The sequence below is a fragment of the Enterococcus sp. AZ140 genome (assembly GCF_051714405.1).
Taxonomy (GTDB): Bacteria; Bacillota; Bacilli; order Lactobacillales; family Enterococcaceae; genus Enterococcus_B; species Enterococcus_B pernyi.
On sequence record NZ_JBIORU010000001.1, the window covers coordinates 1,100,172 to 1,157,842 of the forward strand.

Genomic DNA, 57,671 nt, shown 5'->3' on the forward strand with positions numbered 1-57,671 from the left:
GCACTAGGCTGGTGGATGAGCCGTTTAGAAGAGCAGTATAAGTAGAAGAAGCACAAGAAGAAAAGTCACGTGATCGTTGTATTCAATCAGCCACGTTCTTGATAGATGGTTCGAAGAAACGATTCTCTTCTGTGATTTTTCTAGGTGAAGTATATGGTGAGATAGAAAAATAGAAAACAGATCCGCTGTTTTTTGATTTTTCTATCTTTTTTTAAAATAAAAAAAACGAGTTGTTTTTAATCGTAGAAACAGCTAGACTAATTGAAGTGATTATTTTTGAAAGTTGGCGTGATATGGAAATGAAAGAATTAAAGGGACTTACAGAAAATGAAGTGAGACAAAGACGTGCCTCTGGTCAACAGAATGATTACCAAGAGGATGCTACAAAAAGTACGAAACAAATTTTTAGCGATAATATTTTAACATTATTCAATTTTTTGAACTTAGGAATAGGACTCTGCTTATTACTAGTTGGTGCTTATTCAAATATGGCTTACTTAGCAATTATTTTTGTAAATATCACCATGGGGATCTATCAGGAAATCCATGCGCGTAATCTTGTGCGCCGATTATCAATCGTCTCCCAGGCGGAAGTAACCGTCATTCGTGATGGGAAAGAACAGATGATCGCAACGAAAGAACTAGTTTTAGGCGATCTTGTCAAAATCGGTGCGGGTGAACAGATTCCTTCAGACTTGCAAGTGATCAGTGGTCGGGCAGAGGCAAATGAAGCTTTACTGACCGGTGAATCTGATTTGATCGTCAAAGAGTCAGGAGCAGAATTGCTTTCTGGTAGTTACCTGACTAGTGGCTCTGTCTTTGCTACAGTTGTCCGTGTTGGGGCAGATAATTATGCTGTCCGCTTGACCAACGAAGCAAAAACACACAAGGAAATTCATTCGGAACTTGTGGAATCGATCCGCAAAGTATCTAAGTTTACAAGTTTTGTGATCATTCCTTTAGGGATCATCTTATTCTTGGAAGCTTTGTTCATTCGAAATGCGTCGATCCAACTATCAGTCGTTGCTTCTGCGGCGGCCTTACTGGGAATGTTACCAAAAGGATTAGTGTTATTGATCAGTATTGCTTTGACGACTGGTGTAACTAAACTAGCGAAGAAACGAATCTTAGTCCAAGATATGTATTCTATCGAAACATTGGCACATGTAGATACATTATGTCTTGATAAAACAGGGACGATCACCGAAGGAAAAATGAGCATCCAACGAGTCGAACCCTTAAATAAAGCCTATGAAAAAATGATTCCAACCATTATGGGGACATATTTAGCTGAAAGTAGCGATAACAATGTCACGATGCGTGCGTTGAGAGAGTATTTCGAGATTTCTAATCGTTACGATGTCGGAGAAAAATTAGCCTTTTCATCTGACCGCAAATGGGGCGCAATGGAATTTCCTGAACTAGGTGTAGTCTATGTCGGGGCTCCGGAACGGTTAGTGGCAGACGATCAGTTGCCGGAAAGTTTAGTGGAAGCCCAAGCCAACGGATTTCGTGTATTGATGTTAGGACTTGCTCCCAATCAAACGTTGTCTTCAGGCGATCCTCAAGGGGTTGAACCGATTGCTTTGTTTGAAATCGATGATCCTATCCGTAAAAACGCGCAAGAAACCTTAGCTTATCTGCACGAAGAAGGGATAGACTTGAAAGTGATTTCTGGAGACAATCCTTTTACGGTGTCAAATATTGCGCGACGTGCTGGTTTGCCCAACTATCAATCGTATGTTGATCTATCTGATTTGACAGAAGAAGCAGAAGTCAGAAAAGCGGCGCATCAATATACAGTTTTTGGGCGAGTGAGTCCGCAACAAAAGAAACTCTTAGTCAACGAATTGAAAGCAAGTGGACGAACAGTTGCAATGACTGGAGATGGCGTAAACGATGTATTGGCTTTACGTGAAGCCGATTGTAGTATTGCGATGGCAGAAGGAGACGGAGCGACACGACAAATTGCTAATCTTGTCTTGTTAGATTCTGATTTTACGACATTGCCCGAGGTATTGTTTGAGGGACGCCGAGTCGTGAATAACGTAACGAAAGTTTCAGGTATTTTCTTTATTAAAACAATCTATTCATTTATCTTATCGATTTTATGTGCAGTGACGGCTATCGGATTCCCATTTATCCCGATCCAGATCACGTTGATCGATCTTGCTATCGAAGGGTATCCCTCTTTCTTCTTATCATTTGAGAATGATAAACGAAAAGTCGATTATCGCTATCTGCCTACTGCGCTAGTCAATGCATTACCTAATGCATTGCTTGTTGCTTTCAATACTGTGGCGATCTACCTGATCGGTCACAACCAAGGTTGGACATCTGGTGAAACAACGACATTGATGTATTATTTATTGATTGGGATCAGCTGTCTGGCAGTGATCAAAGCCTGCTTGCCATTCAATCCATTACGGATTTTCTTAGCAGTTACCACAGTGGTCGGTATTTATGTTGCTGCGATGCTTTTCCATCATATATTAGAAGTCAATCTTGGGTTAGGAAATACTTGGCCATATTTTGTTGGCTTTATGGTTTTGAATGTAGTATTACGTTTAGGATATTGGAAATTAGGCATACAAAACAAATTATTGAATAAAGTAAATGCAAATAAAACTCCTCATACTCAAGTGGAAGAAAATGTCATATAATCCAGTATCTATCACTTGAAAAAGTATAGGAATATGGTACAATGAAACATGTATAATTGTGTCCTTTAAAATCGCACTGATTTTCGTTAGTGCGATTTTTTACCGGTTATTCTCCTGAAATGTCTTGTCGATGAGTATGAGATATCAACTAATGCAGGGGGTGAGAATATGGCTCAAAGGATCCCTCAAGAGACCATTGAGACGATTCGTAATCAAACGAATATCGTTGAGGTGATTGGGCAATACGTCCAGTTGAAAAAATCTGGGAAGAATTATTTAGGTCTCTGCCCTTTCCATGAAGAACGTACTCCTTCATTTTCGGTTGCGGAAGATAAGCAGATTTTCCATTGCTTTGGTTGTGGAAAAGGTGGGAATGTCTTTACGTTTCTTCAAGAATTGGAAGGTCTGTCTTTTCCAGAAGCAGTGGTCAAGGTCGCTGATTTAGAACAGATCCAACTCGAAGATCAGTGGCGACAACAAACGCTGACTACTCAAACCGGAGATTCAGCTACTGGTAAATTGATCGCGGCTCATGAAAAAGCAGTAGAAGTTTATCATCACATGTTGTTGCACACAAAAGTAGGTGAGCCAGCGTTAAATTATTTACTCGAACGTGGTCTGACCACCGAGTTGATCGAAGAATTCAAGATCGGTTTTGCGCCAAATGAACGCTCATTTTTACAACAAGTGTTCCAAAATGAAGACTATTCTGAGGAAGTATTCAAGCAGTCCGGCTTGTTTGTGACACATGATGATGGACGGATGTCGGATCGTTTTTATCAACGGATCATGTTTCCTCTTCGTAATGGTCAAGGTCGGACGATCGGGTTTTCTGGTCGTTACTTGGCTGGTGAACACGATACAAAAGATCAACCAAAATATTTGAACAGTCCTGAAACGGATCTATTCAACAAAAGACAAGTCTTATTCAACTTAGACAAAGCACGTAGTGAGATCCGCAAGTCGGGTGAAATCTTACTATTCGAAGGATTTATGGATGTTATCGCTGCATGGCAAGCGGGTGTCAAGACTGGTTTAGCCTCCATGGGAACAAGTCTGACGACTCAACAGATCCAGCAGATGGAAAAACTGACAAAAGAATTAGTGTTTTGTTATGATGGTGACCGTGCGGGTGTAGAAGCTACGAACCGAGGCATCGAACTACTGCGTCAAAATAGTCGAATGCAATTATCTGTCGTAGCGATCCCAGAAAAACTCGATCCAGATGAGTACTTGAGAAAGTATGGGGAAGAGGCTTTTCAAGAATTAGTTTTACACGGACGAGAAACCATTTTTGCTTTTAAATCGCGTTATTTGAAGCAAGAAAAAAATCTGGAAAATGAAAAAGATAAAATTGAATATCTTGAAGCGGTACTAAGTGAATTGAGTAAAGTTGTTTCGCCAATCGAACAAGACATGTATCTAACGCAGTTATCAGCAGAATTTCAGCTTAGTCGAGAAACGATGCAAAAACAAATACGTGATCTGCGCCGAAAGAATCAACCAACCAAGCAAGAACAAGCTCAACCAACGACAGAGCAGGTGTCCGTAAAATCTGGAACGATCAGACAAAAACGCCCACTATCTCAGGTTGAAAAAGCAGAACAAATGCTATTGTATCGAGCGTTCAAAGAACTTGCGGTGCGTAATCTACTCAAGGAACAAGGCGTTCAATTTATTCATGATACTTATGCAGAAATCTATTTTTTATTTGATGCGTTTGTATCTCAAAATGGAGAATTCAAACTTGCGGAGTTTTTAGACTTCTTGCAAGATGAAAATTTAAGGCGGATAGTGGTCGAGATCGAATATATGCGAATGGCTGAAGAAAGTACGCCACGTGAGATCCAAGACTTACTGAGAGTGATCAGTAAATCGGGCTTAGCTGAAGAAATCATAACAAAAAAACAGATGCAGCAAGAAGCACGACGTACCGGGAACAAACAGTTAGAATTGGAATTGACGATTGAGATCATCAATTTAACGAAACAGTTAAAACAAGCCGAATAGCTACTTAAAGGGGGCCTTCTTTTATGGCAAATGGAACAGATGTTAAAAAATATGAAGCAGCAGTGGCAGCGTTCATTAAAGAAAATAAACCAAAAGGGCAAGTGATTTATGATGATCTATCAAATAAACTTGCGACACCATTCACTTTAAATGCAGATGAAATGGATAAGTTGATCCAAAAAGTAGAGGACGCAGGTATCAGCGTCGTTGACGAAAATGGTGAACCATCAATCCATAGTCTGAAAAGTGCTGAGAAAAAAGCAGAACAAGCGAAAACAGAAGATCTTTCTGCACCGACAGGCGTCAAAATCAATGATCCTGTTCGGATGTACCTCAAAGAAATTGGCCGCGTCTCCCTTTTAACTGCAGAAGAAGAAGTAGCATTAGCATTGAAGATCGAAGAAGGTGACCAGGAAGCGAAACAACGCTTAGCTGAAGCTAACCTTCGTTTAGTTGTAAGTATTGCCAAAAGATATGTGGGTCGTGGGATGCAATTTTTAGATTTGATCCAAGAAGGAAATATGGGATTGATGAAAGCTGTTGAAAAATTTGACTACCGTAAAGGGTTCAAATTTTCTACCTACGCAACTTGGTGGATCCGTCAAGCGATCACACGTGCGATTGCTGACCAAGCCCGCACGATTCGTATTCCAGTGCATATGGTGGAAACCATCAATAAATTGATCCGTATCCAACGTCAATTACTACAAGACTTAGGAAGGGAACCAACGCCTGAAGAAATCGGTGCTGAAATGGATCTTCCTACAGAAAAAGTACGCGAAATCTTAAAAATCGCTCAAGAACCTGTCTCATTAGAAACACCAATCGGTGAAGAAGATGATTCACATTTAGGTGATTTTATCGAGGACCAAGAAGCAACTAGTCCTGCGGAACATGCAGCGTATGAATTATTGAAAGAACAATTAGAAGATGTCTTAGATACTTTGACAGATCGTGAAGAAAACGTCTTACGTTTGCGTTTTGGCTTAGATGATGGCCGTACACGTACGTTGGAAGAAGTAGGTAAAGTCTTCGGCGTGACTCGTGAACGTATTCGACAAATCGAAGCAAAAGCATTAAGAAAACTTCGCCACCCATCACGCTCAAAACAATTGAAAGATTTCTTGGAATAATCAAGAAATAATTTTTTAAACAAAAAAACAGATCATTTTTCTTGAATGATAGAAAACCCTCAAAGTAGGAGATCACTCCAGCTATTGAGGGTTTGTTTTTTATCAAACAATTCGACTAACTTTCAACAAAGGTCCGTTTAAACAAAGTAGCTCATTACGGTCGTTATTTATTTTTTACTGAAAGACTTATTTGTTTTTTTATAAAATCCTTAGGATATCCTATTGGCGTGTGGATTAGATTATGGTAGATTTAATGGTAGCGAAAACCTAGTAAAGGAGCCGATCGCTAAGTGATAAAAAAATGTCCAAAATGTGGATCAGAAAAAATCAAAGATCAATCAAAATGTCCAGAATGTGACTTTGAACCACAACAAGATGAACTGACAAAATTACCCCAAACAGATGGAAATCAATCGTTAGACGAAACAGCTGAGGAAGTTTATCCAGACAGTATCGTGAATGATCCAATCGAGTGGTCAGAACTAAAAGATCTACCGTTGGAGTCTGTCATGGAGTTGTTTGACTCAAGTGACACGAGCACTGAGTCAAAGGATGATCAAGTAGATAAAAAAGAAAATACCAATCTTGGCAAAGAAAAAACAGAGACAGATCACTCTGCTACATCTGAGCAAAGAGAAAAAGCGCAGCAGAAAAAACGAGTAGCTGAATTAAAAGAAGCAGTAAACAATGAAGAAGAAAATTCCATTCTAGCTGCTTACATCAAGGCGCATCGTGAAGATACGACTGAAGAACACGCAAAAGAGCTGCTTCGAATGATCGAAACGGCGGCAGCAACGGGTGAGGATTCAGTCGACATTCGCTTGTCGGAAAATACAACGGAGCAAGTTTCTCCTGAAAAATCACAAGAGGATGCAATAAAAGAGCCAACAGTGGAAGAACCAACAGAAGAAACAATCATTGAAGATACTGTGGTCGAAGATTCTTCAACAAGTACAGAAGAACAAGTAGACGTAACTACAAATACAGAAGAAACCGCCCCAGTTTCAACGGAAGAACCTATAGAGCCGACTGAATCGATCGAAGAGGAGAGTTCTAAGGTTGAGAGTACGAAAGCTGCTTCAACAGATGCACCGCAACCAAAAGAAGCTCCTGAAACAACTGAACTGGTGGAAACACAGCCGGAACAGACAAAGGTTAAGGAACAAGAAACAAGCAATGCGTCCATCAAAAAAGAAGAATTGCCAAATGATCGAGGATCAAAGAAATCCAAAAAAAGATTATACCTGACGAGTGCGGCAGTGCTTTTACTTGGTGCAGGTGGTTGGATGTATTATGATCATCAGCAAAAAGTCCAAGCAGAAATCGCAGCTGAAACCCAACGTAAACAAGATAAAATGGCTGATTTACAATCAGATTTAGCTGCGTTTTATTTAGATGATGATGAACAGTTCATTCATACAAGTATGATCAATCAAGACTTGTCAAAATTAAGGGCATCATTGAATGAGGTCAAAGATGAAAAAGGTTATGCAGATCTGGAAAAAACCTTTGAAGATATCCAATCAAAGATCAAACAGATCCAAACGGTCAATGAATGGTTTGTTACACCAGTTATCGCAGATGATCAACTGATCGCAGAACCCAAATTGAAAGCTGACCAAGCAATCCAAAGTTTTGAAACAGAAGATACAGCATTTGGTCAATTGATCGACAAAGCGACAGATGAAGCAACCAAACAGTATCAACAACTTCAAACAGCAAAAGAAAAAACTGCTGTGATCTATGCAGATGGTCAAGTAAAAGATTCAGCGACAAAAGAGCAGTACGACACAGCAAAAGCAGAAGTGGCGAAAGTAAAAAATACAGAATTAGTCAAAGCACTTGTGACCGAATTGGACAAAGTCGATGAAGCTTTGACGAAAAAAGAAGAAGCGAAGAAAGCCGAAGAAGCAAAGAAAGCTGAAGAAGCGAAGAAAGCCGAAGAAGCGAAACAAGCGCAGGCGCAGGCTGAAGCACAAGCTGAGGCACAAGCACAAGCTGAGGCAGCTGCTCAACAAACTGAGTCGACACAAACAACGCCAGCGACTAACTCCGCAAACCGTCCAATCATGGAAACAAGAGCCAGTGATGTCGCAGATGCTTCAAATCCTGCTTGGAATTGGGCACCAGGAGTTAAAGAAAGTGTGATCGCAACAAGTATTGCACGAGGATACATCGTAGAGGGCGGCTATCGATTAGAGAAAGCTCGCATCGAAAACGGTGAAGGATACTACAACCTCTATGCGACATCTACTAAATCATCTTTGATGAACGGTATCGGTGAAAGTGCGCTACCATTTTATATTGTCACAATCAATTGTAAAACTGGTTGGTTTGGTGGGAACGGTAGTAACTAGATCAGTGGTAGTTAGCTAGAGTATAGTTCTATCAGCCTGATTTGCTATTCCTACAAAGCAAAACAACAATGGTACAGAAGCAATTTTTCTTTCTATCATAGCGTCAAAAATAGGCCTTAGAATCCAAAAATATGAGGATATTTTCGGGTTTTATGGCCTATTTCAGTCGAACACTGACGGCTCAAGCTTTTATGGAGAATCTCTATCTATAAACATGGCGTTATGTTATGATAGCAAAGAAATGTTGGAATACAAAGGCCTTTTAGAAAAGGAGAAAAAGATGAACGAATTATTAGCAAATGTCTTTACCGCAATGGTGATAGACGAAAATGAAAAAAATTATTTTGTCCAAAAAAATGGACAAACTTTCCGTTTGAGCAAAGAGGAGGGAGAGCATACGATCGGCGAAGCAGTCGAAGGGTTTGGTTATCAGAATCAAAAACAAGAAAATCGTTTTACAACGGTGATCCCGAAGAGTCGCATTGGTCATTATGCTTTTGGAACAGTCACTTCTTCAAGAAAAGATCTAGGTGTCTTTGTTGATATTGGTTTACCGGATAAAGATTTTGTTGTTTCACTGGATGAGCTACCTACAATGACTGAGTTGTGGCCTAAAAAAGGGGATCAGTTGATGATCGCTTTGCGCGTCGACGCGAAAGATCGCATTTGGGGAAGTCTAGCAGAAGAAAGAATCTTCAAATCACTAAGTAAGCATGGTTCAGAAGAATTGAAAAACAAAAACATTTCAGGAATCGCTTATCGTTTGAAGCTGACTGGCACGTATCTGCTGACGGATGATTTTTATATTGGGTTCATCCATCCTTCAGAACGTTACCGCGAACCACGTTTAGGTGAAAAATTAGAAGGACGCGTAGTTGGGGCTAGACCTGATGGTGTGTTGAATATCTCTTTGAAACCACGTGCACACGAAGCGATTTCTGATGATGCACAAATGATCTTAACGATTTTAGAACGTTCAGCAGATCAACAAATCGCATTCACTGACAAATCAGATCCAGATGAGATCATGCGTGCCTTTGGGATCAGTAAAGCGGCATTTAAGCGAGCAATTGGTAATTTATTGAAACAAGGATTGATCAAACAAGAGGATGGCGTGACGAAACTAGCGAAAAAATCTAATTGAGAATGACTTGCATGTTTTTCTCGTCTAGCTTATAATAATTTTAATCTAGAACGGTTGATTAGATATCTTAATTATAATCATTATAAATTGTTGGGGTTGAGAAAATGGTCATGAATACAATGTCAGTAATGAAAAAAACAAAACAACAGCTACATGAATCTGGGTTTAAACTGACCCCACAACGAGAAGCAACCTTGCTCGTCCTCTTAGAGAACGAAAAAGAACACTTGTCAGCAGAAGAAGTTTTCTTTCTAGTCAAAAAGAAAAACTCAGAGATCGGTTTGGCCACCGTTTATCGGACGTTGGAGATTCTAACGGATCTAAAAGTCATCGACAAAGTTAGCTTCAATGATGGTGTGGCTCGGTATGATCTGCGAAAAGAAGGAGCCAAACATTTTCATCATCATCTCCTGTGCTTAGATTGTGGAACGATCGAGGAAGTCGAAGAAGATCTGCTAAGTGAAGTTGAACAAGTGATCGAACAGCGTTACCACTTTTTTGTCAAAGATCATCGTTTGACCTTTCATGGTATCTGCCAAGAATGCTATAATAAGAAAAAAGAAAGAAAGACCGTCTGAATTGATAGACGGCTTTTTCTTTGAAGTGTCTACTGAAAAATAGACTACCGAAACCAAAGGCTATCTGATATGATAAAGAAGCATGAGGTGAGAAGGATGGAAGAAGAAATCAATGAATATCTTCGCTATTTAAGTATCGAGCGTGGATTATCGTTCAATACTCGAAAAAGTTATGAACGAGACTTGAATCAATACTTGCACTATCTAAAAGAACACGAGATAACCTCTTGGCAAACAATTGATCGATTTGTCGTCATCCAATATTTAGAAACGTTGCATGCGGAAAATAAGGCTTCTGCAACGATTACACGTATGATTACAAGTTTAAGAAAATTCCATCAATTTTTGCGACAAGAACGGTATACAGAACAAGATCCAATGCAACACATCGAGACACCGAAGAAAGCCCAAAAGTTGCCAAGTACATTGTCTTTAAAGGAAGTAGAACGGCTGATCGAAACACCTGATACATCGAAAAGTTTAGGGATCAGAGATCGCGCTATTTTAGAAGTCATGTATGCAACAGGGATGCGTGTGAGTGAGTTAGTCGGGCTGAAGTTAGGCGATTTGCACTTGTCTTTAGGGCTGGTTCAAACCTTAGGTAAAGGAGATAAAGAACGAATCATTCCTTTAGGCGATTATGCGATCCAATGGTTAGAACGTTATTTGGATGAGGTTCGTCCTTTACTAGTCAAAAATCCATCTGAAACCCACGTTTTTTTGAATCATCATGGTTCAGGTCTCTCTAGACAAGGAATATGGAAAAATTTAAAACAACTTGTTCGAGAAGCAGGGATCTACAAAGACGTGACCCCTCATACATTGAGGCATAGTTTTGCGACACATTTACTAGAGAATGGGGCGGATTTACGTACCGTTCAAGAACTATTAGGTCATGCAGATATTTCAACGACACAGATCTATACACATATCACGAAAAAAAGAATGACAGATGTCTACAAGCAGCATTTCCCAAGGGCTTAGTTTATAGGATGGTGAGAAAATGTTAACACATTATCGAAAAGAAAACCGAAAAATCGCAATGGGACTATTGAGCTTTCATAAAAAGTTAAATGCAGAATCAAGTTTACTAAAAGAGATCGATACCTATGAATCTGCTGAGGATTATGAACTTTTTTTCTATACGCCAGAAGATTCTACAAATATCCAAGGAATCATTGGTGTGCATTGGAATGATAAAGATCAGATGACGATTCACGATATTTCGTTGAATCCTTCCTACCGGGGGGAGAATATCGGGTTTCAAATGTTGAATGAATTGCAAGCAAAATACCCCGATGTGTTGATCCATCCAACAGATATCACAGAAGCTTATTTAAGTAGATGGATCAATGAAAATAAGGAAGAGTGAATGATGTGTCAGAAATCAATATCAAATTAGATGTCTTTGAAGGTCCATTAGATTTACTCCTTCATCTGATCCAAGATATGTCGATCGATATTTACGATATCCCGATCGCCACTATCACGGAACAATACATGAACTATATCCATACGATGAAGACGCTTGAGTTAGCTGTGGCAGGAGAGTACCTTGTCATGGCAGCAACACTGATGGCAATCAAAAGTAAGACATTATTGCCTATCCAAGAAGTAAGCAATGACGAAGAAGAATTTTGGGAAGAAGATCCTCGTGACGAATTAGTCAATCAGCTGTTAGAATACCGCAAATTCAAGTATGCAGCAGAGAAGCTTACTGAAAAGGCAGAAGAACGTAGTTTGTATTTCACAAAAGAACCTTCTGCAATCGATGAGTTATTGGGGCAAGAAAAACCATTGAAGCGTGGACAAGTGAAAAAAATCGATTTATTTCAAGCCATGCAGAAAATTTTAGAACGAAAGAAATTTGCTCAAAAAGAAGAAAAAACGATCGCACCTGATGATGCGACAATCGAAGAACGAATGACATTTATCCAACAGCGCATCGTCTCTCAAAAAAATGGCTGTTTGTTCGAATCTTTTTTTGAAACGCCTTCTAGAAACGAAGTCGTCACAACATTTTTGGCGATCCTCGAATTGATGAAAAATGGACAGATCGTGGCTCAGCAAGAAAAAAATTATGAATCAATCATGCTTTATCCAGCAGTAGGAGATACACAACATGACGAAATTAAGTGAACTTGAAGCAATCTTATTTATAGTAGGAGAAGAAGGAACGACAATCGAAGAATTGAGTGACTTACTGACCTATACACGAGAAGAAACGACTGCTTTAGTGGCAGAGTTGGCAGCTAGTTATGAAGCAAATGACAACACAGCATTACATCTTTTTGAAACAGAAAAACAACTCGTGCTGACTACCAAAAAGGAGTTAGCGCCGATCGTCAAAAGATACGCGCAAGGGACATCGAATACCTTGTCACAAGCGGCAGTCGAAACACTAGCAATCATTGCATATAAACAACCGATCACTAGAAGTGAGGTCGAGTTGATTCGTGGTGTTCAAGTTTCTGGCGCGATTCAACGCTTGACTGCACACCAACTGATCGAAGAGAAAGGGCGAGTCGATGGACCAGGTCGCCCGATCCTTTACGGGACCACAAGTCATTTTTTAGATTATTTTGGTCTGAGATCGCTAAATGAGTTACCCGATATTCAAGATATCGAACGTTCACTGGAAGAAGACGCACCCCTTGATTTATTTTTTGATGGCGTGCATGAAGGAGAAAACAGATAATGGAAAGATTACAAAAAGTAATTGCTCATGCAGGGATTACCTCTCGTCGTAAAGCCGAGGAATATATTTTGGCTGGTCGAGTAAAAGTAAATGGTCAAATCGTCAAGGAACTAGGTGTGAAAGTTGGCAAACATGACACAGTAGAAGTCGACCAAGTGCCGATCTATCAAGAAGAGTATGGGTACTATTTACTGTATAAACCAAAAGGTGTCATTTCTGCTGTAGCAGATGACAAAGGCCGTAAAGTAGTGACAGATCTATTACCAATGGTCAAAGAGCGGATCTACCCAGTTGGACGTCTAGATTATGATACTTCTGGCATACTTTTATTGACGAATGATGGTGATTTTGCGCAACGATTGACGCATCCAAAGCATGAAGTTGATAAAGTATATGTTGCCAAAGTCAAAGGGATCGCCACTAAGTCAGCGCTGAACCCATTGACAAAAGGAATCAAAATTGAAGGAAAGAAAACGTCACCTGCAAAGTATGCCATTTTATCTGTTGATCCTCATACGAATCATAGTATCGTAGAATTAACGATCCATGAAGGCCGTAACCACCAAGTAAAAAACATGCTACAAGCCGTCGGGTTACCTGTGCAAAAATTAAAACGAGAAAAATATGGCGAATTGACCTTGCAAGGTTTACGTCCTGGTGAGTATCGTGAGCTGAATAAAAAAGAAATCAGTCAGTTATTGAATCAATCAAAATAAATAGCTTACTTTTTGTAAGGCTAAATACCTTGCTTTTTTGTTATGAAATAAGTATAATAAAATGGTAAACAAAAATTAGATATGGTTCGTCTTCAGGGGCAGGGTGAAATTCCCGACCGGTGGTTATAGTCCACGACCTACTTTTGCGAGTAGCTGAATCGGTGAAATTCCGATACCGACAGTAAAGTCTGGATAAAGAAGATAGAGCTTATTTGGCATACGTATGTACAAATGACTCTAACTCTATTTTCCCCTGCGAAAATAGAGTTTTTTTGTTTGTGTTTACGTGGTTGAATAGTTCGCTGAAGAGGAATCCCAACAGGAGGATTTCAACATGAAGAACACCCGAGTACAAAAAATGGTTGCGGTCGCATTATTTGCTGCAATCGGATTGGTTTTGCAATTTTTCTCATTTCCAATCATGCCAACATTTAGCTTTTTGAAAATCGATTTTAGTGATATCCCAGTTTTGATCAGCATGTTTTTATTTGGCCCGTTAGCGGGGATCGTTACCGCGTTTTTACGTTCGATCTTACATTTGATCATGACCGGTTTTAGTCCGGAGAATCTAGTTGGCGACGTCGCTAGTTTCTTTTCAACAGCGGTCTTTACTTTACCGATTTTCTACATCTTCAAAAGAAACAAATACCAAAAAGGAAAAAATCAAATTTTAGGCGTGATCAGTGGAACACTTGCACTAACTATTTTCATGAGTATTGCGAACTATTTTGTAATCACACCTCTTTATTTAACATTTTTAGGCCTAAACGCAACCCAAATGTTAGGTATGCCATTGGCAAATTACATTTTGATCGGTATTGTACCTTTTAACTTGATCAAAGGATTTATCGTTAGTGTGGCATTCCTTGTCTTACACGCCAAACTACTGCCTTGGTTGAGCAGAAAACAACACCAGTTAGAAAAACGGCATAGCGTTGTAAAATAAAAATAAACGACTCTTTTAAAAAAAGACTACGATAGCATATAATACAAAGAATACAAGTAAACTTGAAAGTAGGAATTCCTATTTTCAAGTTTTTTTTATGAAAAAGGGCATTTTCAGTTATTTATATAGAGCCTAGATAGGTTATTTGGGAGGGGAACAAATGACCAATCATAGGTATTCGCATAGCTAACACCTATTTTTTAAAGTATTTCTTAATATTTTGTTATGAAAAAAAATTCAATAACCGACATTGTGTAAGCGTTTTATAAATCGTGTCTGAGTATTTTTTGCCTTTTTGTATAAAAATGTATTTTATACGTTTTGATGTGAAATTCTTCTCCTTTTGTTTGTTAGATGGACCTGATATAATAGACGACGGAAACGCTACAATTAGTATGAATAAAGCATTTCAATTAAATAATCAAAGGAGGGACAATAAACGAGCGTTTTGAATAAAATTTATCGAATCTACTAGTTATTATTTTTGTTCTTATCATCTTTTTGATAAAATACCGATGTGTCAAAGATTTTTGAAACAAGAAAGGAAGAAGAAAATGGAACAAACAACGAAGAAGAAATTTCAAATGCCTTCAGCGTACTCGGTCTTATTCATTATTATTGCCATTATCGCTGTACTTACATGGTTCATCCCAGCAGGACACTACAGTGTGGATGAAGCCGGTAATATCATTGCAGGGTCTTACGAAAGAGTCCAACAAAATCCACAAGGACTTTGGGATATCTTTATGGCTCCAGTCAACGGGATGTTGGGTGTACCAGCGGGTGAGTTAACGAAAGAAACACCTGCGGCAATCCCAATTTCATTCTTTATCTTAATTGTTGGTGGTTTCTTAGGAATCATCAATAAAACCGGCGCATTAGATGCTGGGATCGCAACTGTTGTGAAACGCTTCAAAGGGAAAGAAAAAATGTTGATCCCTGTATTGATGCTTTTATTCGCTTTAGGTGGTTCAACTTATGGAATGGCGGAAGAAACGATTCCATTTTACGCATTATTGATTCCTGTTATGATGGCCGTCGGTTTTGATACTGTCACAGCGGTAGCCATCGTGTTGGTCGGATCTCAAGTGGGTTGTTTGGCATCAACGGTTAACCCATTTGCGACAGGAGTTGCATCACAAGCTGTTGGTATTTCAATGGGTGAAGGAATCGGGTTACGTTTCTTTATGTTCGTTGTCTTACTAGCAATCTCTATTATTTATGTGTATCGCTATGCGTCGAAGATCGAAAAAGATCCAACCAAATCTTTAGTATATAATCAGCGCGAAGAAGACATGAAACACTTTGATATCGAAGCAATCAATCGTCAAGAAATGATCACGAAGAAACAAAAACATGTCAATGTATTGTTCTTCCTTACTTTTGGTATCATGATCATTAGTTTGATTCCTTGGACAACATTGAATGAAAACTTCACTATTTTTGAGTCATTGACAAATTGGTTAACTGGCCTACCTGTAATTGGAACTGTTTTAGGTAAAAACATGTTGCCTCTAGGTGATTGGTATTTCCCTGAAATCACAATGTTATTCTTAGTAATGTCAATCGTTGTAGCAATCACTTTTGGTATGAAAGAATCTGATTTTGTCAAAGAATTCTTAGCAGGTGCTTCAGACTTGATTGGTGTAGCAATCGTTGTTGCTGTTGCTCGTGGGATCCAAGTAGTGATGAACAACGGTTTGATCACAGATACGATCTTACATTGGGGAGAACAAGGATTAAGCTCATTGTCATCAAGTGTCTTCTTGATCCTTACATTTATCTTCTATATCCCTATGTCATTCTTGATTCCATCAACTTCTGGCTTAGCAGCTGCGACAATGGGCATCATGGGACCAATGGGAGAATTTGCTGGTGTCGGTAAAGATCTAGTAATCACTGCTTACCAATCAGCATCTGGATTAGTGAACTTGATCACGCCAACTTCTGCTATCGTAATGGGTGCAATCGCCATTGCTCGCTTTGATATTTCCGTTTGGTGGAAATTCACTGGGAAGTTGATTGCCATCTTATTTGTTGCTATCTGTGTGATCTTAGGTGTAGCAGCAATGTTCTAATTCTAGACAAATGACAGCCAAAGTTCTATGATAAATGAAGAAACAATATCTATTGACTGAATAAAGAGACATGAATCCTTTATTCACCAAGTACGATGTATCACTTGTATGTAAGAGATCGTCGGTAGAAACAAGACCTTTGAAAAAACGAGTTACTCTGTTGATGAAATGGTGACTGAAGAATCCAGCGCCAAGAAATAAGCGACAAAACCCGAAACTTGGATTTTGGGTTTTGTCGCTTATTTCCGAAGGTGTTGGCTTTTTCACAGAAAATTTCGTAAATAGTGTCCTATTGCACTCGAGCAGATGTACATGTGGATCAAAGTAGTATTTTCTGCCGCCATCTTTTTTTTAAATAATGAGGAGGCAAAGTTGATGAAACAATTTGTAACAGAACAACATCATGAACAAGCATTAGAATCATTAAGTGAGTTGATTAGAATTCCTTCTGTGTTGGATGAATCTGATTCTGGAGAGGGACATCCTTTTGGGAAAAAAGTTGTAGAAGCTTTAGATAAAGTGTTAGAAATCAGTGAAGGATTAGGTTTCAAAACATTTAAAGATCCCGAAGGCTACTATGGTTATGCAGAAGTAGGCTCAGGAGAAGAGTTATTTGGTATCTTATGCCATATGGACATTGTCCCTGGAGGCGATGAAAAAAACTGGGAATCTAAACCTTTTGAGCCAACGATCAAAGATGGTTGGTTAGTTGGCCGTGGCTCCCAAGACGATAAAGGACCTTCGATTGCTGCAATGTACGCAGTGAAAGCATTGATGGATGCAGGGGTAGAATTTAATACGCGCATTCGTTTCATCTTCGGAACGGACGAAGAAAATCTTTGGCGTTGTTTAGATAAATACAATGAAAAAGAAGAAGGAATCACACAAGGCTTTGCACCAGATGCAGAATTTCCTTTGATCTATGCAGAAAAAGGTTTGCTACAAGCTTACTTGACCGGTCCTGGCACAAATGAATTCTCTGTAAATGCTGGTGGGGCACTAAACGTAGTGCCGGATTCAGCACCTTATTCAGGTGAAAAATTGGCAGAAGTAAAAGCAGCGTTGACCAAACATAACTTCGAATTTGAAGATCAAGGTGACTCGATCACAGTGCTAGGAAAAAGTATCCACGCAAAAGATGCAGCAGAAGGTGTCAATGCGATTTCTCGTTTAGCGATCGCTTTATCTGAAGTTTTTGATTTTGCGCCAATCAAGTTTTTAGGAGAATTAGTCCAAGAAAATGCGACTGGTGAAAAAGTAGTCGGAAAGACTGTTGACGAACAATCTGGTGAGTTGACGATGAACTTCGCTAGTTTAGAAATCACACCTGAGCAAACAAAAATCGGGGTGGACATGCGTATCCCTGTCACCTTCAAAAAAGATGAGCTTGTCGAAAAAATGACAGAAAAAATCAAAGCATACGATTTATCATATGAAGAATTTGATTTCTTGGATTCATTATACGTTCCTTTGGAGAGTGAATTGATCCAAAACTTATTAGGAACGTACCGTGATATCACAGGGGATATGACTGAGCCATTTGTTTCTGGTGGAGCAACCTTTGCTCGTACGATGAATCAATGTGTCGCTTTCGGAGCAATGTTCCCTGATACACCAGACTTCATGCACCAAGCCAATGAACGATGGGAACTAAGCAGTATGTACAAAGCGATGGAAATCTACGCAGAAGCGGTTTATCGCTTGTGTGGGAAGTAAGCCATTAGTTAGTTAAGAAGCAAAAGAAGAGTCATTAAAAGGACCCACCACTATTTTGAGAAACTTTATCAAAATAGTGGTGGATTTCTTTACCATCTAAACATCCATAATTAAGCAACAAGTGTAATAGCTATTTCACATACTCAGAAATTTGTTGGAATGTATATACTATGATAATATGTATATACATATTGAATATATTATAAACAGAAAGGAAAAAAATTAAGGGATAAAATTCGTAAATACAAAATCAGAAAATCTGGAAATAGTGATGTAACAACAATACCAAATGAAGTAAAAGAGTATATTGGAGTTAAAACGGGAGAGTCTATTAGTTATATATTTGATACAGATGGGGCAGTTAGGATAGTAAAAGCACAAGAGGAAATTGATATTGATACTATTGTCGACTCTGTGATGAATCAATATGATCAAGCATTGAAAGATTTGGTCGACCTATGATATATTTGACCTCAAAACACATCATAAAGATAAATGCTAAAGTAATTTTAGCATATTCTCAAGGGGGAACAATCGGTATAAAAGATGCAACTGCACTAGATATGGCAATAAATCAACCTGCACAGTCAGTTTTTGGCAGAGATTTGTGTCCTACGATATTTGATAAAGCATCTATACTTACAATCAATTTAGCTACAAAGCAACCTTTTCATAATGGTAACAAACGTACAGCATTTGTATCGATGATTACATTTTTGCAAGCGAATGGATATACAACAACTTTTACCCAACAAGAGGCAGTTAAATTCATTTTAGATATTACTACTAGTAAAAAAGAATTTGATGAATTAAAACGAACTGTCTCGACTTACCTAATTCGGTCAGGAAAAGTTAATCCAAAGTAGTTCCCACATCGATTTTCCAGTTGATTGATCGTTTCCTAGATTAAATGAGGCGAGTTCATGCACAACAGTGAATACATAAATTGAGTTTAATATAACAATGTAGGAAATCACCCCTATTTTGAGGAACTTTGTCAAAATAGGGGTGGTTTTTCATTGTCAGTTGTTCCTCCTTACAAAGATAGCCAATAATAACATCTTACATAAAATCATTTGCAATTTTACCGTATTTTATTTAGTGTATAAGAGTATCAAATGAAAGATGACGGAAGGTGATGTTTTTGAAAATATTCAAACGAGTCCTGATAGGATTAGTGATCGTACTGGGATTAGGTGCTATTGGAGGTTATTTTTATTGGCAACAAAGTGTGTACGAACCATCGACTCAAGCAGAGCAATCATTTAAGCAAGGAATAGATAAAGAGGATTATTTATTATTCGAATCGCAAAAATCGGCGGAACATCCAATGGTGATTTTTTATCCTGGTGCGCTTGTCGAACCAGAAAGTTATAGTATATGGGCAGAGCAACTAGCAGAAAATGGCTATACGGTAGCCATTGCTAAAATGCCTTTTGAACTGGCGATCCTGAGTGGCAACAAAGCAGACAAAATCAGAGAGGATTTCAAGGATCAAGATTTTGTGATTGGAGGACATTCTTTAGGTGGGGTGATGGCAAGTCGTTATGCTAATGCAAATCTGGATGATGAACGATTAAAAGGTATTTATTTCATGGCAAGTTATCCGGATGAAAAGGGGACATTGGCAAAAACTGATTTACCGGTCATCAGTATCACCGGAAGTGAAGATGAAGTCATGAACCAAGAAGCAGCTGATGAAGCAAAAGCTTATTTACCTGAACAAACAGAATTTGTTTCCATCGCTGGAGGGAACCATGGCGGATTTGGTAGTTATGGTCATCAAAAAGGTGATGGTGAAGCAACGATCAGTAATGAAGACCAACAAACAGCAATCGTCACGACCATGATGAATTGGCTGAATCAAATCAAGTAAGAGCGTCACTTTTCGGACCGGCGAAAAGAAATGATTCGTTTATAATTGAAAATTTCAAAAGCTGATCGGCGGATACAGACGTCTCAAAGGAAGCTCCTAGAAAAATAAGGCGTCATCCACAAAAAAATTTAAGAATCATTTTCGTGGATGACGCCTTATTACTTGAGGGGAATACGATTATCTCATCTATTTTGTAACATAGAAAAAACAAGTAGATCATCGGAGAGTCCTGCTAAAAGTTAGTTGTAAGAGAGCGATCAATTTTCTTTTTCCAATAAGATTGCTCGAACCGGACATTTTTGATAAGCTTTGGTTACGTTGGCTTCTTCTAAAGGCTGAACGAATTGTTGATGTGCTTCTGGTTCTTGTGCAAATAAGACGATTCCTTCTTCATCATAATCAAAGATATCAGGCGCCTCGATTTGACATAGACCACATGCGATACAACGTTCAGGAACTAATTTACATAATAATGACATATTCACCATCCTAACGTAAGGGGATTACTATGACTGAGTTTATTTTATCTTTATTTTCTTCAAGTGACAAGTTACGAGCAAGCTCACTCTATCAATTATTAAGTGGCAAGCGTACATCCTCGGTACTACTTTTTGGCTTTTTTCAGCGATTATTAGTTGTTCATGGTTGTTTTCCTTCACTTGAACAAGCAACGTTTGATAAACAGATCCAACAGATGATAGATGAGGGATTATTAAAGTGGGAAGACCGAGAGTTGCAACTGACGAAAAAAGGGGAAATGCAAAGAAAAAATAAATCCCTCCTTGGACTACACTATGATAAGTATGGACGTACAGCTACTGTTAGTTGGCGTTTGCTGAAATTCTCTGTACAAGTCGTCTCTCACTTATCCGCCAATGAAACAGCTTATTTACCAGTAGAGACGGGTCCTTTTTATGCTTACCAAGTTAAGAGATGGTTGAAGGAAGCAACGTGTACCAAAACGGAGCTGGTTGCTCAAGTATCAAAGGAACTTTCTACTATTTTTACTCTGATGCCAGACGAACAAGCGAACTTTTTAGCGAACCAATTTTCTGGTAAAAAGCAAACAGGCTTACTCGCGTACCAACTGACTACCCTTGAAGATGGCACAGCTCAGCAATTATTCCAAGATCAGTGTATCCATCGCTTATTAGCGATTATCGAACAGCATTCAGATTTCTTATTCTACGATTTGCTTGCACCGTTGCTTAGACAAAATTATAATCAAAGCATGTTGACGACGAGAGCATTGATTTTATCTGGGGATTCGGTGGAGCAAGTGATGGTGAAACGAGGATTGAAGAAAGGCACGATCAATGACCATTTGATTGAGTGGGCCATCTTTTTTGATGATTTTCCTTTTGAACGACTGATCCACTCCGAGACAAGAAGATCTTTAGCTTCGTTGGAGCGACCACTTCTTACGCTAAGATATAAAGATCTTGAAGGACAAACGATCGATTATGGCGAATTTCGTTTGGCACAAATCGAGGCATTTAAAGGAGGGGATAAAAATGGATTTGCTTGATCCATTGAAACAGTACTTTGGTTTTACCTCTTTTCGCCAAGGACAGGAAGAGATCATTTCCACCTTATTGAATCAGAAAGATGTTTTAGCGATCCTGCCAACTGGTAATGGCAAAAGTTTATGCTATCAGTTGACTGGCTATTTGCAAGATGGGATGGTATTGATCGTTTCTCCGCTACTCTCTTTGATGGAAGATCAAGTAGGGCAATTGCAAAAACGAGGAGAGAAAAGGGTGGTTGCCTATAATAGCTTACTCACTAGAAGTGAGAAACAGTATGTGTTAGCTCATTTATCCGAATATAAATTTGTGTTTGTCAGTCCCGAGATGTTGCAGCAACCGGAAGTGCTTCATGCCCTGAAGCAACAAAAAATCTCGTTGTACGTAGTTGATGAAGCTCATTGCGTGTCACAGTGGGGCATTGATTTTCGACCTGAGTATCAATCTCTCGGAAGAGTCGCCAAAGAATTAGGATCACCAACTACCTTAGCTTTGACGGCAACAGCCACGCGACCGGTACAAGAAGAGATCAAACACATTCTCTTTCGCACAAAACCTGCCCTCGTCAAACATTCAGTTAATCGAGAAAACATCTCATTATTTGTCTTTCATACAGATGAAAAAGACCAGCAATTACGTCAGTTGATGACACAAGCAGACGGAGCAATGATCATTTATTGCGCGACTAAAAAAGAAGTCGAACGTCTTTATCAACTGCTTCGCAAAGACTATGCTGTGGGGTATTATCATGGAGGGCTAGATGCCTCACAACGCCGCCAACTTCAACAACAATTCAGTCAAAATCAACTGCAATTTTTGATTGCGACGAATGCGTTTGGTATGGGGATCGATAAAGCAGACATTCGGTATGTCATCCATTACGATCTACCAGATAGCCTGGAAAATTATATGCAAGAGATTGGTCGAGCAGGCCGAGACCAGCGACCTAGTAGCGCTGTGTTGCTTTACCGGCCAGGAGATGAAGCGATCCATTACTTTTTCCAACAATTATCTAAAGAACAACGCCAAATTTTCGAAGAACATCTGTCAACTGGGCAAACAGAGGCGCCCCAGTTCGATGAGATCCAGCAAAAATGGCTGATGCTGGTAAATGAAATGCAAAGTCCTGATACATGGCTTCTGCAATTAAAAAAACAAGAACAAGTGAAAATCAAGCAACTACAGCAGATGCTTGCTTATATCCATACAACATCATGTAGACGAGAACGTCTGATGGATTATTTCGGTGAAACCCTCAAAGAAAAACCTGAAAAATGTTGTGATCGAGATGGTGCGTCCTTATTTCTTTCTGAAACTGGACATACTAGTCCAACCGTAGAAGCAAAAGACTGGCAAACCATTTTACTAAATTTATTTTAAAAAAATGGTGCGAGGTATTTTTTTCGTACAATCAAGATTATCCTATGGTATAATAACTAGGAAAGAATTTAGGAGGTCAATAAGGTGAGTAGAAAAGATAGACATCAATCATCAGAAAATAACGAAACACAAGAACCATGGGAGCAACCAATTTACGATACAGAGGACGAAGCATCTTCAAGAAGTACGCAAAGACAGCAAAAGAAAGGGAACACCCTGTTCTTATCGCTATTTTTGATTTTATTAGTTTTATGTATTGCCATTCCGGCAGGAGCTTACTTCTGGATCAGAAACGGATCAAGTAATAGTGCGACCGCTGCATCTTCTTCCTCTACGACTTCATCGATCGTAGAAAGTTCGACTGTAGAATCAACTGTAGAATCGACGACAGTTTCTAGTGAACCAACTTCTGATACACAATCAGTTGCTGGAGAAACAACACCCACGAGTGCTGTGACACCAGAAACAACACCATCTTCAACAGTAACAGCGCCAGAACAAACAACACCAAGCAGTGTGGCTCCACAAGAAACAACACCTACTTCAACACCAGAGGCAGGCACAGGTGTTTCAGGCTCAACCACAGTCGTTCAAGCGGGTGAAGGCCCTAGACAAGTAGCAGAACGCGCAGGCATTACAGTCGACCAATTGTTCCAATTGAACGGAATCGATCCAAACAACTACATGTTATATCCAGGACAAGAACTTAGAGTCCAATAAATGGAGTTAAAAAGATAATACTGAAGAGTTGTTTTTCCTCAGAGTATCTTCATAAAATGTAACTAAATAAGGAGCAGTGGCTTGAGCCACAGCCCCTTTTTTTTGAGAAAAGGGAGTTTATGAAAAATGACACGAATTAGTATCGCAATTGACGGTCCTGCCTCTTCAGGCAAAAGTACGGTAGCTAAAATCATCGCAAATGAATTGAACTATATTTATACAGATACGGGCGCGATGTATCGTGCAGTCACTTACTTGGCAATCAAACATCACATTGCTTTTTCAGATGAAACAGAGTTAGTCGATTTGATCAACAAACACCCGATTTCATTTGAGCAAATGGCGGATGGACAACATGTCTTTGTAGCTGGGCAAGACGTTACTTCAGATATTCGACAACCAGATGTTACACGAGCGGTCTCTGAAGTAGCTGCGCATTCAAAAGTACGCGAAGCTCTTGTTGCGATCCAGAAAAAAATCGGTGAAGATGGTGGTGTCGTCATGGATGGTCGAGATATCGGTACCGCTGTTTTACCAAAAGCCGAAGTGAAGATTTTCTTGGTAGCCAGCGTATCTGAACGGGCACAAAGACGACACAAAGAAAACCTTGAAAAAAATATTCCGACAGACTTAGAAGAATTGACAAAAGAAATACAAGCACGTGATGAATATGACTCTACTAGAAAAGTTTCACCCCTGAAGCAAGCAGAAGATGCGATACGGATCGATACAACCGGTAAAACGATTCAAGAAGTTGTCCAAGCGATCAAAGAAGTGATTCAACAAAAAGGATATTTTCTTGACTAAATAGAAAAAAAGCGAAGAATCCGACCATTTTAATGGAAAACAAACGAAATCGCTTTATTTTTTTTAAATAATCAATTAAACTATAGGCAGTACCGTAGTTAACGGCAGAATGTTGGTTAGGAGGACAAGTGTTATGACAGAATTTGAACAAAATCAGACAGATAACAACCAATCTATGGAAGATGCAATGAATAGCGTTCAAGAAGTGAGCGTTGGCGATGTCGTCAAAGGAGAAGTTTTAGTCATTGAAGACAAACAAGCCATCGTTGGAATCGAAGGAACGGGTGTTGAAGGCGTAGTTCCTGCAAAAGAATTATCTACTTTACCGGTTGAAGATATCAACGAAGTGGTAAAGGTTGGCGATACGTTAGATCTAGTCGTGATCAGCACGATTGGTAAAGACAAAGAAAACGGAAGTTACCTTTTATCAAAACGACGCTTAGATGCGAAAAAAGTTTGGGAGGATATCGAAAAAGATTTCCAAGCTGGAAACATCATCGAAGCACCAGTGACAAATGTAGTTAAAGGTGGTTTAGTTGTCGATGTCGGTGTTCGTGGATTTGTTCCGGCATCAATGGTAGAAGATCATTTTGTCGCTGATTTTTCTGAATACAAAGGAAAAACGATGACATTCAAAATCGTTGAAATCGAACCATCAGAAAATCGCTTGATCCTTTCACACAAAGCAGTCGTTGAAACAGAAAAAGAAGCACAGAAAAAAGAATTACTATCAACTATCCAAGAAAATGACGTGATCGAAGGACGCGTTGCTCGTATCACAGATTTTGGTGCGTTTGTTGATTTAGGCGGCATCGATGGATTAGTACACGTTTCTGAGATTTCTCACGGACATGTTGCTAAACCGAGTGATGTTTTAGCTGTTGGCGATGAAGTGAAAGTCAAAGTTCTTTCAATCAATCCAGAACAAGGACGTATCTCATTATCGATCAAAGACACATTGCCTGGACCTTGGACAGATATCGAAACAAAAGCTCCAGTAGGCGCTGTACTTGAAGGTAAAGTGAAACGATTAACTAGCTTTGGTGCCTTTGTTGAAGTATTCCCAACTGTGGAAGGGCTTGTCCACATCTCACAAATCTCACATAAACACATCGCGACACCACATGAAGTGTTACATGAGGGCGATGATGTCCAAGTGAAAGTTTTAGAAGTCAATCCAGAAGAGCACCGGATTGCATTAAGTATCAAAGCATTAGAAGAAAAACCTGCTTCTGATAAAGAACCAAAAGAAGTTGAGTCTTATGAGTTACCTGAAGAAAACACAGGATTTACAATGGGTGACATCTTAGGCGAAGCCTTAAAAGGGGAAGTAGAAGAAACAGCAACAGATGATTCTGAAAAATAAATGAATGATCGTTCCCGAAGCGCGAATTTACAGCATCAAGGGAAGTTGTACATGTGTAAAACAAGTGGTCTGGGGATTACGCCCCAGACCATTTTCTTTTGTAATAGGCAGTGATCCAGAAAAATACTTGAATGTTCACCGATCTAAGCTTGAAAGTTCGCGAAGTATTCGGTACACTAAGTGAGATTGGAAACATGTGAGGAGGAAAAAATATGGCAAATCCAACAATTGCAATCGTTGGTCGCCCAAACGTCGGTAAGTCGACGATTTTTAACCGTATCGCCGGTGAGCGTATTTCGATTGTCGAAGATACTCCAGGAGTTACTCGTGATCGTATTTATGCTAAAGGGGAATGGTTAGGTCGTGATTTCAGTATTATTGATACTGGTGGGATCGACTTAGGCGATGAACCATTTATGGATCAAATCAAGCACCAAGCAGAAATCGCAATCGATGAAGCAGACGTAATCGTCTGTGTCGTCAGTGGCCGTGAAGGCATCACTGATGCAGATGAAGTCGTAGCAAAAATTTTATATCGCAGCAATAAACCGGTGATCTTAGCCGTTAATAAAGTCGACAATCCTGAAATGAGAAATGATATCTATGAATTTTATGCACTAGGTCTAGGTGATCCTTACCCTGTATCTGGAAGTCATGGATTAGGGATCGGCGACATCTTAGATGAGGCAGTGAAATTCTTTGATGAAGAAGCAGAAGAAGAAGAGGATGATACCATCAAATTCAGTTTGATCGGTCGCCCGAATGTAGGGAAATCTTCCTTGATCAATGCGATCCTAGGTGAAGACCGAGTGATTGTTTCGGACATCGAAGGAACGACACGTGATGCTATCGATACGCACTTCGTCTCAGAAGACGGTCAAAAATTCATGATGATCGATACAGCTGGTATGAGAAAACGTGGGAAAGTTTATGAAACCACAGAAAAATACAGTGTGATGCGTGCCATGCGTGCGATTGACCGTTCAGACATCGTGTTAATGGTCTTGAACGCAGAAGAAGGCATCCGTGAACAAGATAAACGAGTAGCTGGCTATGCGCATGAAGCTGGCCGTGGTGTGATCATCGTTGTCAATAAATGGGATCTAGTCAAAAAAGAAACGAATACGATGCGTGACTTCGAACAAGAGATCCGTGAAGAATTCCGTTACTTAGACTATGCGCCGATTCTGTTTGTTTCAGCTGTGACTAAGCAACGATTAGAACGTTTGCCTGAAATGATCGAAGAAGTGAGTATGAACCAAAACTTACGTGTTTCTTCAGCAGTCTTGAATGATGTGATCATGGATGCCGTAGCGATCAATCCGACACCGACAGATAAAGGTAAACGATTAAAGATTTTCTATGCCACACAAGTTGCAGTCAAACCGCCAACCTTTGTTGTTTTTGTTAATGAAGAAGAATTGATGCATTTCTCTTATGAACGCTTTTTGGAAAATCAAATCAGAAAAGCATTTACGTTTGAAGGAACTTCGATCCGAATTATCCCACGTCGAAGAAAATAGGCATTTTACCATAGTAGTCCGTTTTTTTCAAAAAAAATAAGCATATTTTTGTATTACGTTTTTATGACTAAAAAAAGCGGTTAAAAAATGCCAAAAACCTTGCTATTAAGCGATTCATATGATATCGTGATAACAGAATATTGAAACTTAATCAATATTTCTTATAAACTTCTGGACCACTCAGAAAGTTTTTAAACTAAAATGATGTTCCTATCATATCTCTTGTTGGAGGAGGTGAATCTATCCATGGCAAATAAAGCAGAATTAATCGAAAAAGTTGCTTCAGCTACAGATTTAACTAAAAAAGACGCAACTGCAGCAGTTGACGCTGTATTTTCAACTATTCAAGATGCTTTAGCTAACGGCGAAAAAGTTCAATTAATCGGTTTTGGTAACTTTGAAGTACGCGAACGCGCGGCTCGTAAAGGACGTAACCCACAAACTGGTGAAGAAATCGAAATCCCAGCTAGCAAAGTACCTGCATTTAAACCAGGTAAAGCATTGAAAGACGCTGTTAAATAAGACAGTTGAAAAAGCGCTTGTGGCTACGGCTACAGGCGCTTTTTTTTATATAGATGGATAAAAGAGGCGGAAAGCAGTAGAAAGGCAACAAACAAATAGTTCAGCAACCAAATGGAACTCGTTACATATCAAATAAAAGAATAGAGTTGATCAAAAAAGGCATGGGTTCATTAACAAGTTTTTCTTATTCTTTTTTTATTTTACTTACTAATGGTAAAATAAAAGAAAAGGGGAGGGCAACATGGAGTTATCCTATCGCTACCAACAAGAAGAAACAACAATCTTTTATGGGGAAACATTTGTCAGTCAGTTGAAAAATGAATCGATTGATCAAGCGATTCTTTTTTTGACGAACCAACGTTATTATGATCTATACGCTGAGAAAATGACACAGTCATTCACGAACAAGTTAGCGATTGATTGGTATATTTGTGGCAATACGCAGTGTAATCAATTATCTGAATTGCATAGCCTCTTGTCCTATGCGAGACGCTATCCCGAAAATCGACCGCTTTTAGTAATCGGTTTTGGCAATGAGGGAGTTATGGAGTTGGCGGGCTTCTTTCAAAAACATACGTATCTTCAGACTACACTTTGGTTGATCCCCGTCTCGATCCGCTCCATGGCACGGGCACTTAATCCTCAATGCGAGATATTACATGGATCGAACGAATCGGCTCTTCAAACGACGAACCTTCCAGAACGGATCATTTATGATCGGACGATCAGTGAAAAACAAATCGAAGGGAAACAAATCGATTTTTTGATTTTTATCTGTTGTGGGTTAGTCTGTGATCATCCGTTTCTTCAAAATCTTTACAAAAATTATCCGAATCGCGAAAAATTATTCAATCGTCCTTTTGCTGGCATGCTAGAAGAAATCATTTATTTTTATCAAGAAGACGCTGAACAAGTGGCAAATTATGGTAAACTATTTGAGCAAGCTTTTTATCTGACTGAAAATAGTCATTTGCTTTCCGCCAGTATGAAAAAATTTTTAGGTATCTTGATGCAACTTATCTGGAATTCAGAAATCAAGTCGCTTTCTTTCCAATTGAAGAATTTTTTTATCTGGCTGCAGCATCTAGGCTATCCAATTATTTGGCCTGAAGAGATATCAAAAATGGATTATCTAGAAAATGTGCTGGTTTTAGCAGAAAAGAGCAAAAAAATTCTCGTTTTGGAAAAAATTGGTATAATAGATGGATATCAATTGCCAAACGAGCAAGAACTATTGAAAACAATGGCGTCCTATGAAAGGATCGTTCAAGAGATTAGAGGGATTTAGATGATGACAAATAGTGAAAAAATGCTACAAGCATTAGCAGACGAAAATTTGACAGAAGCAAATGAATATTTGGCAAAGGCGCTCCAAGAAGATCCGGCTGATGTGTTACATGAGTTAGGAGAAGAATTATTAGCCATCGGTTTTTTAGAAGAAGCAAAAGCAATTTTTGAACATCTGCTAACTGTATCGCCTGAAAATGATGAATGGAATATTCCGTTGGCAGAGATTGCTATCGAAGACAATGAGATCGATCAGGCATTTGACTATTTAGAAAAAATCCATCAAGATAGTGAGTACTATCCACAAGCACTATTAGCAATCGCTGACTTGTACCAAGTAATCGGTATTCCTGAAGTAAGTGAAGCAAAATTGAAAGAAGCAGCGAAGCTATTACCAGAAGAACCATTGATTCAATTTGCATTGGCTGAATTGTATTTTTCAGTTGACCGTTTCAATGAAGCTTCTGCACTTTACGAAATGTTGTTAACAAATGGTATAGAAGAAATTTCTAGTATTTCCATGCAAGAACGCTTAGGACAATCGTTGAGTATGCAAGGGGATTTTGAAGCAGCAATCCCACCACTGGAAGCAGCTTTAGCCGAAGAGCGGACAGATGATCGTTTGTTCCAATTAGCGTTCACGAATCTACAATTACATGAGAACGAAAAAGCTATCAATTATTTGCAAGAGTTACGGGAATTGAATCCACAGTATCAATCCTTATACCTTTATCTAGGTCAAGCCCTTCAAGAAGAAGAGATGATCGAAGAAGCACAACAAGTCTTAGAAGATGGTATCAAAGAGAATCCATTCCAAGTAGAGCTTTATCACTTAGCTTCTGAAAATGCGTTTCGTTTACACGACACAGAAAAAGCAGAGCAATTATTACTTGATGCTTTGAATGTCGGTGACAAGCAGGATGAGACATTGTTGACGTTGAGTAATCTTTACTTGGATCAAGAACGTTATGAAGACGTTGTTCAAACAGTCAACCAAATGGGAGAAGTTGCTAATCCTTATGCAGAATGGAACCTCGCTCATGCCTATAATCAATTAGAAGATTTTGCGGTAGCAGCAGTCCACTATGAACAAGCAGCCCACGAATTAGATCATGAGCCAGATTTCTTGAAAGAATATGCTTTATTCTTACGTGAAGAGGGCCAATTAGCAAAAACACGAGAATTATTGGAACAATATTTAACTTATGAACCAGGGGATATGGAGGTATTGTCGCTATTAGATGATTTAACAGAGAGGTGATGAATATGTTGATTGATGTTAAAGAAAAGAAGAATTTCTTAACTTGGATGGTTAACCATGTCTCTTTCAGTCGTAGAGAAGTATTTTGGATTTTGAACTATCTGGCAAATCATGAAGCAATCTTACACAATGTGCGTTTTGTTGAAGGTGCAAACTTAACAAGACGTGGTTTACAGATCACCGATCTTTCCTATGAAGGTGAGCCGATGAAGCTATTTTTAGATGGAAAGGAATTTACTGACACTGATCAGATCTTCCACGAAATCCGTCTGAATTGGAAAAATCCACTCTATGTCGAATGCCTTTTTGAAAATGCGTGGCAAACGAAAGAATATTTAGCAATCATCGAAGATAACCCGTTAGCCTCATGGGAAGATGCAATCAGCGAAGAATCAACAGAATTAATCGAGCATTATTTCCAAGAAAAAGAGCAAGCAGCAAAACTAAACATGCTTTACCAACAGATCGATCAGGCATTAGAAGAAGGCGATAAAGATGCGTTCCTTGAACTATCTGATGAAGTGAACCGCATGATCCTTCAAGCGCCACAGAAGAGTAAGAGCTGAGTGTGGGGAAAGCTGACCATGGAAAAGTAACAGTATGATAAGTAAGTATCTATAGTGAAAATATATATAATAAAGTCTAGGCTTCCTTCCGAGTAATATTCGTAAAGGAAGCCTAGTTTTTATTAAGTTTTTTAGATCAACAAAAAATGGATTTCAATAACAAAATTTCTTAAAAAGCTTATTATAATCAAATTTGTTCCAGAATATCTCTGGTCGCTTCCCTAAATTCCTTTGGTTGATCCGTATGAACGAAATGTCCAGAATTCTTTACATATTATAGATTTTTGGAAGGTGCGTTGATCTGCTAGAAATGTATACATCTTTGATTCCAGTGATATTTTCGGATAGTAATATAGGCTCTCTTAAATATTATCAGTTATATTTTAAATAGTTCATCTATCTTTCATTCTGTGCAAAAAAATATGAAACGACAAAGCCATTGATCAAAAAAAGATGTGACATAAGTATCCAGCTATGGCAGATAAGCGTGAATCCCAAAAATTTGAAGAGCCATTTTCGTTTTTCACGCTTATTTATGAAGGTAAGCTTGTGGAGCACCATATATTCGGTTTTAGGAAGCACAAAACGCCTGATCGCCCAGGTACTTCTGAATGAACTGAGAATATCTCTAAGTAGACAGTTGCAACTCCTTGATCACGAAGTACGCAGAACTACGTTATTCTATATACGTAGAAAGCTTCAGTATCAGGTTGATTGATTCAAAATCATTCTGTTATTTTTTTGAATCGCCTCGTTTGTGGTTTAAGATACGTAAAGCCTTCTCCTTCTACTTCATGGACATTTAGAATTGAAAGAAAGGCATGTTCGTCAATTTCATGAATGATCCGTTTTACTTCGTTTAATTCCCTGGCACTTACCACCATATAGATCATTTTTTTATCGACACCAGAAAAGCCACCTTCTCCATGCAAGAATGTGACACCACGTTGTAAGCCGGTCATCAATAAAGGTGCAATTTCCTCACTTTTATTTGAGACTACCAGAATCCCTTTGGCAGAGTAGCCGCCATCAAGGATAAAATCGATGACACGACTAAATACATAGGAAGCGATTAACGTGTACATCATCCGCTTCAAATCGATATAAGTTAATGAAGCAAGTAAAACGATGACATCAAAAGCTAAAAGGGAACGTCCCATAGAGATTCCATGATTTTTTTCAAGTATCCGAGCGATGATGTCACTTCCTCCTGTAGTACCTCCCATACGATAAACGATCCCGCTGCCGACACCGGCAATCAGTCCTGCAAGTAAAGAGACGATCAGTAAATCATGCTCTAAGTTGATTTGTAAGGGAATCCTTTGCCAAATCCATAAGAAGACAGAAAGCGAGACAGTGCCTAAGACAGTATACGCGAGCGCACGTTTTCCTAAGATTTTTCCGCCTAGTAGGATCAATGGAATATTGATCAATAAAGTAGAATAAGCTGGATCGATATGAAAAAGAGCACGCAAAATCAGGGTAATACCTGAAACTCCACCCTCGGCTAGCTGGTTTGCGATATTCAAATAGACTAGTCCAAAAGCATAAATACTTGTTCCTAAAATAATAAAAAAAACTTCTTTCATTGTTTTCAATGATGTCATCGAATCCCCACTTTCTACTATATGATATGATTCATTGTGCAACAAGCGGTAAATCCTAGATATAGACCTAGGGATTAGGAAACTGGTTCTTCATTTTTATAGTTATAGAATAGACCAAGTTGGCTTGTTGCTAAGAATTTATTAAGTGTACCTAACATAATGTAGCATGTATTCTTTGTTTTCACAATTGCACTTCTTGCGGTTTTGCTGTAAAGTTTTTTAGGAAGAGATGATTGGAGGGTTCTTAATGAAAGAAGAGCGTTCACTAAAAAGTATGCAAGAAGAGGTCGATGCGTACATCCAACAATTTAAAGTTGGGTATTTTTCGCCATTGGCGCAAATGGCACGTCTGACCGAAGAAGTAGGTGAATTGGCACGAGAGGTCAATCATTCATATGGCGAAAAAAGTAAAAAAGCAACAGAACCTAGTAATTCAGTGGCAGAAGAATTAGGCGATGTTCTATTTGTAACAATGATCATGGCAAACTCGTTAGGAATTGATTTGACGACGGTATTTGAAAAAAATATGGAGAAGTTCAATCGAAGGGACCATCATCGTTTTGCCCGAAAAGATGAGGAACAGTGAGAGGATAGAAGGAGTAAAAATGAGACTAAATGAATTACCGATCGAATATAAAAAAGCAATTCCAGTAATAAGAAAAATTGAGGCAGCTGGATTTGAGGCGTACTTTGTTGGTGGTAGTGTGCGGGACACGTTACTCGGACAAAAAATTCATGATGTAGATATTGCTACTAGTGCGTTTCCAGAAGAAATCAAGCAGTTGTTTCCAAAAACGATCGATATCGGGATCGAACATGGAACGGTTCTCGTCTTGCATGAAGAGGAGCAATATGAGATCACGACATTTCGTACGGAATCGACGTATCAAGATTATCGGCGTCCTGATAGTGTTTCATTTGTTCGTACACTAGAAGAGGATCTAAAGCGCAGAGACTTCACGATCAATGCTTTCGCTCTGAAAGAAGATGGTGAGATCATTGATTTATTCGACGGGTTAACTGATTTAGAAAATCACGTCTTACGAGCAGTTGGACGACCTTTTGAGCGATTTCATGAAGATGCTTTACGAATGATGCGTGGGCTTCGTTTTGTGAGTCAGTTAGGGTTCAAATTGGAAGAAGAAACGGCCAAGGCGATCGAAGACAATCATGCGTTGCTGGAAAAAATTTCCGTTGAGCGAATGAATGTTGAATTTATCAAAATGCTTTTAGGGGATTTTCGTAAAAACGGCTTGACGGCATTTGTTGAAACAAAATGTTACATCTATTGTCCACAATTAAAAGAAGATGGTGAGGCATTACTAAGATTTGCCGATTTACCATCTATGCCATTAAAAAAAGAAAGTCAAGCTTGGGCATTATTACTCAACCAACTCGGTCGATCTGAGCAAGAGGTGGCACCTTTCTTAAAAGCATGGAAATGTTCCAACCAAATGATTCGAGAAGTCCAACGTTTGGTCAAAGGATTGGCGAAGCGACAAGAACGACGATTAACACCATTGGAGATCTATCATCTTGGAAAAGACGCATCGTTGGATGTGGAAGAATTGATGATTTACTTCCAACAAACCCCTGACACAACAACTGTGCTAGACATTTATCATGCACTTCCTATCAAGACAATGAGTGAGTTGGCGATTGATGGCAAGGTGTTATTAGCTACGACTGAGAAAAAACCAGGTAAATGGGTCAGTGAAGCGTTAGCACTTGCGGAGTCAGCGGTAGTGAACGGACTGGTACAGAATGAACAAGCTGCATTATTAACCTATCTGAAAGAGCAACAAGGTTAGTCAACAAAATCGTGACAATCACTAATTACGTCTGATTGGTGGGCTAATCATATACTGACATGTCTAAAGTAAGGGCATGAGAGTTATCTATAGAAGCGTTTGGCTTTTTTGTAGGATGTTTCTCATGTCCCTTTTCTCTTTTAGAGGAGGATTGTTATCAAAAAAGCTGACAGAAAAGCAAACATGAGAGATGACCGCTTTTGTTGTTTTATGCTAAACTAGTAATGAAACAGAATATAATGCGTCAAAAAAGGAGATTTTTTTAATGAGCAAAGAAATGACAGCGCTAAAATTTTATTTCCGTAACGGCGAAACATGGACAATCAATCGTCGTCATATCGGCGACCTTTGGATCAAACAAATCACAACAAGTTTTGGCCGTATCAATGGGAGCGAATTTATCGAGATCCATCCATGTGCAGGCTTTAAAATCGAGATTTTCCATGAAGGCGATTCAGTAGCTACTCATGATATCAATCTAGGTGGTTTGGAAATGGGTATGTTCAATCGCGCATTGAAATATGAAGATATCGAACGTATGGAAATCTTGTATCGCAATGGTACACCTGACCTTGTATACTTCCCTTACTTGGACAAAGGAACAGAGGGATTAGATAACCAATACCAATCAACAAAAATCAGTGAAAAAACTGGTAACCTATATATTGTGATCAATCCGGAACAACGTGTTGACGATGTTTACGGTGAGTATTTCGAATAAGATCGCTCATCAATAAAAATAGCACGTACAAAACTTTTGAATAGGGTTTGTACGTGCTTTTCTTCTATTTTTTAAAAATTACAATTGATATTTTATGGTGATTGGACTAGAATGAGCTTCTGGAATCAAAACCAATAAGTAATCGTAAAGGTAGGAAGTTTTTAGTTGCATTCTAAAAACTTTTTGCTATAATTGGTGCAGTTTGAATATAGGAGATCTTGAAAATGAGAGAGAGTTTTGAAGAACAAAAGAAACGACTGGTTGATCACTATGGTACTTTTTCAATGGAAGATCGTCGCCAGATCTTATGTAAGTTGCGTAAAAGGAATATCTTGATGTATCGTCAATTGGGACGCTTGAAACACGAATTGCTCCGTTTAGAATCAAAACGTGTGCAATGTGAGTTAGACGGTCGGGTGACCCAAGCGGAAATTGTTGAAAACAAAATTTTAAAGAAAAAAGAGCAATATTTGAAAGTTCTTGCACAAAATAAAAAATAAAGGGGATCAAGCATGGAATTTGCAGAGTTAGTGATTGTTTTTGCAGTCACGATCACGCTATCCAACATAGCAAGTCGTATCTTGCCAATGATCCCTGCACCACTGATCCAAATATTTCTTGGCGTGGTTTTAGGATTGACCGAATGGGGTGAATCCATCAATTTTGAACCTGAATTATTTTTAGTGATGATCATCGCCCCCTTGCTTTTTAGAGAAGGAGAAAAAGCGGATATCGCCTCGATCCTGAAAAATTTCGATACGATATTGTTTCTCGCTTTTGGTGGGGTGATCTTGACTTTGATTGGCGTTGGAGCAACGTTATCATTTCTGTTGCCCAGTGTCCCTTTAGCCGCGTGTTTCGCTTTTGGTGCAGCACTAGGTCCGACAGATGCGGTGGCAGTCAGTTCGCTTTCCAATCGTGTGAACATTCCGAAAAAAGCCATGCATATTTTAGAAGGTGAAGGGTTACTGAATGATGCTTCTGGCGTAACAGCCTTCCAATTTGCCTTAGCTGCTTTGATCACTGGGACGTTCTCTGCGGTAAATGCAGGCGTTACACTGATTTTATCAAGTATTGGCGGGGCATTAGTCGGCTTTTTGCTTGTCTGGGTAAAAAGAAAAATCATTGGTTTGATCGAGAAAGCATCGGCACGTGACGTAACAGGCTACTTATTGATTGAATTGTTGTTGCCTTTCTTAGCGTATGTTTTAGCCGAAGTCTTTCATGTTTCAGGAATTATTGCAGCAGTGGTTGCAGGGGTATTACAAGCCTCAGGATTTAAAAAAATCTCAGTCTTTGATGCGGAGTTGTCAACTTTATCGAATAGTACATGGACAACGATTGCCTTCACATTGAATGCGCTGGTATTTATATTTTTAGGAATTGAACTGACACAAGTCTTTACACCAGTTTGGGGAGATGGATTGTATTCGAATAGTTTGCTGCTAATGATCATTTTATTGGTTTCAATCATGCTGTTCGTCATACGCTTCGTTTCAATCAGCTTATTTTATATGTTTAAGGGCGGTTTTCAAAGTTTCAAAAAACAACTGAATGAAGTCTTGATCTTAACCTTCGGGGGCGTAAAAGGAACAGTCAGTTTAGCGACTATTTTTATTTTACCATTCACGATCAATCAAATGGCATTCAATCAACGATCATTGCTCTTATTTTTAACGGCGGGGGTTATTTTGGTCACGTTGATTATCGGGATCATTGTATTGCCAATGTTGACTGAAACAGAAGAAGCAGCGACAACTGATTTAAAAGCTTTGATGATCTTGGAAGAAGTGATTGAAACACTACGCTTAGAAAAAGAAGCGGAAGAACCAGGATCAAAAGCTTATTTAGCGATAGAAGCAGTGATTGAGACTTATCAAGAAAGAATCAGTGAGCTTTATTTATCTGATTTGAGTGGAGATGAAAAGCAAGAAGTCCAAGAAATCCAAGCGTTGATTTTATCGATTGAGCGAGATGGCTTGGATGAAAGATATCGTTCTGGGAAGTTGTCTTCTAATGGCTATCGCTTTTATTCAAGATTCCTAGCTAACTTTGAACAGTCGATCACAAGTCAAATTTTGTCATTCATTGGATTTTGGTTTATTGTGGTACGCCGATTGATGCGGATCGTTCTCCACCCCAAAATGTTTTGGCAAAGACGGCAAAGTGATCGCCAAACGATGATCTCTGATAAAGACATTCAGGAAATTCGAGAGACGTATCAAAAGAATACGCAATTGATCATCGAAAGTTTGGAGAATCTAACGGACGTTTATGATGATACGATGATCGGATTCTTTATCGAACAACGAAAAGCTCAGGGGATTCGGATGATGAGTGGTAATCTGATTTCCACTTGGATGATCCAACAAGATCGTTTGTTTACGAAGAAGATGCTAAGAGGTTACTATTTAGAAAGAAAAGTCATTGATGAATATGAAGTCGCAGAAACGATCACGACTTTTTCTGCGAATCAATATAGACGAAATATCAATCTGTTGGAGTCCTATACAATGAATCAACCGACAGATCGTTTTTCATTTCGCTTTGCGTTCCAAGCGAAAGCAAAGAAATTTCAATTGAAACAAGACCAAAAGAGGAAGTTGTGACAAAGCACAGCTCCTCTTTTTTTTGAGGTTGTGACAGAAGTCGTTTAACCTTAATAATTAAGTTCATCCTGGAAGTCAGGTTTTTGAATCCTGTGTATTTGGTTATATGAAGTGAGAGAACACGTATCTTCAATGCTACCTAAAAAAAAGAATATTCGAAAAAAACTATCTTTTAAACAATTGTTTTATGTTACAATATCCAAGATAAGGGGGGAGTGCTGGTGAAAGAGCTAAAAATAACTGACCTCAAAAAAACATATGGAGAAAAAGAATTATTTAATCAGATCTCCTTTTTGATCCATGAACATGATCGCATCGGTTTGATTGGAACCAATGGAACTGGTAAAACAAGTCTTTTGAATATCATCGCTGGACTTGACAGTGGAGATGGTGATCAGCAGACAGTTTTTTATCCGAATGATTACCGTATCGGTTATTTATCACAAACCGATTCATTTGCAGAAAATGATACGGTCTTACAAGCTGTTTTTCAAGGGAATAGTCCATTGATTCAGACTGTACGACTCTATGAGGAAGCCTTGATTGCATTAGCTGAAAATGGCGATGATGAAGCAGTCCAAAAACGCTACGCATTGGCAGAAGAGCGAATGAATAAAGAGGACGCTTGGACGACGGATACAAATGCCAAGATCATTTTGCAAAAACTAGGGATCAGCCAATTAGAAAAGAAAATCGGTGAGCTTTCGGGTGGACAAAAAAAACGTGTCAGCTTAGCACAGGTTTTGATCGATGAACCTGATCTTTTATTACTTGACGAGCCGACAAACCACTTAGATTATGCAGCGATCGAATGGTTGGAATCTTACTTGAAACAATATCGTGGTGCCTTATTGATGGTTACCCATGATCGTTATTTCTTAGATCGTGTCACGAATCGGATCTTTGAACTTGCCTTTGGGAATCTTTATGAATATAAAGGCAATTATGAAGCTTATCTTATTGAAAAAGCCGAGCGAGATCGTGTCGAAGTCGAACAAGAAGAAAAGCGTAAACGCCTGTATAAGCAGGAGCTTTCTTGGATGCGAGCGGGAGTACAAGCTCGTGGGACGAAACAGCAAGCACGTATCAATCGCTTTGAAGATTTAAAAGAAAACTTATATCAAGTCAATCATGATACGGATATCGAACTCAATATCGCGACACAACGTTTAGGTAAAAAAGTGATCGAGATTAAGGATGGCTCGTATTCGATTGAAGGAAAACCTTTGCTCCAACACTTGGATCTATTGATCCAATCAAGAGAGCGTCTAGGAATCACTGGAGAGAACGGTGCTGGAAAGTCAACGTTGTTAAATATCTTAGCAGGGAAATTATCCTTAGATAGTGGCATCTATACGATTGGCGAAACTGTTCGATTAGCTTACTATACACAGGAAAATGAAAAAATGTCTCCGGACAAACGAATGATTGCTTATCTGCAAGAAGCGGCAGAAGAAGTCCAAACTGCGGATGGAACGCAAATCGGTGTCGCAGAACTTTTGGAGCGGTTCTTGTTTCCTAGATTCATGCACGGAACACTGATCCGTAAACTATCTGGTGGGGAAAAGCGTCGTTTATATTTACTCAAATTATTGATCCAGCAACCAAATGTTCTATTGCTGGATGAGCCAACCAATGACTTAGATATCGCTACTTTAACGATCTTGGAAGATTATTTCCGGACATTCCCTGGAGCGGTGATCACCGTTTCTCATGACCGTTATTTCTTAGATAAGGTAGTTGATAAACTGTTAGTTTTTCTAGGAGATGGCAAACAAGAGCTTTATTATGGCGATATGTCTAGCTATTTAGCCAAACGCAAAGAAGATCAACAGATTCAACCAGAAAAAGTCAAAGCTAAGATAGAAGAAAAAAAATCTGAGCCAAAGAAAAAGCTTTCTTATATGGAACAGAAAGAATGGGCAACAATCGAAGATGAGATTGCGGAACTAGAGAATCGTTTGGATGAATTGCAAGAGGAGATGAATCATCAAGGGGATGATTTCACACGATTGCAAGAATTACAAAAAGAAGTAACCACAACTGAGGAACTGCTGGAAGAAAAAATGTCACGTTGGGAATATCTAAGTGAATGGGCAGATAATTAGGAGGGAAAAGATGGAGCAAGCATATCTTGATCTAGGGAAAAAGTTGTTATCTGAAGGACATGTAAAAGGTGATCGTACGGGAACAGGAACATTTAGTTTATTCGGTTATCAAATGCGATTTGACCTGCAAAAAGGCTTTCCGTTATTGACGACAAAACGTGTACCTTTTGGTTTGATCAAAAGCGAATTATTATGGTTTTTAAAAGGAGACACGAATATCCGTTATCTTTTACAAAATAATAACCATATTTGGGATGAATGGGCATTTGAACGGTATATCAAAAGTGAGGACTATCATGGGCCGGATATGACAAATTTTGGCCATCGTAGTTTGACTGATCCAGAATTCAATAAAGTCTATCAAGAAGAAAGCAAGAAATTCTGTGAAAAGATAGTGGCAGATGAAGAATTTGCAGAAAAACATGGAGATCTTGGTCATATTTATGGCTATCAATGGCGTCATTGGGAAACCAAAGAAGGTAGTTTCATCGATCAAATCAAAGAAGTGATCGAAGCTATCAAGCAAACACCTGATTCAAGACGACTGATCGTCTCAGCTTGGAATCCAGAAGATGTACCAAGTATGGCTTTGCCTCCTTGTCACACGATGTTTCAATTCTATGTGAATGACAATAAACTAAGTTGTCAGCTGTATCAAAGAAGTGCTGACGTGTTTTTAGGTGTCCCGTTCAATATTGCTAGCTATGCTTTATTGACACATCTGATTGCCCATGAAACGGGATTAGAAGTTGGTGAATTTATCCATACTTTAGGCGATGCGCATCTTTACTCAAATCACGTAGAACAAATGAAAGAACAATTGTCTCGTGAAGTTCGTCCATTTCCGAAACTAGTATTGAATACAGAAAAAAACTCTGTGTTTGATTTTGAAATGGATGATATCAAAGTTGAAGGATATGAGCCGCATCCTTCAATAAAGGCACCTATCGCGGTCTAAGAAAGGATGAGAAAATGTTCGCTGCAATCTGGGCACAAGATGAAAATGGCCTGATCGGAAAAGAAGATAGACTTCCTTGGCATTTGCCGAATGATTTGAAATTTTTTAAGCAAATGACTGAAGCGAATGTATTGATCATGGGACGAAAAACATTTATGGGGATGGGCGGTAAGCCACTACCTAATCGTCAAACGATTGTTTTGACAAGAGACCGTGAGTTTACAGCCGAGGGCGTACTAGTGATGCATGATGTCAATGAAGTATTGGCTTATGAAAAAGAAGCAGATGGAATTTTATTTGTTGCTGGAGGGTCAGCAATCTATGAAGAATTTTTACCTTACTGCACAATTTTGTATCGTACGGTGATCCATCACTCTTTCGAAGGAGATACGTATTTTCCTGCTGTAGACTGGCAAGCATGGTCATTGATCAATATCAGTCCGGGAGAAATAGATGGAAAAAATAGTTATGCACATCAGTTTGAGACGTATAAACGTAAAGAAGAACACACAACAGAAGAGATATAATGTCTCGTTGAACCTAAAGATTCAAAGCGGAAGAAACCGAAATGGATTTTTTATCATTCAGGTTTCTTCTGCTTATTTTGTCGTTCCATCAAAAAAGTAGAACAGATAAAGAAAACTGAGTAGAACCATGTTATCATAACAAACATTTATTTTAAAAATTTTGTTTATAACTGAATTTGATGAAAAAACAGAAGTTCTTTGGTATACTGAAAGTGGACCTGCCTGAAAAATGCTAGGCACTTTGTGAAAGAAAGAGTGTGAAATAATGACAAACGTAAAAATAGTAACAGATTCTTCTTGTACAATGGAAAAAGCAGTACGAGATCATTTGAATATTCATGTTATGCCATTATCAATTATGATCGATGGCGTTGTATATCCTGATGACGATCAACTAGGCGGAGAGAAATTCATGGAAATGATGGCTAAATCAAAATCATTACCTAAAACAAGTCAACCGCCGATCGGCGAATTCATTTCAACGTATGATGAATTAGGACAAGATGGTAGTGAAGTGATTTCCATCCATATGACGAAAGGGTTAAGTGGAACGGTTGAAGCTGCAAGACAAGCAAGCAACTTAACGAAAACAAACGTCACAGTCATTGATAGTGATACGACTGACCAAGGTTTATCTTTCCAAGTGATTCGTGCGGCTGAAATGGCCAAGGAAGGTAAATCAGCAGAAGAGATCCTTGCTGAAATCGAGAAGATCAAAAATAATACAAAACTTTATATCGGTATCTCCACATTGGATAACTTAGTAAAAGGTGGAAGAATCAGTCGTGCAACTGGTTTACTATCAAGTATGTTAAACATTCGTGTGGTGATGAACTTTGCTCATTCAGAGCTGATTCCTGTGACAAAAGGTCGTGGGAAAAAGACTTTCGACAAGTGGTTCGATGGCTTGAAGAAAGAACTGAAGGCTCTACCGAACGTTCGCCAGATCGGTATCTCACATGCAGGTGCCACAGAGCTTGCTCGAGAGTTTGAAGAAGGCTTGAAACAATTGTTTCCTGATATGGACATCCCAGTATTGCATACAAATCCGGTGATTGCTACCCATACAGGGGAAAATGCTTTTGCAATCATGTATTATACCGATTGATGAATGTAAAATAAGGAATAGAAGGACAGATCATGTGAAGACAAATAAACGTGTTCTTTGTGATCTGTCTTTTTTCGTTCAAGTGCTACTAGCATAAGGAAGTGAGGAGGAAAAGACATTTTGAGATGCTCCACTTCCTTTAGCAGATGAGAAACAGCCTCTTTCTTTTTTTCAGAAAAGGGCTATTTTTTTAATTGGAATTTTGGTAATATAAGAAACAATCATGGTCTAGAGGTGAAACAATGAAACGAATGAAACAACAGTGGTTGCTTGTTTTGATCCCTTTGTTCACTGCAGTTCTTCTCTTTGTCGGGCTCTCTTTGAGCGTGCCGAAAGCACAGCCTTTGTTAAAACCGGCAGCATCGGTTACTTCTGAAAGCAATCAAAAGGAAAAGTTACACTATGTAGCAATTGGCGATTCATTGACTGAAGGAGTAGGCGACCAGACGAAACAAGGTGGTTTTGTTCCGTTAGTCGCAAATGACATAAAAGAAAGATACGGGTTGACAGCCATTGAAATGGAAAACTATGGTGTAAATGGCGAACGAAGTGATCAAATATTAAAAAGATTGAAAAGCAATGAAGAAATCCAAAAGAATATCGAAACCGCAGACATTATTACCTTGACTGTTGGTGGGAATGATTTAATGAAAGTGATCCAAAATAACCTTTTTGGTATCAGTATCCGTTCATTCAATAAACCAATCAAGAAGTATCAAGAAAACGTCCAAGCCATCATCGAAGAGATACGAGGGTTAAATAAAGAGGTACCTATCTATATTTTAGGGATATACAATCCATTTTATTTGAACTTCCCTGAGATCACGGATATGCAAACGATTGTGGATAACTGGAATGAAGGAACACAGCAAGTAGTAAATGAAGCAGAAAATAGCTATTTTATCCCGATCAATGATCTATTGTATCAAGGATTAAATCAAGAGGTCGGAATTACGGAAGCTACTGATCAGTCAGCTTCTAGTGATAGTTCGACCGGGACGAAAAATAATGTGTTATATGAAGAAGATCATTTTCATCCTAATAACTTAGGCTATCAATTGATGGCTAACGCTGTGAGAGATCAATTGATCGAAACGCATGAAAAATGGCTGGTCAAGGAGGGAAACAAGGATGGATAAACGTAGTTCAACAGTTGTAAAAAACAAAAGACATAATTACTGGAAATACGCATTTCTGATTTTATTAGGCCTGATCATTGGTTCGACGATTTTCTTGGGTACGCGGATATTCGCCAATCGTGAACCTGATTTGCCAGAAGTACCAGCGATTACAGAAAGACAAGGCGATCCAGTATTGACGATCAATACTCAAAAAGAAAAAGTCAACCAACTGATCAGCTTTTTCTTGACAGATTTCCAAGAAGGACAAGATATCAAGTACAAATTTTATTTAGAAAATGAAGCATTGCTTAATGGGACGTTTGAAGTGTTAGGATTTCCCATTGATTTTTACTTGTATTTTGATCCTTATGTGATGGAAAATGGCAATGTTCAATTAAAAGCAAAAAGCTTGTCGATTGGCACATTGAATCTGCCGATCAAAGATGTGATGAATATGATCAAGCGAAATTACAAACTACCTGAATGGATCGAGATCAATACAGACGATTTAACGATCATGTTACGATTAGACCAATTCCGTATGCAAAATGGAATGTACATTAAAGCGGACAAAATTGATTTAGTCAACGATGATATTCGCTTTAGTTTGTATTTACCAAAAGATTCCTCAACGACGGAAGAAACGACCGAATCTAGTACTAATTAAGTGATATCTCGAGAGTAAGGGAGGAATCAACAATGGAACGAGCAATATTTGCAGGAGGTTGTTTTTGGTGCATGATCCAGCCTTTTGACACATTACCTGGCATCCACACGATCATGTCCGGTTATACTGGAGGTCATGTGCCAAATCCAACGTATGAACAAGTGAAAGCCAAAACAACAGGACATACTGAAGCAGTAGAAATCTTGTATGATCCTGAATTGATCTCATACGAGGCATTACTTGAGCTTTATTGGCAACAAACAGATCCTACAGACGCTTTTGGTCAATTTGAAGACCGAGGCGACAATTACCGACCTGTGATTTTTTATACTACAGAAGAACAACGTCAAAAAGCTGAAAAAAGCAAACAACAACTTGCAGCAAGTGGTCGCTTTAGTGATCCCATCGTTACGACGATTGAGCCAGCGGAGACCTTCTATTTAGCAGAAGATGAACATCAAGATTACTACAAAAAAAATCCTGAGAACTTTGAGCGTAATCATGCGCGTCGTGCGGCATTTATTGCTGACAATTGGGAGGGAAATCAATGAATCGCAGCTTCTATCACTATCTGATGACTCTTCGTGGAGGGAAATCTTCCGATGCGTTATCAACGTTTGCAACCGAAGCTGGAAAAGATATCCAGTTTCCAAAACATAGTACGAGTTATGAAGAAATCTCTGATTATTTAGAAATGAATGTTGATTATTTGCCCTCTATGGATATCTTTGATACAGCTTGGGATCATTATCTAGAGAATAATCATCTCGCCTGAACAATGGATCTGGTATGAAGGGTATGACTTAAAAAAGACGAGACAAGTACTGCTTAGACAATATTTTTGAATAGTCCTATTTGATACAGTGATTTTGGCCTATTCAATTATTTCTAAAGCATCGTACGTATGTCCGTCTTTTTTCGCGTCTATCTGTAAATGATTATTGAACCATTCGCTTTTTCTGTAGTTATTCTATATAATGAGGATAATAGGTTAAGATTTTACGAGGGATGGATTGATGGGCTTTGACAAAAAAGCAGCGTTATATTGACCGTTTTTGGTTATTTATTAAATTTTTACTTTGTTCCATAGTGATTGCATTTATTTTACGGGGATTTATATTGATCCCAGTACCAGTGGAAGGAAACTCGATGGAGAATGTCCTTAAGCAAGGTGATATGGTCGTTATGGAAAAATTCTCTGAAATCAGAAGATTTGATGTAGTCGTTTTCCAACTTTCAGATGGCACGATCTATATCAAGAGAGTCATTGGTCTACCGGGAGAAACTATTAGTTATGAAAAGGACCAACTAAAAATCAACGGCCAGCCAGTCGAAGAACCTTATTTAAGTAAAAATATCCGTTCGGACCATGAAAATGCACCTTATACTACCGATTTTACCTTGGAAGAGTTGACAGGATATACAGAATTACCTGAAGATAGCTATTTTGTTTTGGGGGATAATCGTCGTGTGTCAAAAGATAGTCGTTCATTTGGAACAATATCTAGAGATGAAATTTTAGGAAAAGCGAGATTTGTGTATTACCCATTAAATGAAATCAAATGGATCAGGTAAAATAAAAGAAGACTTCCCAATAGCAACATGTTGGAAAGTCTTCTTTTTTTGATTATATTTTCATCCACATTGGTTCCAATGTGTTTCCATCAGGATCTTGTACTTCAAGAGAATACATTTCTTCTTCCGGTATTCCCATCTCGACTGTATGGTAGCTACCACCATTTTCTTTTGCAATTTCACCAAAACGTTTGACTTCTGCAGCATTTGCTAAACTAAAAGCAATCAGTGCACCGCTCATTTTTTTTGTGTCTGCGATTTCTTTGTTTTTCAAGAATTTTTTGTAAAAGTCATGTGTCAAGAGCATCACCCAAAATGTGTCATCCCAAACCATTGCGCTTGCTTCCTCAGTTGAAAATTCTTTATTTTGTTTGAATCCTAATTTTGTATAGAATTCGACCGAGCGACCAACATCTTGCACAGGGAAATTGACAAAAACCATTGTGTTCACCTTGCTACAGCTCCTTTCAATTTTCCTCTATCATGCGCTCGTCGGTAAGCGTTGTCAAAGTATTTAGCTTGGGGAAGAATTTTTTATTTTATTGGACGTATCCGCTAAAAGTATAATCGACAGTACTATAAAATTCGTAATAAAATCTTGAACTTTGATCTGTCATACTAAGAGTACTAGAAATCGTAGAGTTCGCTGGAACGAAATGTGTTTTTAAGACGGCATGGTTGACTGAATTTCTCATTCGAATTTCTAAGGTTCCACGACCTTGATTGTGGAAGTAATAATTATACGTATTTCTTCCTAATATATTGTAGTTAGAATATAAATAATATTTGCCACTATAAGTGCCAGATATTGAACAACGTCCTGACGAAGCTACGTTCCAGTTTGCCGTTGGCACATTGGCTCCTCTGATCAATGAAGGGGTCAAGTTGATTAAACTTGCTTCTGTATTTGTGGCTTCAACACTTAATTGATCTGCATCTACTGACTGTTGTGGAGTGGACAAACCAAATAATAAGAAAATAGTAGAGAACAAAAATAATTTTTTCATAAGTACTCCTTTTTTGTTATTTTTTAGTGAACGTTCACCTCTTGATAATAAGTGTTTTGTTTCACATTTTCAATAGCAAGAATCCTTGTTTTACAAGGTGTCACAGATTGTGACATCGAATAATCGGAAATATATCGATTCGTTTCAATAATTCGCTTTTAAGTTCTTTTATGAAATGGTTATAATGAGAGATAGAATAAGGAGGCGATGTTGTGGATTTTGGTAAAATATTAAAAGAAAAAAGGCATCAAGCAGGAATTACACAGGAAGAATTGGCAAAGAGATTAAATGTTAGTCGTTCAGCTATTTCTAATTGGGAAATCGGCAGAAATTACCCAGACATACATACACTAGTGGAAATATCGACCAGCTTAGGTGTGTCTTTAGACGAACTATTGGAAAATTCTACTATGACTGAGACGATGATTGATACTACTAAAGAAATGGCGGTGAATCAGAAAAAAAAGCGAGGAAAATTGTTTTATGCAGTAGCACTTTGTTCGATTGTTTCAGTCATGTCGCTTTTATTTTTTTCATTTTCTAAGCAACCGACGATTGTCTTGAATGCAGTTGAAAACGCCGATTCAGAAGAGGTAGCGCTCTTTAACAAAGAAGACATCAAAGATATTACCCTCAAAGACAAGAAAATGACTGTTCTTTTTACTATACCTAAAGACAGTGAATATGTTGGCTACTATGTTGACGGAAGTAATCAAGAAGGATTTGTAAACCTTGATTTATATAAGACTGCTGATTCTGATGTCAATCAGCGGAAATTAGTACATGATGGACTGATTGAAGTAGATTTAGATATGTTTACAAAAGTGAATAAAATCAGTGTGAATTATAAAAAATAAAGCGTATTGCAAGAAGTAGTCAAAAATAGCTGTATGAGGACAAATGAAGGAGTTCTATGGTTAGTGAAGTTAAGTGTGGCAAAATAAAAATCTTCTAAAAAACTTTTAGAAATCAGGTGAATCTTCTTGTCAACGAGCTGTATACTTCGAGTCGGATCAGGTTAAAAAGTAAGCTTCATGAAACGAATCGTTCAGTCGATTGTTTTACGGAGCTTACTTTTTTCATTACTATGCAAGTTCTTTTTTACATTGATTGCTTTCTAACGTTGGCTGATTGATCGTTTGACTTTTCCTAAAACTGACTCATGATGTATGTCAAAAGATCGGTTAGGAATCAGAAATATGAAGTATTCCTCTTGTGGCTAGATCGGACAAAGGAGTTTACTCTGTTAAGGTATTCCCTCCGCATCAAATATTTTTGTCCAGTTTACGATCTGAATAAGCATGGATTCACTTCTCCAGAGTTTCGCATCATATGTCGGTACACGTTCTGAGATAACTATAAAATAGAAGACTTGTTTCAATGGTAAATATTTCTAGGATAGCCAACATTCTCCTTGATTGACTTTAACAAATAGAAACCTGCTTATTGAACGGATGTCTCTCTTTCCATTTTTAGAACATGAGGTGGAAGCGATATGGTAAACTGAAGAAAAGAGTCGAAAGCGAGGAGCTAGATGATCGAAAAGAAACCAAAAGGAAGAGACGGTGTAGTGACCCAAGAAGAGCAAGTGATTCGTCCTAAGAAAGTCTGGTCGGAGGAGGTCCAAAAATTTTTAAGTTACCTCAGGAACCAAGGTGTAACTTATGTGCCAGAACCACTAGGCTATGATGAGCAAGGAAATGAAGTGGTATCTTATCTCGCAGGTGAGGTCTATGATTATCCTTTGCCTCTTCAATTGTTGACGGACAGTGCCATTTGTTCAGCAGGTCGGTTGTTAAGAGATTTCCATGACCAGAATCAAGGATACCTTACTTCTTTAAGTGGCACAGAACCGTGGATGCTACATTCGTTCGGAGAGCGTGAGGTAATGTGTCACAATGATTTTGCGCCATACAATGTGACAACGAAAAATGGTATAGCCATTGGTATCATTGATTTTGACACGATCACACCAGGATCAAGAATCTGGGATGTAAGCTATGCCGCCTATCGCTGGGTACCTTTAGAGATGAATCAAGGAGATCCAATCACGGATGAAACGTGTCATCGTTTAAAAAAATTTATTGAAGCATACAGACTAGATGAGTCCGAGTATCCAAATTTGATTCCTACGATGATCGAGCGACTTTCTTATATGATGGACTTCATCACTAAAGCAGCGAGTCGCGGAGAAGCAAATTTTCAAAAAAATATACAAGAAGGCCATCTAAAAAAATATGAGCAAGATATTCAATGGTTGCTCGACAATGAGAAAAAAATTCTTAGAAAGTTGCAAAATGAAGAAACTTGAGAATAAGCCGTTTGATTTTTAGTTTTTTTCTTGTATACTCCTAGAAGTGTAGTTCATTCAAGTATTGTATAAGTAAAGAGCAACTTTTTTAGATTTTAAGTTTTAGAGGAGGAAACACCAATGACTATTCAATGGTTCCCAGGACATATGGCGAAAGCTAGACGTGAAGTTTCAGAAAAGATGAAATATGTTGATATCGTCTTTGAGTTAGTTGATGCACGACTACCTTTGTCTTCACGTAATCCAATGTTAGATCAAATCATCCAACAAAAACCAAGACTTGTTTTATTGAATAAAGCTGATCTAGCGGATCCGCAACAAACAAAATTATGGCAACAATACTTTAAAAAGCAAGGACATCAAGCCTTAGCAATCACCGCTCAAGAAAGTAAAGGAATCAAAGCGTTGATCCCTGCGGCAAAAGAAGCACTGAAAGAAAAACGCGAAAGAGACGCAGCTCGTGGCATCAAACCTCGAGCAATCCGCGCGATGGTCCTAGGAATTCCTAATGTAGGAAAATCGACATTGATGAATCGTTTAGTGGGCAAAAAGATTGCACAAACAGGGAATAAGCCTGGGGTAACGAAAGGGCAACAATGGCTTCGTTTAGGAAGTGAATTAGAACTATTAGATACACCTGGTATTTTATGGCCTAAGTTTGAAGATGAAGAAATCGGTAAAAAACTAGCCTTGACTGGTGCAATCAAAGACCAATTGGTACACCTTGATGATCTAGCAATTTACGGCTTAGATTTCTTTGCCCGTTACTACCCTAATAAAATCAGTGAACGTTATGGACTATCAATAGAAGAAGAGCAACAAGTTGCACCTGAGTTATTGATGACGATCACGGAACGGAGAGGGTATCGCCAAGATTATGACCGTGGGAGCGAGCTAGTCGTTTTTGATATCCGCCAAGGGAAACTTGGTCGCTATACTTTAGATCGATGTGAAGAAATGGAAGAGACTACTCATGAGTGAATCGATCCAAAGTATCAAAGAAAAACTGAAACAACTCACAACGCTTGATGATCCGATAGTCACACAACTAAGATTAGACACAAGAAAAGGTGTCCAACAAGCGTTAAGCTCTTTTGAAAAACGCTTAGCAAATGAAGCTTTGCTTCGTGAAAAATATGAGACGATGTCCTTCTACGAAAATGAAGGATACGCTCAAGGGTATGACCTGATTGCAGGGATCGACGAGGTAGGAAGAGGCCCCTTGGCTGGCCCTGTTGTAGCCGCAGCTGTTATTTTACCTAAAGGTGTAGAGATTTACGGATTGAACGATTCCAAGCAATTATCTGAAAAAAAACGTGAAGAACTGTATGAACAGATTCAAGAAAAAGCCCTCTCCATCGGGATTGGTGTGATCGATGAGCAGACGATCGATCGTGTCAATATTTACGAAGCAAGTAAATTAGCGATGTGTGAAGCTGTTAAAGAATTGACACCAGAACCTAAGTATTTATTGATTGATGCGATGACTTTAGATCTGCCGATTGCACAAAATAAATTGATCAAAGGAGATGCCCGTTCAATTTCGATTGCTGCTGCAAGTATCATTGCAAAAGTCTATCGTGACCGTTTGATGAACGAATACGAGTTACAATATCCTGGCTATGGTTTTGCCAAGAATGCAGGTTATGGAACAAAAGAACACCTGTTAGGATTAGCACAACATGGCATCACGCCAATCCATCGTAAAAGTTTTGCACCAGTCAAACAATATTTATCATAAGCGATGCGCCACTTTTTCACGTATCTTATAAAAAAGATTAGAAAAGGTGGCGCTTTATGGTTATATACAATGAATTTATTACAAAGTTGGCATTGGTCAAAGGACTGAGCGGAGAGCAAAAATGGCGTGTGATCCGTCATCTATTAAGTGAAAAGAAAGAATGGTTGTCGGTTGATGATATGTTGGCAGTTTCGCACTTCAATCGCTCTAGAGCAATTTTTTATGACTATTGGAGCCAGATCAACTATACTTGGCGGAATAGAATAGGAGAGAATCCATACATAACTTTTCTTGATCCGATCTACCCTTCACAATTGCTTCATTTAGCAAATCCTCCGATCTTATTATTTTATCGAGGGGATCTTTCGCTGATGAAACGAAAAATGATCGCTGTCGTTGGTGGTAGACAAACATCTGGTTATGCGCGAAAAATCGTAGAGCGAGTGATCACTCCTGTGATTGACCAAGACTATCTAGTTGTTAGTGGCTGTGCGAAAGGCGTAGACACTTATGCGCATCAAGTAGCGATCCGCTGTTCAGGCAGAACGATTGCAGTGATCGGTACGGGGATTAATCATAGTTATCCGAAAGAAAATCAGCAGTTGCAACGAGGGATTGCTAGAGATCATCTTTTATTAAGTGAGTTTTTACCAGATGTTGGTCCACAAAAATTTCATTTTCCTATGAGAAATCGTCTGATTGCCGCTTTATCAAGTGGAATCTGTGTGATTGAAGCAAAAGCAAAAAGCGGCTCATTGATCACAGCAGAGCAAGGCTTAGAGATTGGACGTCCGATTTTTTCTGTCCCTGGGAATATTTTGACAGGTCAATCCACTGGTTGTCACCAATTGATCCAAGATGGAGCGATATGTACCTTTTCAGGACAAGATATCCTTAATGAATTGGAATCATAACGATTGATTTATTATTGCTTTCCTTGACAAACGATTTCTGAATGGATATGATAAGCTACGATTTGTAAAAGTCCTTGTAACATATATATAGTAGGAACCCGAAAATGGAAAGGAGTCCATTCAGGAATGGCATATAAATATTTAGTGATCGTAGAATCACCTGCAAAAGCCAAGACGATTGAAAAATATCTTGGCCGTAATTATAAAGTAATGGCTAGTGTAGGACATATTCGTGACTTACCTAAAAGTAAGATGGGGATCGATTTTGAAAATAATTATGAACCGCATTATATCTCGATTCGAGGAAAAGGCGATGTCATCAAAAGTCTAAAAGCAGCAGCAAAAAAAGCGCAAAAAGTTTACCTCGCAAGTGACCCGGATAGAGAAGGGGAAGCAATTGCTTGGCATTTGGCTTATTTATTAGGTTTGGATCTCAACGATAAGAATCGTGTTGTCTTCAATGAAATCACCAAGGATGCAGTCAAAGCGGCATTTAAAGAGCCACGTACGATCGATGTGGATCTTGTCGATGCGCAACAAGCACGTCGAACGCTTGACCGTATCGTTGGTTATTCGATTAGTCCGATCTTATGGCGTAAAGTAAAGAAAGGCTTGAGTGCTGGTCGAGTCCAGTCGATCGCATTGAAGATCATCATTGAACGCGAAAAAGAGATCCGTGATTTTACGCCGGAAGAGTATTGGAGTATTGACGGAAACTTTAAGAAAGAACGTAAGAAGTTCAAAGCAAACTTTTGGGGAGTCGATGGCAAAAAGAAAAAATTGTCCGATGCCGAAACTGTCAAAGAAGTGACTGACCGGATCACTGGTAAAGAGTTTGCAGTAACAAAAGTCGAAAAGAAAGAACGCAAGCGAAATCCTGCGAACCCATTCACGACAAGTAGTTTGCAACAAGAAGCCGCTCGTAAATTGAATTTCAGAACACGTAAAACCATGATGGTGGCGCAGCAGTTGTATGAAGGAATCTCACTTGGCAAACAAGGCACGATCGGGTTGATCACGTATATGCGTACCGATTCTACACGGATCGCCGATACTGCTAAAGCCGAAGTCGCAACGTTCATCGAAGAAACATACGGAAAAGAATTCTCCAGTCATTCGGAACGTAAAGCAACGAACTCTAAAGGGGCACAAGATGCCCATGAAGCAGTGCGTCCAACCAGTGCATTACGTACACCAGATGAGTTGAAACAATACTTGGATAAAGACCAATTGAAATTATATACATTGATTTGGTCACGATTTGTTGCAAGTCAAATGACACCAGCTGTATTGGATACGATGAAAGTCACGTTGGAACAAAATGATGTAAGGTTCATTGCGAATGGTTCAAAAATCAAATTCAAAGGGTTCATGCAAGTGTATGTTGAAGGCCGCGATGATGGGAAAGAAGACAAAGAAAACATTTTGCCAGAGTTAGCAGAAGGCGATACGGTGCAATCTGTCGATATCGAACCGAAACAACATTTCACACAACCGCCTGCACGTTATAGTGAAGCGACATTGATCCGTGCATTGGAAGAAAACGGGGTAGGTCGTCCCTCGACTTATGCGCCAACGTTAGATACGATCCAACGACGATATTATGTGAAGTTGACACAAAAACGTTTTGAACCAACCGAATTAGGTGAGATCGTCAATTCGTTGATCTGTGAGTTCTTCCCACAAATCGTAGATATCCATTTTACAGCTGAAATGGAAGATGACTTGGATAAAGTCGAAGAAGGAAAAGAAGAATGGATCGAAGTCGTCGATCGTTTTTATAAACCATTTGAAAAAGAATTATCGAATGCCGAAGAAAAAATCGAGAAAATCCAGATCAAAGATGAACCAGCTGGTTTTGATTGTGATTTGTGTGGGCATCCGATGGTGATAAAATTAGGGAAGTATGGTAAATTCTATGCATGTAGTAATTTTCCAGATTGCCGAAATACCAAACCAATCGTCAAGGAAATCGGCGTCACTTGTCCCGTGTGTCATGAAGGACAAGTCATCGAACGTAAATCTAAGAAAAATCGTCTATTCTATGGCTGCTCTCGTTTCCCAGAATGTGAATTCACCTCTTGGGAAAAACCAATCGGCAGAAATTGTCCGAAATGTGACCATTATTTGGTCGAGAAAAAAGTCAAAGGCGGCAAACAAGTGGTTTGTACGAATGGCGATTACGAAGAAGATGTTCAAAAATAAAGAAATGAGAAGAGGTTTTTAGTTGAAAATCGTCAATGTAGTAGGTGCAGGTCTAGCTGGAAGCGAAGCAGCCTGGCAAATCGCTCAAGCGGGTGTACCTGTAAAGTTATATGAAATGAGACCAGTTAAGAAGACAGAAGCGCATCATACAGATAATTTTGCTGAATTAGTCTGTTCCAATTCTCTTAGAGGGAATAGTCTTGCGAACGCAGTTGGTTTATTGAAAGAAGAAATGCGTCGCTTAGATTCAGTGATCATCCATTCAGCAGATGAAACAGCTGTACCTGCAGGCGGTGCCTTAGCAGTGGACCGCGATTCATTTTCTGAAACCATCACTCGTAAGGTCAAAGAGCATCCTTTAGTCACAGTGGTGAATGAAGAAATCACTGAGATACCAGAAGGAATCACGGTGATAGCGACAGGACCTCTGACTTCTCATCCTTTAGCAGAAAGCATCAAAGCATTCAATGGCTCAGACGGTTTCTATTTCTACGATGCTGCGGCACCGATCGTCGACAAATCCACGATCGATATGGACAAGGTGTATTTAAAATCACGTTATGACAAAGGCGAGGCGGCTTACTTAAACTGTCCGATGACCGAAGAAGAATTTAAAGCTTTCCATGAAGCCTTGGTCAATGCGGAAGTTGCTGAATTGAAATCTTTTGAAAAAGAAAAATATTTTGAAGGTTGTATGCCAATCGAAGTAATGGCGCAACGTGGCTTTAAGACAATGCTATTCGGGCCAATGAAACCAGTCGGCCTAGAAGATCCTAAAACAGGAAAAAGACCTTATGCAGTCATCCAGTTAAGACAAGATAATGCAGCCGCTTCTCTTTATAATATCGTTGGGTTCCAGACGCATTTAAAATGGGGCGAACAAAAGCGCGTGTTCCGCATGATCCCAGGATTAGAAAATGCAGAATTTGTCCGCTATGGTGTAATGCATCGCAACAGTTTCATGAATTCACCAGAACTCTTGAAGCCAACTTATCAATCGACTAAACGCGAAGATCTATTTTTTGCAGGACAAATGACGGGTGTAGAGGGGTATGTTGAAAGTGCGGCAAGTGGTTTGCTTGCAGGGATCAACGCTGCTCGCTTAGCGAAAGAATTGGAACCTGTGACGTTGCCACAAGAAACAGCCATGGGAAGTATGGCCTACTACATCACACATGCGGAAGGCAAACATTTCCAACCAATGAATGCAAACTACGGATTATTCCCAGAATTACCTGAACGAATCCGTGATAAAAAATCTCGGTATGAAGCAATTGCACAACGTGCCTTAGCAGCCAATGAAAAAGTGAAGCAAGAAGTCTTGAATAAAGAATTTGCTTCTCGTTAAATGGATGTTATGTAATAAGTCGAAGTGTCTCAGGATGGTGTTTGCCATTTTTGAGTACTTCGGCTTATTTCTCGGTTATTGACTGAACTCATGCCAATTTATATAATAACTATGGTTTTTTTATGTTGATTCTGGACAGCTCATCCCTTAATTGTCAAGCAAACGAATTGAATTGTGAACAAACTTAGAAATATTAGTTAAATTCTGACAATTTGTTTGTTTTTTCTCCGGGGCTATGCTAAATTTATTTTGGGATCTAAAGGTAGGTGTAAATAGAATGAAGCCAACTTTACAAGAAGATTTTTTGCGTTATTTAATCATAGAGCGCGGGTATTCAGAAAAAACCAAATCTGCCTATGAAGAAGATATCAATGATTTTCAACGATTCTTGGCGGAATCGGGAGAATCTGATCTACTGAAAGTCAGCTATTTGGATGTACGAGTTTATCTAAGTTATCTATCTGATAAGTCGTACAGTCGAAATTCGGTGAGTCGGAAAATTGCGAGTTTACGCTCATTTTATCAATACCTTCTTCGTGAAGAAAAAATCGCTGAAAATCCATTTTCATATGTTCATTTGAAGAAAAAAAATGTTAAACTTCCTCGTTTTTTTTATGAGAATGAGATGCAAAGCTTATTTGAAAGTGTGACAGGGGATAGTCCTTTAGCATTAAGAGATCGAGCATTATTAGAAGTACTATATGGATCAGGTATCCGTTTGAGTGAATGTAGCCAATTGACGATGTCTGCCATCGATTTTGGCTCAGAGGTGATGTTGATCCATGGAAAAGGAAATAAAGAACGCTATGCGCCGTTGGGTTCATTTGCGCAAGATGCTTTGCAAGAGTATTTTGCCAAAGGGCGCAGCGTCTTAATGACGAAATACCATAAGTCACATGACTATGTCTTCGTGAATCATCATGGAGAACCAATCACACCTACTGGGATCGAGTATGTATTAAATCAAATCATTAAAAAGAGTAGTTTGGATAGTGATATCCATCCTCACATGTTACGTCATACTTTTGCGACGCACTTATTGAATAATGGTGCCGATATGCGTACAGTGCAAGAACTTTTAGGTCATGCAAATTTATCAACGACTCAAATCTATGCGCATGTCACAAAAGAAAGCTTACAAAAAAATTATCGCTCTTTCCATCCACGAGCGTGATCACATTATTAGGAGGAAATATCTATGGTAGAATCACAGTTTCATTCAACAACCATTTGTGCAGTTGAAAAAAACGGGAAATTCGCGATGGCAGGTGATGGCCAAGTAACGATGGGCGAATCTGTCGTGATGAAGGGCAGTGCGAGAAAAGTACGTCGCATTTACAACGATGAAGTAGTCGTTGGCTTTGCAGGAAGCGTTGCTGACGCGTTTACTTTAGAAGAAAAATTTGAAGGTAAGCTAAATGAATACAACGGAAATCTCCAACGAGCAGCTGTTGAATTAGCCCAAGAATGGCGTACACAACAGTCGATGCAAAAGCTAGAAGCGATGTTGATCGTGATGAATGACAAAGAAATGTTACTCGTTTCTGGTACAGGTGAAGTGATTACACCGGATGATGGGATCTTAGCCATTGGTTCTGGTGGAAACTTTGCGTTAGCTGCCGCACGAGCAATGAAAAACTATGCACAAAATGAGATGAGTGCAAAAGAGATTGCTGAAAATGCGTTGAATATTGCAGCAGACATCTGCGTCTTTACAAATCACAACATTATTGTAGAAGAATTATAGAGGTGAATGACATGTATGAATTAAAACAAACACCAAAACAAATCGTCAGTGAATTAGATCAATATATCATTGGCCAACAAGCAGCAAAAAAATCAGTGGCAGTTGCCCTTAGAAATCGTTATCGACGTCTTCAATTAGATGAAAAGATGCAACAAGATATCACACCTAAAAATATGTTGATGATCGGGCCAACTGGGGTCGGTAAAACAGAGATCGCTCGTCGTCTGGCAAAAATCGTCAACGCACCTTTTGTTAAGGTTGAAGCAACGAAGTTTACTGAAGTTGGTTACGTGGGACGTGACGTAGAATCGATGGTTCGTGATCTTGTCGAAAATGCGATCCAGATCGTTGAAAAAGATCAGTATCTTCGTGTTCGCCCACAAGCCAAGAAAAATGCGGAAAAACAATTAGTGAAGATCCTTGTACCAGGTATCAAAAAAGAACAAAAACAATCAAACAACCAGTTTGAGCAAATGATGAATATGTTCAATGCTTCGCAACAACCGGCAGAAACACAAGAAGAAGTCACAGAAGAGATTCGAGTGAATCGTCGCACGGTGTTAGAGCAATTGCAAAAAGGCTTGCTTGACAACCGAGAAGTGACGATCGAAGTCCAAGATCAAAAAAAACCAGCACCGATGATGAACAATGGACTGGAACAAATGGGGATCGATTTGAACGAAACACTTGGTGCGTTGACGCCGAAGAAAAAA

At 38.9% G+C, this 57,671-nt stretch carries 57 protein-coding genes and 1 riboswitch (2 of these 58 cut by a window edge); of the genes, 53 read left to right on the forward strand and 4 right to left on the reverse strand.

Annotated features, from left to right (window positions below):
- The 18 genes from IGJ39_RS05220 to IGJ39_RS05305 form a co-directional block, all read left to right on the forward strand.
- Positions 1 to 45, forward strand: partial view of a DUF368 domain-containing protein gene (locus IGJ39_RS05220; protein ID WP_066025637.1) — the 3' portion only. The gene continues 792 nt to the left of window position 1, outside the view; the window shows 45 of its 837 coding nt (coding positions 793-837); its start codon lies beyond the left edge, outside the window; its stop codon occupies positions 43 to 45.
- 248 nt (positions 46 to 293) lie between these two features.
- A complete protein-coding gene (locus IGJ39_RS05225; protein WP_195339331.1) occupies positions 294 to 2,663 on the forward strand; it encodes a cation-translocating P-type ATPase in 2,370 nt (789 codons plus the stop codon).
- A 168-nt stretch (positions 2,664 to 2,831) separates the two neighbouring features.
- A complete protein-coding gene (dnaG, locus tag IGJ39_RS05230; protein WP_019723580.1) occupies positions 2,832 to 4,673 on the forward strand; it encodes a DNA primase in 1,842 nt (613 codons plus the stop codon).
- A 23-nt stretch (positions 4,674 to 4,696) separates the two neighbouring features.
- Positions 4,697 to 5,806, forward strand: a complete 1,110-nt coding sequence (gene rpoD / locus IGJ39_RS05235) for an RNA polymerase sigma factor RpoD (protein ID WP_010735787.1) — start codon at positions 4,697 to 4,699, stop codon at positions 5,804 to 5,806.
- 290 nt (positions 5,807 to 6,096) lie between these two features.
- Entirely contained in the window at positions 6,097 to 8,163 is a 2,067-nt protein-coding gene (locus tag IGJ39_RS05240; RefSeq protein ID WP_438764267.1) for a cell division site-positioning protein MapZ family protein, read from the forward strand.
- 280 nt (positions 8,164 to 8,443) lie between these two features.
- Complete coding sequence (locus IGJ39_RS05245) at positions 8,444 to 9,307, forward strand: CvfB family protein (protein WP_438764269.1); 864 nt, start codon at positions 8,444 to 8,446, stop codon at positions 9,305 to 9,307.
- Positions 9,308 to 9,411: 104 nt separating this feature from the next.
- Positions 9,412 to 9,885 carry a ferric iron uptake transcriptional regulator gene (fur, locus tag IGJ39_RS05250; RefSeq protein ID WP_195339319.1) on the forward strand — a complete coding sequence of 158 codons (474 nt, stop codon included), beginning with the start codon at positions 9,412 to 9,414 and terminating at the stop codon, positions 9,883 to 9,885.
- 96 nt (positions 9,886 to 9,981) lie between these two features.
- Positions 9,982 to 10,869 carry a site-specific tyrosine recombinase XerD gene (xerD, locus tag IGJ39_RS05255; RefSeq protein ID WP_104775707.1) on the forward strand — a complete coding sequence of 296 codons (888 nt, stop codon included), beginning with the start codon at positions 9,982 to 9,984 and terminating at the stop codon, positions 10,867 to 10,869.
- 19 nt (positions 10,870 to 10,888) lie between these two features.
- Entirely contained in the window at positions 10,889 to 11,257 is a 369-nt protein-coding gene (locus tag IGJ39_RS05260; protein WP_019723231.1) for a GNAT family N-acetyltransferase, read from the forward strand.
- The gene (locus IGJ39_RS05265) at positions 11,254 to 12,024 is read left to right on the forward strand and encodes a segregation/condensation protein A (RefSeq protein ID WP_029594036.1); all 771 of its coding nucleotides are present in this window, start codon (positions 11,254 to 11,256) and stop codon (positions 12,022 to 12,024) included. The genes IGJ39_RS05260 and IGJ39_RS05265 overlap by 4 nt, the downstream gene beginning before the upstream one ends.
- The gene (scpB, locus tag IGJ39_RS05270) at positions 12,008 to 12,583 is read left to right on the forward strand and encodes an SMC-Scp complex subunit ScpB (protein WP_195339320.1); all 576 of its coding nucleotides are present in this window, start codon (positions 12,008 to 12,010) and stop codon (positions 12,581 to 12,583) included. The genes IGJ39_RS05265 and scpB overlap by 17 nt, the downstream gene beginning before the upstream one ends.
- Positions 12,583 to 13,299: a pseudouridine synthase gene (locus tag IGJ39_RS05275; protein ID WP_195339321.1), complete on the forward strand. Its 717-nt coding sequence runs from the start codon at positions 12,583 to 12,585 to the stop codon at positions 13,297 to 13,299. The genes scpB and IGJ39_RS05275 overlap by 1 nt, the downstream gene beginning before the upstream one ends.
- 84 nt (positions 13,300 to 13,383) lie before the next feature.
- A riboswitch (FMN riboswitch) is annotated at positions 13,384 to 13,506 on the forward strand.
- 127 nt (positions 13,507 to 13,633) lie between these two features.
- Positions 13,634 to 14,245, forward strand: coding sequence for an ECF transporter S component (locus IGJ39_RS05280; RefSeq protein WP_019723230.1), 612 nt, complete (start codon positions 13,634 to 13,636; stop codon positions 14,243 to 14,245).
- Positions 14,246 to 14,799: 554 nt separating this feature from the next.
- The gene (locus tag IGJ39_RS05285; RefSeq protein WP_010735777.1) at positions 14,800 to 16,323 is read left to right on the forward strand and encodes a YfcC family protein; all 1,524 of its coding nucleotides are present in this window, start codon (positions 14,800 to 14,802) and stop codon (positions 16,321 to 16,323) included.
- A gap of 375 nt (positions 16,324 to 16,698) precedes the next feature.
- A complete protein-coding gene (locus IGJ39_RS05290; protein ID WP_019723229.1) occupies positions 16,699 to 18,039 on the forward strand; it encodes a M20 family metallopeptidase in 1,341 nt (446 codons plus the stop codon).
- A gap of 195 nt (positions 18,040 to 18,234) precedes the next feature.
- On the forward strand, positions 18,235 to 18,501 hold the full coding sequence (locus IGJ39_RS05295; RefSeq protein ID WP_272019734.1) for an AbrB/MazE/SpoVT family DNA-binding domain-containing protein: 267 nt from the start codon (positions 18,235 to 18,237) through the stop codon (positions 18,499 to 18,501).
- Positions 18,498 to 18,905, forward strand: a complete 408-nt coding sequence (locus tag IGJ39_RS05300; RefSeq protein ID WP_019723228.1) for a type II toxin-antitoxin system death-on-curing family toxin — start codon at positions 18,498 to 18,500, stop codon at positions 18,903 to 18,905. Before IGJ39_RS05295 ends, IGJ39_RS05300 begins: the two co-directional genes overlap by 4 nt.
- A 278-nt stretch (positions 18,906 to 19,183) precedes the next feature.
- On the forward strand, positions 19,184 to 19,915 hold the full coding sequence (locus IGJ39_RS05305) for an alpha/beta hydrolase (protein ID WP_029594035.1): 732 nt from the start codon (positions 19,184 to 19,186) through the stop codon (positions 19,913 to 19,915).
- A gap of 257 nt (positions 19,916 to 20,172) precedes the next feature.
- Here IGJ39_RS05305 and IGJ39_RS05310 read toward each other — a convergent pair whose 3' ends face one another.
- Positions 20,173 to 20,394 carry a ferredoxin gene (locus IGJ39_RS05310; protein WP_010735774.1) on the reverse strand — a complete coding sequence of 74 codons (222 nt, stop codon included), beginning with the start codon at positions 20,392 to 20,394 and terminating at the stop codon, positions 20,173 to 20,175.
- Positions 20,395 to 20,423: 29 nt separating this feature from the next.
- Between IGJ39_RS05310 and IGJ39_RS05315 the strand changes: the two genes are divergently transcribed.
- The 11 genes from IGJ39_RS05315 (at position 20,424) to IGJ39_RS05365 (ending at position 31,488) form a co-directional block, all read left to right on the forward strand.
- Entirely contained in the window at positions 20,424 to 21,443 is a 1,020-nt protein-coding gene (locus IGJ39_RS05315; protein ID WP_019723226.1) for a helix-turn-helix domain-containing protein, read from the forward strand.
- Positions 21,430 to 22,821 (forward strand): RecQ family ATP-dependent DNA helicase, encoded by a 1,392-nt coding sequence (locus IGJ39_RS05320; RefSeq protein ID WP_195339322.1) that lies wholly within the window; start codon positions 21,430 to 21,432, stop codon positions 22,819 to 22,821. Before IGJ39_RS05315 ends, IGJ39_RS05320 begins: the two co-directional genes overlap by 14 nt.
- A gap of 84 nt (positions 22,822 to 22,905) precedes the next feature.
- The gene (locus IGJ39_RS05325) at positions 22,906 to 23,541 is read left to right on the forward strand and encodes an SAG1386/EF1546 family surface-associated protein (RefSeq protein ID WP_019724180.1); all 636 of its coding nucleotides are present in this window, start codon (positions 22,906 to 22,908) and stop codon (positions 23,539 to 23,541) included.
- Between the two features lie 126 nt (positions 23,542 to 23,667).
- On the forward strand, positions 23,668 to 24,348 hold the full coding sequence (gene cmk / locus IGJ39_RS05330; protein WP_010735770.1) for a (d)CMP kinase: 681 nt from the start codon (positions 23,668 to 23,670) through the stop codon (positions 24,346 to 24,348).
- A gap of 133 nt (positions 24,349 to 24,481) precedes the next feature.
- Positions 24,482 to 25,714 carry a 30S ribosomal protein S1 gene (rpsA, locus tag IGJ39_RS05335; protein WP_019724179.1) on the forward strand — a complete coding sequence of 411 codons (1,233 nt, stop codon included), beginning with the start codon at positions 24,482 to 24,484 and terminating at the stop codon, positions 25,712 to 25,714.
- A 212-nt stretch (positions 25,715 to 25,926) separates the two neighbouring features.
- On the forward strand, positions 25,927 to 27,237 hold the full coding sequence (gene der, locus IGJ39_RS05340) for a ribosome biogenesis GTPase Der (RefSeq protein WP_010735768.1): 1,311 nt from the start codon (positions 25,927 to 25,929) through the stop codon (positions 27,235 to 27,237).
- Between the two features lie 246 nt (positions 27,238 to 27,483).
- The gene (locus tag IGJ39_RS05345; protein WP_002290178.1) at positions 27,484 to 27,759 is read left to right on the forward strand and encodes an HU family DNA-binding protein; all 276 of its coding nucleotides are present in this window, start codon (positions 27,484 to 27,486) and stop codon (positions 27,757 to 27,759) included.
- Positions 27,760 to 28,000: 241 nt separating this feature from the next.
- Positions 28,001 to 29,047, forward strand: coding sequence for a hypothetical protein (locus IGJ39_RS05350; RefSeq protein ID WP_066025634.1), 1,047 nt, complete (start codon positions 28,001 to 28,003; stop codon positions 29,045 to 29,047).
- The gene (locus IGJ39_RS05355; RefSeq protein ID WP_019723719.1) at positions 29,048 to 30,307 is read left to right on the forward strand and encodes a tetratricopeptide repeat protein; all 1,260 of its coding nucleotides are present in this window, start codon (positions 29,048 to 29,050) and stop codon (positions 30,305 to 30,307) included.
- 5 nt (positions 30,308 to 30,312) lie between these two features.
- Positions 30,313 to 30,873, forward strand: a complete 561-nt coding sequence (locus IGJ39_RS05360) for a YpiB family protein (RefSeq protein WP_029594129.1) — start codon at positions 30,313 to 30,315, stop codon at positions 30,871 to 30,873.
- 474 nt (positions 30,874 to 31,347) lie between these two features.
- Positions 31,348 to 31,488 (forward strand): hypothetical protein, encoded by a 141-nt coding sequence (locus tag IGJ39_RS05365; protein WP_195339323.1) that lies wholly within the window; start codon positions 31,348 to 31,350, stop codon positions 31,486 to 31,488.
- A 110-nt stretch (positions 31,489 to 31,598) separates the two neighbouring features.
- Here IGJ39_RS05365 and IGJ39_RS05370 read toward each other — a convergent pair whose 3' ends face one another.
- Positions 31,599 to 32,480 (reverse strand): YitT family protein, encoded by an 882-nt coding sequence (locus tag IGJ39_RS05370; protein WP_019723717.1) that lies wholly within the window; start codon positions 32,478 to 32,480, stop codon positions 31,599 to 31,601.
- A 247-nt stretch (positions 32,481 to 32,727) separates the two neighbouring features.
- On the opposite strand from IGJ39_RS05370, the gene IGJ39_RS05375 reads away from it, so the two are divergent.
- The 14 genes from IGJ39_RS05375 (at position 32,728) to lepB (ending at position 45,685) form a co-directional block, all read left to right on the forward strand.
- A complete protein-coding gene (locus IGJ39_RS05375; RefSeq protein ID WP_010735763.1) occupies positions 32,728 to 33,066 on the forward strand; it encodes a nucleotide pyrophosphohydrolase in 339 nt (112 codons plus the stop codon).
- Positions 33,067 to 33,085: 19 nt separating this feature from the next.
- Positions 33,086 to 34,291, forward strand: coding sequence for a CCA tRNA nucleotidyltransferase (locus tag IGJ39_RS05380; RefSeq protein WP_195273936.1), 1,206 nt, complete (start codon positions 33,086 to 33,088; stop codon positions 34,289 to 34,291).
- A gap of 265 nt (positions 34,292 to 34,556) precedes the next feature.
- A complete protein-coding gene (locus IGJ39_RS05385; RefSeq protein ID WP_010735761.1) occupies positions 34,557 to 35,012 on the forward strand; it encodes a hypothetical protein in 456 nt (151 codons plus the stop codon).
- 224 nt (positions 35,013 to 35,236) lie between these two features.
- Positions 35,237 to 35,512 carry a hypothetical protein gene (locus IGJ39_RS05390; RefSeq protein ID WP_010735760.1) on the forward strand — a complete coding sequence of 92 codons (276 nt, stop codon included), beginning with the start codon at positions 35,237 to 35,239 and terminating at the stop codon, positions 35,510 to 35,512.
- A 12-nt stretch (positions 35,513 to 35,524) separates the two neighbouring features.
- Positions 35,525 to 37,621, forward strand: coding sequence for a cation:proton antiporter (locus IGJ39_RS05395; protein ID WP_195339324.1), 2,097 nt, complete (start codon positions 35,525 to 35,527; stop codon positions 37,619 to 37,621).
- Between the two features lie 221 nt (positions 37,622 to 37,842).
- Positions 37,843 to 39,729, forward strand: a complete 1,887-nt coding sequence (locus IGJ39_RS05400; protein WP_010735758.1) for an ABC-F family ATP-binding cassette domain-containing protein — start codon at positions 37,843 to 37,845, stop codon at positions 39,727 to 39,729.
- 10 nt (positions 39,730 to 39,739) lie between these two features.
- The gene (locus IGJ39_RS05405; RefSeq protein WP_019723625.1) at positions 39,740 to 40,687 is read left to right on the forward strand and encodes a thymidylate synthase; all 948 of its coding nucleotides are present in this window, start codon (positions 39,740 to 39,742) and stop codon (positions 40,685 to 40,687) included.
- A 14-nt stretch (positions 40,688 to 40,701) separates the two neighbouring features.
- The gene (locus IGJ39_RS05410; RefSeq protein WP_019723626.1) at positions 40,702 to 41,214 is read left to right on the forward strand and encodes a dihydrofolate reductase; all 513 of its coding nucleotides are present in this window, start codon (positions 40,702 to 40,704) and stop codon (positions 41,212 to 41,214) included.
- Between the two features lie 265 nt (positions 41,215 to 41,479).
- On the forward strand, positions 41,480 to 42,322 hold the full coding sequence (locus tag IGJ39_RS05415) for a DegV family protein (RefSeq protein WP_010735755.1): 843 nt from the start codon (positions 41,480 to 41,482) through the stop codon (positions 42,320 to 42,322).
- 242 nt (positions 42,323 to 42,564) lie between these two features.
- Positions 42,565 to 43,461 carry an SGNH/GDSL hydrolase family protein gene (locus tag IGJ39_RS05420; protein ID WP_019723627.1) on the forward strand — a complete coding sequence of 299 codons (897 nt, stop codon included), beginning with the start codon at positions 42,565 to 42,567 and terminating at the stop codon, positions 43,459 to 43,461.
- The gene (locus IGJ39_RS05425; protein ID WP_010735753.1) at positions 43,454 to 44,110 is read left to right on the forward strand and encodes a YpmS family protein; all 657 of its coding nucleotides are present in this window, start codon (positions 43,454 to 43,456) and stop codon (positions 44,108 to 44,110) included. The genes IGJ39_RS05420 and IGJ39_RS05425 overlap by 8 nt, the downstream gene beginning before the upstream one ends.
- 32 nt (positions 44,111 to 44,142) lie before the next feature.
- On the forward strand, positions 44,143 to 44,661 hold the full coding sequence (msrA, locus tag IGJ39_RS05430) for a peptide-methionine (S)-S-oxide reductase MsrA (protein ID WP_019723628.1): 519 nt from the start codon (positions 44,143 to 44,145) through the stop codon (positions 44,659 to 44,661).
- Positions 44,658 to 44,885 carry a YozE family protein gene (locus IGJ39_RS05435; RefSeq protein WP_019723629.1) on the forward strand — a complete coding sequence of 76 codons (228 nt, stop codon included), beginning with the start codon at positions 44,658 to 44,660 and terminating at the stop codon, positions 44,883 to 44,885. The genes msrA and IGJ39_RS05435 overlap by 4 nt, the downstream gene beginning before the upstream one ends.
- A gap of 248 nt (positions 44,886 to 45,133) precedes the next feature.
- Complete coding sequence (lepB, locus tag IGJ39_RS05440; protein WP_065096573.1) at positions 45,134 to 45,685, forward strand: signal peptidase I; 552 nt, start codon at positions 45,134 to 45,136, stop codon at positions 45,683 to 45,685.
- A 52-nt stretch (positions 45,686 to 45,737) separates the two neighbouring features.
- Here the strand turns inward: lepB and IGJ39_RS05445 are convergent, their stop codons facing one another.
- Positions 45,738 to 46,136, reverse strand: a complete 399-nt coding sequence (locus IGJ39_RS05445; RefSeq protein ID WP_010735749.1) for a VOC family protein — start codon at positions 46,134 to 46,136, stop codon at positions 45,738 to 45,740.
- 88 nt (positions 46,137 to 46,224) lie between these two features.
- Positions 46,225 to 46,692, reverse strand: coding sequence for a hypothetical protein (locus tag IGJ39_RS05450; RefSeq protein ID WP_019724587.1), 468 nt, complete (start codon positions 46,690 to 46,692; stop codon positions 46,225 to 46,227).
- Positions 46,693 to 46,904: 212 nt separating this feature from the next.
- On the opposite strand from IGJ39_RS05450, the gene IGJ39_RS05455 reads away from it, so the two are divergent.
- The 10 genes from IGJ39_RS05455 to hslU form a co-directional block, all read left to right on the forward strand.
- The gene (locus tag IGJ39_RS05455; protein WP_019723737.1) at positions 46,905 to 47,549 is read left to right on the forward strand and encodes a helix-turn-helix domain-containing protein; all 645 of its coding nucleotides are present in this window, start codon (positions 46,905 to 46,907) and stop codon (positions 47,547 to 47,549) included.
- A gap of 677 nt (positions 47,550 to 48,226) precedes the next feature.
- On the forward strand, positions 48,227 to 49,003 hold the full coding sequence (locus IGJ39_RS05460; protein ID WP_019723736.1) for an aminoglycoside phosphotransferase family protein: 777 nt from the start codon (positions 48,227 to 48,229) through the stop codon (positions 49,001 to 49,003).
- Between the two features lie 120 nt (positions 49,004 to 49,123).
- Positions 49,124 to 49,984 (forward strand): ribosome biogenesis GTPase YlqF, encoded by an 861-nt coding sequence (gene ylqF / locus IGJ39_RS05465; protein ID WP_019723735.1) that lies wholly within the window; start codon positions 49,124 to 49,126, stop codon positions 49,982 to 49,984.
- Positions 49,977 to 50,744 carry a ribonuclease HII gene (locus tag IGJ39_RS05470; RefSeq protein ID WP_019723734.1) on the forward strand — a complete coding sequence of 256 codons (768 nt, stop codon included), beginning with the start codon at positions 49,977 to 49,979 and terminating at the stop codon, positions 50,742 to 50,744. The genes ylqF and IGJ39_RS05470 overlap by 8 nt, the downstream gene beginning before the upstream one ends.
- Positions 50,745 to 50,800: 56 nt before the next feature.
- Positions 50,801 to 51,658 carry a DNA-processing protein DprA gene (gene dprA, locus IGJ39_RS05475; protein ID WP_019723733.1) on the forward strand — a complete coding sequence of 286 codons (858 nt, stop codon included), beginning with the start codon at positions 50,801 to 50,803 and terminating at the stop codon, positions 51,656 to 51,658.
- Positions 51,659 to 51,784: 126 nt separating this feature from the next.
- Entirely contained in the window at positions 51,785 to 53,863 is a 2,079-nt protein-coding gene (topA, locus tag IGJ39_RS05480) for a type I DNA topoisomerase (protein WP_019723732.1), read from the forward strand.
- A gap of 22 nt (positions 53,864 to 53,885) precedes the next feature.
- Entirely contained in the window at positions 53,886 to 55,211 is a 1,326-nt protein-coding gene (gene trmFO / locus IGJ39_RS05485; protein ID WP_023519489.1) for an FADH(2)-oxidizing methylenetetrahydrofolate--tRNA-(uracil(54)-C(5))-methyltransferase TrmFO, read from the forward strand.
- Positions 55,212 to 55,488: 277 nt separating this feature from the next.
- Positions 55,489 to 56,385, forward strand: a complete 897-nt coding sequence (xerC, locus tag IGJ39_RS05490; RefSeq protein WP_023519490.1) for a tyrosine recombinase XerC — start codon at positions 55,489 to 55,491, stop codon at positions 56,383 to 56,385.
- A 24-nt stretch (positions 56,386 to 56,409) separates the two neighbouring features.
- Positions 56,410 to 56,958, forward strand: a complete 549-nt coding sequence (hslV, locus tag IGJ39_RS05495) for an HslVU peptidase proteolytic subunit (RefSeq protein WP_010735740.1) — start codon at positions 56,410 to 56,412, stop codon at positions 56,956 to 56,958.
- Between the two features lie 11 nt (positions 56,959 to 56,969).
- A protein-coding gene (hslU, locus tag IGJ39_RS05500; RefSeq protein ID WP_010735739.1) for an ATP-dependent protease ATPase subunit HslU crosses the window boundary here: on the forward strand, positions 56,970 to 57,671 show its 5' portion. It continues 696 nt past the right edge of the window; the window shows 702 of its 1,398 coding nt (coding positions 1-702); it begins with the start codon at positions 56,970 to 56,972; its stop codon lies beyond the right edge, outside the window.

Excerpts from the sequence above, each read along its gene's own strand:
- IGJ39_RS05225 (WP_195339331.1), top strand. The coding sequence starts at position 294 with ATGGAAATGAAAGAATTAAAGGGACTTACAGAAAATGAAGTGAGACAA.
- dnaG (WP_019723580.1), top strand. The coding sequence starts at position 2,832 with ATGGCTCAAAGGATCCCTCAAGAGACCATTGAGACGATTCGTAATCAA.
- rpoD (WP_010735787.1), top strand. The coding sequence starts at position 4,697 with ATGGCAAATGGAACAGATGTTAAAAAATATGAAGCAGCAGTGGCAGCG.
- IGJ39_RS05245 (WP_438764269.1), top strand. The coding sequence starts at position 8,444 with ATGAACGAATTATTAGCAAATGTCTTTACCGCAATGGTGATAGACGAA.
- fur (WP_195339319.1), top strand. The coding sequence starts at position 9,412 with ATGGTCATGAATACAATGTCAGTAATGAAAAAAACAAAACAACAGCTA.
- xerD (WP_104775707.1), top strand. The coding sequence starts at position 9,982 with ATGGAAGAAGAAATCAATGAATATCTTCGCTATTTAAGTATCGAGCGT.
- IGJ39_RS05260 (WP_019723231.1), top strand. The coding sequence starts at position 10,889 with ATGTTAACACATTATCGAAAAGAAAACCGAAAAATCGCAATGGGACTA.
- scpB (WP_195339320.1), top strand. The coding sequence starts at position 12,008 with ATGACGAAATTAAGTGAACTTGAAGCAATCTTATTTATAGTAGGAGAA.
- IGJ39_RS05275 (WP_195339321.1), top strand. The coding sequence starts at position 12,583 with ATGGAAAGATTACAAAAAGTAATTGCTCATGCAGGGATTACCTCTCGT.
- IGJ39_RS05280 (WP_019723230.1), top strand. The coding sequence starts at position 13,634 with ATGAAGAACACCCGAGTACAAAAAATGGTTGCGGTCGCATTATTTGCT.
- IGJ39_RS05285 (WP_010735777.1), top strand. The coding sequence starts at position 14,800 with ATGGAACAAACAACGAAGAAGAAATTTCAAATGCCTTCAGCGTACTCG.
- IGJ39_RS05290 (WP_019723229.1), top strand. The coding sequence starts at position 16,699 with ATGAAACAATTTGTAACAGAACAACATCATGAACAAGCATTAGAATCA.
- IGJ39_RS05300 (WP_019723228.1), top strand. The coding sequence starts at position 18,498 with ATGATATATTTGACCTCAAAACACATCATAAAGATAAATGCTAAAGTA.
- IGJ39_RS05310 (WP_010735774.1), bottom strand. The coding sequence starts at position 20,394 with ATGTCATTATTATGTAAATTAGTTCCTGAACGTTGTATCGCATGTGGT.
- IGJ39_RS05315 (WP_019723226.1), top strand. The coding sequence starts at position 20,424 with ATGACTGAGTTTATTTTATCTTTATTTTCTTCAAGTGACAAGTTACGA.
- IGJ39_RS05320 (WP_195339322.1), top strand. The coding sequence starts at position 21,430 with ATGGATTTGCTTGATCCATTGAAACAGTACTTTGGTTTTACCTCTTTT.
- cmk (WP_010735770.1), top strand. The coding sequence starts at position 23,668 with ATGACACGAATTAGTATCGCAATTGACGGTCCTGCCTCTTCAGGCAAA.
- rpsA (WP_019724179.1), top strand. The coding sequence starts at position 24,482 with ATGACAGAATTTGAACAAAATCAGACAGATAACAACCAATCTATGGAA.
- der (WP_010735768.1), top strand. The coding sequence starts at position 25,927 with ATGGCAAATCCAACAATTGCAATCGTTGGTCGCCCAAACGTCGGTAAG.
- IGJ39_RS05345 (WP_002290178.1), top strand. The coding sequence starts at position 27,484 with ATGGCAAATAAAGCAGAATTAATCGAAAAAGTTGCTTCAGCTACAGAT.
- IGJ39_RS05350 (WP_066025634.1), top strand. The coding sequence starts at position 28,001 with ATGGAGTTATCCTATCGCTACCAACAAGAAGAAACAACAATCTTTTAT.
- IGJ39_RS05355 (WP_019723719.1), top strand. The coding sequence starts at position 29,048 with ATGATGACAAATAGTGAAAAAATGCTACAAGCATTAGCAGACGAAAAT.
- IGJ39_RS05360 (WP_029594129.1), top strand. The coding sequence starts at position 30,313 with ATGTTGATTGATGTTAAAGAAAAGAAGAATTTCTTAACTTGGATGGTT.
- IGJ39_RS05365 (WP_195339323.1), top strand. The coding sequence starts at position 31,348 with ATGGCAGATAAGCGTGAATCCCAAAAATTTGAAGAGCCATTTTCGTTT.
- IGJ39_RS05370 (WP_019723717.1), bottom strand. The coding sequence starts at position 32,480 with ATGACATCATTGAAAACAATGAAAGAAGTTTTTTTTATTATTTTAGGA.
- IGJ39_RS05375 (WP_010735763.1), top strand. The coding sequence starts at position 32,728 with ATGAAAGAAGAGCGTTCACTAAAAAGTATGCAAGAAGAGGTCGATGCG.
- IGJ39_RS05380 (WP_195273936.1), top strand. The coding sequence starts at position 33,086 with ATGAGACTAAATGAATTACCGATCGAATATAAAAAAGCAATTCCAGTA.
- IGJ39_RS05385 (WP_010735761.1), top strand. The coding sequence starts at position 34,557 with ATGAGCAAAGAAATGACAGCGCTAAAATTTTATTTCCGTAACGGCGAA.
- IGJ39_RS05390 (WP_010735760.1), top strand. The coding sequence starts at position 35,237 with ATGAGAGAGAGTTTTGAAGAACAAAAGAAACGACTGGTTGATCACTAT.
- IGJ39_RS05395 (WP_195339324.1), top strand. The coding sequence starts at position 35,525 with ATGGAATTTGCAGAGTTAGTGATTGTTTTTGCAGTCACGATCACGCTA.
- IGJ39_RS05405 (WP_019723625.1), top strand. The coding sequence starts at position 39,740 with ATGGAGCAAGCATATCTTGATCTAGGGAAAAAGTTGTTATCTGAAGGA.
- IGJ39_RS05410 (WP_019723626.1), top strand. The coding sequence starts at position 40,702 with ATGTTCGCTGCAATCTGGGCACAAGATGAAAATGGCCTGATCGGAAAA.
- IGJ39_RS05415 (WP_010735755.1), top strand. The coding sequence starts at position 41,480 with ATGACAAACGTAAAAATAGTAACAGATTCTTCTTGTACAATGGAAAAA.
- IGJ39_RS05420 (WP_019723627.1), top strand. The coding sequence starts at position 42,565 with ATGAAACGAATGAAACAACAGTGGTTGCTTGTTTTGATCCCTTTGTTC.
- IGJ39_RS05425 (WP_010735753.1), top strand. The coding sequence starts at position 43,454 with ATGGATAAACGTAGTTCAACAGTTGTAAAAAACAAAAGACATAATTAC.
- msrA (WP_019723628.1), top strand. The coding sequence starts at position 44,143 with ATGGAACGAGCAATATTTGCAGGAGGTTGTTTTTGGTGCATGATCCAG.
- IGJ39_RS05435 (WP_019723629.1), top strand. The coding sequence starts at position 44,658 with ATGAATCGCAGCTTCTATCACTATCTGATGACTCTTCGTGGAGGGAAA.
- IGJ39_RS05450 (WP_019724587.1), bottom strand. The coding sequence starts at position 46,692 with ATGAAAAAATTATTTTTGTTCTCTACTATTTTCTTATTATTTGGTTTG.
- IGJ39_RS05460 (WP_019723736.1), top strand. The coding sequence starts at position 48,227 with ATGATCGAAAAGAAACCAAAAGGAAGAGACGGTGTAGTGACCCAAGAA.
- ylqF (WP_019723735.1), top strand. The coding sequence starts at position 49,124 with ATGACTATTCAATGGTTCCCAGGACATATGGCGAAAGCTAGACGTGAA.
- IGJ39_RS05470 (WP_019723734.1), top strand. The coding sequence starts at position 49,977 with ATGAGTGAATCGATCCAAAGTATCAAAGAAAAACTGAAACAACTCACA.
- dprA (WP_019723733.1), top strand. The coding sequence starts at position 50,801 with ATGGTTATATACAATGAATTTATTACAAAGTTGGCATTGGTCAAAGGA.
- topA (WP_019723732.1), top strand. The coding sequence starts at position 51,785 with ATGGCATATAAATATTTAGTGATCGTAGAATCACCTGCAAAAGCCAAG.
- xerC (WP_023519490.1), top strand. The coding sequence starts at position 55,489 with ATGAAGCCAACTTTACAAGAAGATTTTTTGCGTTATTTAATCATAGAG.
- hslV (WP_010735740.1), top strand. The coding sequence starts at position 56,410 with ATGGTAGAATCACAGTTTCATTCAACAACCATTTGTGCAGTTGAAAAA.